Genomic DNA, 40,468 nt, shown 5'->3' with positions numbered 1-40,468 from the left:
CGCGGAGCGGGTACCCCATCGCTGCGCGATGGGCAAGCGAACCACCGGGCTGCGCCCGGTGGTTGCGCTCCCGCTCCGCGGTTCGCGCTGCACCTTGCTGCGCAAGGTGCCCCACCACCCAGGCGCAGCCTGGGTGGTGACGGCCTGTCCGCTGCGCTCCCAGGCCTGGCCTTGCTGCGCAAGGTGTGACCGGTTCTCCGCTGCGCTCCGTACCGGGTTGGGCGGGTCCGCTGCGCTCCCCGCCCAACGGCCCCTCCGGCTGCGCCTCCAGGGCCTTGCGGCCCGCTGGCGCGGGCCGGGCTGGCTACAGGGAAGGGGTGGTCCGGCTTGTCCGGCCACCCGGCTGCATCAACTGATGCAGCATGTTGAGTTGGCGGAACTTGGTGACTCCCCCGGGCTGTCCTGGGGGTGCAGACGCCGTGCCTTGTTCTGACTAGGGGCAACGAGTCACGGAGGGTGGATGGCCCTTTGGTGTCCGATCCTTCGGCTGCCCTCGTATTACTAGGTAGGAAGTCGGTTCAATCCAACATGAGGGAGCTCCGTGAAGGACGCTGAGGGCAGGTCGTTCATGAGAAGGCAGTTCAATCCTGGGAGTATTCGGGGGTCAGTATCCATAGGGTTGGCCACTGGAGTTCTCTTTCTGGGTGCTGATATTGCATTGGACGAGGGGGTATTTCGTGACCGGGCGCCTCGGGTATCGGTAGTGAGTGAGGTTCCGGCTCCGGGCACGGTATGCAGTGGTGTGAAGGATCTTGGTCCTGAGCAGCCCGCCTAGCGGCGACGGCTAGCCTGATTGGGAGGGGGCCCAGCAGATACTCTGCTGGGCCCCCGGTGAGCCTGTGGGGTGGCAGATGCCCCCTACTCTCTGTCAGTCCACAGGCTTACATTGCGTTGACCATCAGGTGCGTTGCACCTAGGGGAACTACTGTCGGACTGCTAGTCGGTCGTCCTCGGATTTCAGGCACATGATTGTTTTTTCCTTTCTGTTTGAGGAGGGATGCTCTGTCTGTTGCAGTCTTTCTTGCTTTGTGGTCTTTTTCTGTTTGCCGGTTTCCTTGCGTCCTTCTCGCCCTGAACATACGCCTTTCAGGGCCGCCCGGTTGTCGGCTGTGCAGCTCCCCTATCTGGGTGGGCGGTCGCGCTCCTGCCAGTCGCTGCCGCCGAGGCTTCTAGTCGTCGCCGAGCATCATGATTGCTACAGGATCTCCCTCTAGCGCTGCTCGGTGCCACCAGACCTGAGCGAGCTGTTCGTCGTCGAACAGCTCTGTCAGCTCTGCGATTCGACGCAGAGCCCCTCTATCTGCAAGTCCCTTCCTGTCGTTTTCCAGCAGCGTTGCCAGTTCTTTCTGGCCCTTGGTGCGCTGCTCTTCTTTTGTGCTCAGGTGTGCTGGCCGGGGATCTCCCCCCGGAGGGGGGAAGGCGAGGCCTTCCCCCCTCCGGTCGAGTTCGCCGACGCCTCCCTTGGAACTGGGGACCGCACAGAATGTCTCGGTCAGCAGTTCCTGAAGGGCGGCGTCGGACTCCCTCTTGAGGTAATCGGCGGCCTGACTCAGACGCTTTGTCAGGGCGTCCATTGTCTGCCTCCTTCTTTTTTACTGCTCTCCGAGAATTTCACGCAAGAGCTTCAGAGCCTTGAGGTGGTAGCGGCTAGCTGTCTTCGGAGCAATGTTTTCCGATTCGGCGAACGCCGCCACTGTGGCTCCGTCGATATAGACGGCGGTAATCAGATCCCGAAACGTATCGGGAAGCTGATTGATCGCCTTCAGAACCTCACGCGCGTTCTCGGCCGCGATGAGCTCTTCTTCAACCATCCCGTCACCGGCCGCGTCATAATCGGCGAGGTCGGTCGGCACGTACCCGTTCGACATCTTCTTCAAGGAGTCGTAGTACACGTGCGTGACGGCGATGCACGCCAGAGCCCTCTGGTGATTGAGGTCCTTGGGACCGTGGTCCAGCCAGCTGGTCCAGATCTTGAGGTACCCCGACTGCACCAGATCCTGCGCCTGCGCATGATTCCTGCACAGACGGAAGGCGCGCCGGTAGAGCATGGTTTCGGTCCCCGCTACAAACCGGGTGAACTCTGCGTCGAGCGTGCAGACCGCACCCAGCGTGTCGTGAGAGCCGATGTCGGAGCCGACGGCTCCCTTGCATTCCTGCACGAAGGCCGTCTGCTCGGGGAAGGACCCGAGCAGGCAACGCGTCGTGCACAGAGACGTCGTGGAGTACACGGCTTCCCCATTCATTCATTTGCCCGACCCCGGCAGGAGGGCCGGGAGGCGGGTGCGCGATGCGGTTGCGCCGCACACCTCGTTCTACGAGGGCACGAAGACGCTCGGACACCCTCGGACACATCTTTTTTTCCGGACCCCCACCGTCCGGTCGCCCGCAGGGCGCAGCCGCAGGCCGGCCGCCGCTGAATCCCCGGTCGCCTCGCCTCGCGGCTCCCCGCCGTCGGCCCGGAAGAAGCGCCCAGCGGCCCGCTGACGACTCCCCCAGGCTCCTCCCCGGGACGCGGTGGCCACCGGCCGACGCGGCCCCCAACAGCCAGCGCAGCGCCCCGCCGGCTCCGAGTCCGCCACCGCCCCAAACCACCCACCACTCCCCCACAACACCGGGAGCAGGAAGGGCAGCAGAAGAGGAAGTCTGACCACTCACCACACCGAAACCAGGGTATGACCTGGGTGAACGGGAGAGGCCGCCCAAGACGAGCGCAAACCCCTTCGCACCCCGCTGTGCACCCCCGAGAGCGGGCCGAATGGACAGGCAGGGTGCGGCCAGTACGAAGTGCCGGCGGAACGCGGGACCGAACCCGCACGGCACAGGCGGCGGAACGGGTCACTTACCACCGCATGGTGAGTGGCGTGGTGAGTGCCCGCCCAGGCGTGGTGAGTAGCCGCGGTGAGGAGCCTGGCCGCCGTGGTGAGTGGTCTGGTGAGTTCGGGGGCGCGGACGCTCTGACCAGCCGTGGTGAGTTCCCCTGCGGCTCTTCGTACCGGGCCGCGACTCGGCCTGCGCCAGGAGCTGGGGAAGGCCAGGCGTTCCTGCCTCCGGCCGCGACAGCCACGGACAAGGAGAACAACCTCTTCCCCGACTACGCGGAGGAAGAGGTGTCGGCGCGGTTGCCCGGCTTGCCCACGGGGTCTGACCAGGCCGAACGCACGGGATGGCGGAAGGCGGGGTTCACACCTCCGGTACAACTCTGGGCGCACCTGCGTAAACAACCGCGCAGCCCCCACCCGAAGCAACCCGCAACGGGCAGGAGGAACGGAGAAGTCCTGGCCCCGCGGGCAAGCCTCCACGGGCGGCCGGGCGAGCCCGGCCGCCCGCGCCGCGTACGTCACCGCAGCGCCCCGTACGTCACCGGGATGACGTACACCGACGACCGCCAGGAGCACAGCCAGGAGGACGTCGCAGGAGGTACGGGCCTCCGTGACCCGGCCCGTGGGCAAGCCCCCTCCGAGAAGGGCTTACCCACCGGGCCCCGGGCCGTAAGGCCCGGCGTACGTCACGGAGGTGACGTACGCCGGCGACCACCAGGAGCACGCCGGGCCCTGCGGCCCGGTGGGTCACTGGCTCGCCCGGGAGGCGCCCCGGAAGAGACCGGCGGCACCGACCAGGGGGGTGATGATCGTCGCGAGGTCCGCCAGCGGACCCCGGAGGCCGGGGCGGTCGACCAGGACATACAGGAGGCAGGCCACCGCGAGGCAGCCGACTGCGACCATCAGGAGGTGCACGGACCGCCGCGACGCGGCAACCGGCACCGGGGCCGGAGCGGGCGGGGGCGGGGGCGGGACCACGGGCGCCGGAGCGGCCGTCGGCGCCGGTGCGGCCGTCAGGGCCGGTGCGGTCGTTGTCGTCGTCATGAGATCTCTCCTTCGTCGGTGCGCTCCGGGTGAGCGCGAGGCCTACAGTCCGCGGCGTCGGCCGGTCGTTCCAGTTCTCGCGAAAATCCGGTACGGGCCTCTCCTGGGGGCCGGTGACGGGGTGTCGGGACGGGTTCGCGAGGACTGGACAGCCGGGGTGGTCGGGCGCTGTGGCAGCACCATGCGGTGTGGCCGGCCAAGCAGCGCAAGTCTCGTTTGGCGGGCCTCATCTGACCGGGCAGGGCGGGGAATGTCGTTCTCCCCCACTAGGGGGACCGGTTCTCTGGGGCGGGACGTAGGCCGGTCACGGCTGTGGCAGCACCCTGCACTGCGACGGGGTAAGCGGCGCAACCCCCGTTGTTATGGGAGGCCGGTCCGGTGTCAGGCGGGTGGTGGGAGGGATTCGCGGTGGCTGGACAGTCGGGTGGTCGGGACTGGTGGGAGCACCATGCGGCGGAGCGGGGTTAGCCGCGCAACCTCTTCCCCTTCTCTAGGGGAGGGCGGTCCTCCGAAGCGGTCTGCGGTGGTGAGGGACGGCTGCGCCCGGAGGGAGAATCGTCGGGTGACCACCCGCCGCCCGCTGGCACCGGCCCCGTACCTGCTGTCGACGACCAGGGGACGCCGCCCGGTGCGCCCGTATCGCGTGCCGTGCTCGCGGCGGAGCGCCTGGACGGTGCCAGCGCCGCCCCGCCTGTGCTCCGGCCCGTCGGGCGACGCCCGCTCAGCACCGACCCCACCACCGCCGGGTGACGAGTGGGGTCACCCAACCGGACCGGGGCGGGAAGGATAGGGGTATGAAGCGTCCGATGCTGACCCAACGGGAGGCGGCCACCGCGGGCGGTGTGAGCCGGTCCACGATCCGTCGCCGCCGTGAGGCGGGAGACCTGCCCGGCGCGGTCTCGGACGAGACCTGCGGATGGCTCATCCCTGTGGACGACCTGTTGGCGCCCGGGTTCCGGCTGAACGCTCCCGCCGGCCCCGATGCCACCGCGGCTTCCCCGGCCGGAACCGGAGACCAACACCAGGAGCACCAGCACGGCCTGGACGCGCCGCGCTGAGGCTCACGCCAGAATGAATACGGGCTGGGAACTGCTGTGAGTCGCGGTCTCTACTCGGGCGGGTGCTGTCGTCCGATGCGGGGGGAGGTGTCCTCTGTTGAAAGCCGTGTGCCGGTCCTCGCCAAGCCTGAAATGAAGGCCGGGATGAGTACTCGGATACGGCTTTCGGGAATGTCTCCTGCGAGAGCCTCGACGGCGAGTTCGGTGCCGGGGGTAGCAGCTGCGCCGAAGAGTTGACGAAGAAGACTCAGCCCTTCCGTGGCGACAGACCCCACCCGCGGGTTTTCGCAGAGGCTGCTGAAGGATGCTGCTACGTCGCGGACCTGGATCGTGGACATGATTCGGTAGACGTCTCCGGCGTCCTTGGCGGACAGCCGCTCTGGTCTCTTCGCGGCGGCGATGATCCGTTCGTGGAGCTTGTAGGCCTTGGCGACGAGCAGGGCAGCCGGACCGGCGACGTACGCCTCCACGCTTCGGTCGTCGTGCGGAGTGAGACTCGCGATGGTCATCAGTGAGCGGTCTACAGCGGCGACCTCGAGGCCGGGGACCTTCATGGCCGACCAGCTGTCGTGAGGCGGCATTTCCGCACGGCGCTTCTTCTTCGGCCCGGGTGCCAGGTCCTGGGGCACCAGAAGGTCGAGTTCCACGCCGACCTCGACCTCGCCCACCTGTTCGGGGCGCTCCCACAGCCCGACCTGCTGGACTCCGTCTTTGTCGAGTTTCAGAGTGAAGCCGGCTCCGCGCATCGCCTCTTCGAGCAGTGGCTGCTCTCCTAGGGCGTCCGGGTCGATGCTGATGTCGCCGTCGGAGGTGTAGGAGGCGCTGCTGATGACTGCTTCAGTAGTGCGGAGATAAACGGCCTGGGCACCGACCACGGTGAGCGCCTCGCGATGTCCTTCTAGGGCGATGAGCGCGTCCAGGAGCACCTTGCGGGAGGCCTGGTTCAGCTGGTCTTCATCTGTCCCTGCTGGTGCTTGCGACATCGTTCCCCCTCCGGAAGTGGCGCAAGTCTAGAAGCGGATGGCCTCTCTTCGGTGGGAAAGATCAGTTTTGCGCCAGAGATGTTCGTTCGCGGCCATGAACTCCAGGATCTTTTCGCCCTCGGCCGGCATCCGGCCTGGGCCGGAGAGGCAGTCCGTTGCCAGTTGGCTCAGACCGACCTGCCACATGCCGTTGACCATCATGGGTCGTTGCCAGACGCTGTCGTCCTTCGCTCTGAGGATGAGTACCTCGGCGCCCTCCGAGACGGGCATGAGACCGAGTTCGTCGGCCCAGGTCTCCACGTTGAGCGGATGCTCCTGGACGTAGAGCATGAGCTGCCCTCCGACGGAGATCGGTGCGAGGGACCTGGCTGCGTAGGACCCAGTGACGAGAAGCTCGCGTGGAGACCCGATGATGTCGTGGTTCAGAACCGTAAGGCGGTTCAGCACGGCTGCGACGCCGTTCGGGGCGATCATGCCTGCCGGCTCCGTATTGCGCAGGAGGTCCGTCTGGTTCGCCCTGGCACGCAGGAGACCTTGCCAGTCCACCGAGACAATGACCTTGCCGTCGCGTTCGATAAGCAGCTGATCGTCCAGAGTGTCGAGCAGTCGGGACACGTAGGGCAGGCTCAGCCCGGCCCCTTGAGCCAGGGCTGATGCGCGGTAGGGCGGCGCAACGTCGGCCAAGAGCCTCACCAGCCGTCCGGCCTTCAGGCCGGTGAGCAGTGGCTTGCTGGATGGTGGCCGGTGGCCGGCGGGGGCGCGGTCCGCACCGTGGGTGTGGATGACGATGGCGGGGCGGCTCACGCGCAGGGAGATGTTGCCGCTCAGGTCCAGGTAGTCGATTCCATTCGCACGCAGTGCTTCCTGCGTCAGGGGGCTGATCCACGGGGCGATGACCAGGATCCGGGTGTACTGACTCACCCGGCGCACGAGGTGCGCCATCGATGTGAGAGGCCCGGCGGCGTCTTTGGGGGTGACTCTTCGCCTGGCATCGACAAGCATCTGTACGTAGATGCCGTCGGCGGACTTGATCTCGAGCATCGCGTCCCAGCCGTGATCGCCCTCAGGCAGTTGATCAGCGCGGAAAGTGACCTCCCAGTTGGGTCCCAGCAGGTCCTGCAGGGTTGCTCGCCCCTGCTCAAGCAGTGCCTTCTCTTGCCCGTGCGCGCTCGCTTCCATGCCCGCATCATGACACGGCAAGTAAGCACAGATAGAAAAACTTGCCGAATAATAAAACTTTCCGACACTCGTTAAGTAGCTAGATTCAGCAACCTTCACGTTCAAGCGGACTTGCCGAACACAAGAAAGTGGCCTCAATCAGCAACATGCCTCAAGGACAGCCAGCTGATGTCTGAGGCAAAACGCAGCACCGGGACGTTGGTGGGCTACACGGTCAAGAGCGTTCAGCGCCGGGCTCACTCCACGCTGCGGATACCGAGGCTCGTTGGAAAGTGCCTGGTCAGCGCGTTACCTGTCATGCTTTACGGTGATCGCTGTCCACTCGCGCCTCACGCATGTATGCCTGCACGGCGTCCGCCGGCACCCGGAAGGACCTGCCGAAGCGGACCGCCGGGAGATGGCCGCTGTGCACCAGGCGGTAGACCGTCGTCTTCTGTACGTCCATGATCGTGGCAACTTCGGCAACAGTGAGCAGCGCGGACTCGTCGTCTTCGGGCTGGCGGTCAGAGGGTTGCTCAGAGGTCCGGCCCTGGTGGGGTGACCTCGGAGGCATGTGCTCCGAGGGAAGAAGGCTCGAGCCAGAACGGCCCGTTTCGCTACTCCCGGCTAGCCGTGCGGCGGCAATTCTCAGAGCGGCCTCAAGGTCCCTGGACCGTGCGCTGGGTAGATCCTCCCAGTGCAGGAGGTTCGTGGCCTCCAACGCGTGAGCAAGGGTTTCGGCCGCTTGTGGGATCTTCTGGGTTCGTGCCTGCAGCACGGCAACCCGCAGTGCCCCGAGCGCCGTGTCATCGGTGGTCAGGCCGTCGAGCGCGTGAAAGATCTCCGCTGCCGCGTGCTCCGTGAATGCCTCATGTGAGCCGTGCGCGATGTCGTTGCGCAGCTGGGTGATTCTTCGGATGACGCTTGCGGTGTGCTCAGAGGTCCGTTCCCGCAGGCTCCTCGCAGCCTCGGTACCTAGCGATGAAGCTTGCAGCAACGCCTCGAAGTCGTCGTCCAGGCTAGTCATCGCGGTCTCCCTTCCTCTTCCGCTTGGCCTTGGTCCTCCACCGGTACAGCAGACCTTCGACTGCCCGGATGGTGGTGATGTCCACCAGCTCCCGGATCTCTTCCTGCGAGTAGCCGTCCAGGGTGAGGGCGACGACGGCCTGCACGCGCGGGTCGTCGATCTCCTGCAGCTCGTCCAGGACGCCGATGTTGCCCACGATCTCCTGGGCCAGGCTGACCGTGCTGATGCGGGGTTGGTACAGCTCCTTCTCCCTGCGAAGAGCCCGGTGGTGGCGGGCTTCGGCGGCCCGATGGCGACGGAACTCGTTGGGGAAGTCGTAGACGCAGGCCCCCATGAAGTAGGTGGTGATGCTTGCCCCTCCTTCGGTGTTCCACCCTGAGTCGACCAGAGCCTGCTGTCGGAAGCGGGGCAAGGCCCGGGCTACGGTCATGGAGGCCAGTTCCTCCCGGAGGTCGCTGTCGGTGGCGAGGTCTTCGAGGTCGAGCTCGTGAGGGCTGAGGCCGAAGCCGCGCTGGGCGACCAGCTTGAAGATGTAGCCGGAGTGCATCCAGCCGCGCAGGACGGAAATGCCGTAGCGCACGAGCTCCTCGACGAAGCGGTCGTACCGCGGGCCTTCGAATCCGTCCTGCCTGAGCATGGTGACGATGTGCCCATCGGCCAGCCGCCGGTCGATGCTGGCCTGCAAGCGCCGGGCGGTCTTGGTGTGAGAAGAGTCCATGGCACGCAGGTCCTGCGCGGAAACCGGTGAGCCGAGCAGACGCTTTGCATCGACGGGGCTGTCAGGTTGTAGGTTCCGGGCGCGCGCGACCGCGGACACCTCCCCCGCGCCGTCGCCCTGCATGCCCTCCCCTTCCGTTTGTCGTCCGCCGTCCCCTTTAGCTCTGCAAGGGGACGTCTCACCGTCACCCGCGCTGACCCACTCGCAAGCTCGCGGGCCCTCACGGCTGACGCCGAGACGACCCCTTGTAAGTGCGCCCCCAGCGGCCACCCCACGGACTTTTCCAAGATTCTTTTCTGGCGTCTCCCACCCGGAAAATTAGGCCGTGGGGTGCCCCCTGGGACGGCACATAGAAGTCGGCGTACACATCATCAGACCTCTTGGAGAGAACGTGAGTTCGCCCGCTTCGCCCCCGCCGGGACCAGCCCCGTTCCTGACCGTCCACACGGCCATCATCCTCTTGGCCTCGGTCGTCATCGGCCTGATCGTCGGAGGACTCACCTTCGTCAGCACCCAGGCCGTGGCAGCGGCAGTTCTGGCGGGTCTGACGGCAGCCGGCGTCAGCATCCCGGTACTGCGGTCCCTCATCGAATGAGCACTCACCCTGCGGTCCATCCCTGAGGTCGCAGGGTTCTGCAGCAGCCTCCAGAGCCCACGTATAGCGACTCACGCGAGCCCCCGCTGCGGCCCTGGAGCGACGCCTGCGCCAGGTAAAGCGGTCCGCGAGTCGCTTCACGAGCCCAGGCACACCCCCACCATCCAAATGCCGCCCGCCTCCGCCGGTATCGCGACGATCGCCGAGAGCAGCAGCACCCTGCGACGCAGCGGGGCCAGCCCCGCAAGCCCCGCCCCTGATCCCTGTTACCTGACTTATGCAGTAGGTACGACGGCCACCCACAAGATGGAGAGTCGCGTGCCCGACGGTGATAACGGAGTACCAGCATGCGCAGCGAGCCACGGCCCGATACACCCAGCGGCAATGTGAAGGGCGCGCCCGGACCTCTGCCCGGGCACGCCCTTGGCCGCGAGGTCTCACCGCTCCTGGTCGTCCTCTTTCTTCCGGTCGCTGGTGCGGGCGCGGTGTGCGTCGAGGGCGAGCTGGGCCAGGGCGGCCAGGGCGCCGATAGCGGCGAGGGCGGTGTTGAGGTGGTCGAGCATGAGAGGTCCTCCCCGAGTGGTGCCGCGTGAACGGGGGTGTTCGGCGGCTGATGGGAGATGACTGTGGGGGTGGATCGGGTCGTCCGGGAGTCAGGGGCCGGACAACGCAGGTAAGTTCCGGACCAGGGGCTCTTTGTCCAGGACAGGCCGGACAACAGCAGCCCAGGGGCGGGGGCTGACATGACATCGAAGACCGGCGGTGGCAGGCCGTGGGGGCCGATCCGCGCGGAGAACACCGCGGCACGCAAGCTCGCCGAGACACTGCGCCGGCACGTGGACGACTCCGGGAAAACCCTCGCCGTGCTGAGCGGCGAGATCAACATGAGCAAGGCCCAGACCGGGGTCTACCTCGCCGGGAAGCTACCCACGCAAGCGTTCATCGCCGCGCTGATCAGAGCGACGGTCCGCCCCGACCTGCGCGAGCGCCGCCAGGAAGAAGCCCTCGTCCTCCGCGAACAAGCCATGCGCCCAGCTCCCCGCACCACACCGGGCGCACCAGCCGTGGCCGGGCCGGGTGCGGGGTATGCGGTCGAGCTCGCCGCGGCGCAGGCCCGGCAGATCGAGACGTACGACCGGTACACCCGGGCCCTGGAGCAGCGGGCGGACGTCGAGCGGGCGAAGAACAACTCCGACAAGCTCGTCATGGTCCTGCTCAACATGATCCACCAGCTCGACCGAAGGGTCGCAGGCCTGGTCGAGGAACGCGACCGACTGCGTGCCCAGCTCCGGGGTGAGGCGCTGGAGGACGCCGAGCGTAAGCTGGCCCGAGCCGAGGAGCAAGAACAGCGAGCCCGGGCCGAGCTACGGCGGGCGGAAGAGAAGCAGCGCCAGGCCGAAGACCTCGAAGCCCGCGTCACCGATCAGCTCCGAAGGCTCACCGACGAGCTCGACCGCCTCCGCGCCGGCGACACCACCTCACCCCTCGAGGAGCTGCCGGTCCTACCCGACGAGCCGGAGGCGGGTCCCGCTTCGGCGGATCCGGTCGGGGACGACATCGACGCCGCACTCGCCCGCGCCAGCCAGGTCAACGACGAAGACAACACCACCCTCAACCGCGTCACCAGCGAACTCAACGAACCCGCAGCCGGGGTTGTCCAGGACAACCCACCAGACAACCCCAGAAGCCCGAAATCCCTGGAGGCTCGCCTCTCCCAGGCCGAGGAGGTGGCGGACGCTGGCAACCATGAGCGGGCCATCGTCCTGTTCAACGAACTCATCCCCGATGTCACCCGGATCCTCGGCACGGACCACCGCGACACTTTGAACGCCCGTCACAACCACGCCCTGAACACGGGCAGTGCTGGTAGCCACGAGCGGGCCATCGTCCTGTTCAACGAACTCATCCCCGATGTCACCCGGATCCTCGGCACGGATCACCGCGACACGCTGATCACCCGCTACAACCATGCCTTGAACGTAGGGAAGACCGGCGACAAAGAGCTAACGATGGCCCTGCTCAATGATCTCCTCCTTGACTGCACACGCACCCTGGGCCCCGACCACCCCGTCACCCTGAACACCCGTCACATGCACTCCGCGATCGTGGGACTGGCTAGCGACCAGGACCAGGCCGCCGCCCTGTTCGACGCGCTCCTCCCCGACTGCAACCGCATCCTGGGCCCCGACCACCCCGACACCCTGCGAACCCGCCAAAGCCACGCCGTAAGCGTGAGGGAGGCTGGCGACCCGGAGCAGGCCGTCGCCCTGTTCGACGCGCTTCTACCCGACTGCAACCGCGTCCTAGGCCCCGACCACCCCGACACCCTAAGCATCCGCCAAAGCCACGCCGTAAGCGTGAGAAAAGCTGGCGACCCGGAGCAGGCCGTCGCCCTGCTCGACAAACTCCTCCCCGACTACACCCGCACCCTGGGCCCCGTCCACCCCGACACCCTGCGAACTCGCTACAGCCATGCCGTAAGCGTGAGGGAGGCAGGCGACCCGGAGCAGGCCGTCGCCCTGCTCGACAAACTCCTCCCCGACTACACCCGCACCCTGGGCCCCGACCACCCCGACACCCTGCAAACCCGTGCCTATCGACGCAAGTTCCTGTAGACGAAACCAGCGCCTCGCCGGTCGGGCACTCCCTCATGGCGGCCTACTTCGCCTGGCTGCGGACCAAGTGCCGCCCCCCTCCCGTGCTCAGAACCGGAACGTACGGCATGATCGGGCGCTACCGGACCGGCGTCAGGCCGACGACGCTGGAAAGCGTTCGTCGCAGTCGCGGTCTAGGTGACGCGGATGCGCAGCACGTACCGCTCCTCTGCCTGCTCGTACAGGTCCGCGGCAGTGAAACCGAGCAGCGCCTCGTCCGCCGCCCGGCGCAGCAGCGGCACGATCTCGGTGGCTGGGCGGCCCTGGTGGGATTCGGCGAGCTCGGCGAAGGCGGTCTGGTAGGAGCGGGCCGGGGTGCCGGTGCTGTCGGCCAGGAGCCGCCCGAGGTTGAGGCTGCTCACGTCGATCTCGCCCATGGTCCGCTCCGTTCCAGCCCAGGTCCGGTTTCTCCAGCACCTGGCTTCGACGGTACGAGCGGCCACTGACAATCCCGGCCTGCCCGCGATGTGGGGCACGGGCGGGAGCGGTCGGCTGCGAAGGGCTCCGTCGGCGCTCCCGTCCGGCGGGGCGGGGTCAGGTGGCGGGTGTGTAGCGGAGGACGACGGTTACCTGCCGGGCCCCGGCCCGGTGGCGGGGGCCAGGGTGGCCGGGGCCGATGGTCCCGCTCCTTCCCCGGGGACGCTCGGGCTTCCTTTGGGCGCGAGAGCGGCGAGGACGAGGAAGAGGAGCAGCAGGCCGCCGATCCCGGTGCCGGCCGCGGCTGCCTTGGGGGTGAGGTTGCGGTGGTGGCTGCGGACGCGGGTTCCGTCCGCGCGCTGGTAGCTCCGTACGCGAGTGGCTGGCCCGGCCGGCGGCGGGACGGCACGGACCGGGGCGCGGCGGGCGGGCGCCGTACGGCGGGGTGCAGTGGTCGTGGTGGTGGTCCGGGGGCGGGTGCGGCGGTGGTGGGCCTTGACGTAGGTGCCGTCGGCACGGCGGTGTGCGCGGACGCGGGTCATGGTGATGGTTCCTCGCGACAGGGGGCCAGGGCCGGGGGATCCCGGCGACCGTTCACGCTAAGCGGCACCACTGACAGCGAACCCCCAACTCCGTTGCACACAAATCGAGTTAACGTTCAATGGCGGCTGGATTCGTCCGCTCGTTTCCGGTCGCCCCTCCTCATTCCCTGACCTCTCGTCAGGGTCCGGTGCGACGATGAACGGTCGTTGTGGATCACGTCGAGCGGGGGCGCGGGTGCCGTGGGTCAGGCCGTACAAGCGGGCGGACGGAACGCAGGTCAGAGGCTATGCCCGGTGGGCACCGGGAGCGCGGAAGAACATGGCGGTGATCGTGCTGGTCGGGTTCGTCATCGTGGCCGGCGGGAACGGGAGCCCTTCGACCGGGCCTGACGGGAAGCCGTATCCCCGCCCTACGCCGGGGGTGTATCCGGTCAAGTTCCCCGGGTGGGACAAACCGCGGCCGCTGCCGAAGCCGACGGTGTCCTACCCGATCCGCTTCCCCACCCCCAAGGCCACGCGGTGAGCGCCCGGCGATCACCCGGGCGGCGGCCGCCCGCACGGCGGCCCCGCAAGCGGCGCCTCAGCAGGAGGAGGCGGCAGGAGGAGCAGCTGCTGGTCCTCGCGGGCGGTGGGGTCATGGCCGCGGCGGTGGTGTGGGCGGTGCTCTCCTGGCTGGTGGCGAACTGGTGGATCCTCATCGTGCTCGGCGCCACCGCAGCCGTCGGCGGGGCGGTGTGGGGTCATCGCGTTCAGCAGCAGCGGGCCTGGGACCGGATCCGGCAGCAGGCCCTGCGGTACGGGCTGCCCGAGTTGGACGCCCTGCACCACCGCGACTTCGAGTACGCCATCCGCGACCTGATGGTCCGCGACGGCTGCACCGATGCCCGGCAGATCGGCGGGGCCGGCGACAACGGCGCCGACGTCCTGACCACCGACCCCCTGGGCCGCACCTGGGTCATCCAGGTGAAGCACCGCCGCGACGGCGACCGCGGCTCACCCGTCGGCACCCCCGACCTCCAACGCGTCAACGGCACCGCCCGCCAGCTCTACGGCGCCGACATCGTCCTCGTCGTCACCAACGGCCGCTTCACCACCCGCTGCCAACCCCTCGCCGCCCAGCTGCACATGCACCTCGCCGACCGGCGCACCCTCGCCACCTGGGCCAGCGGCGGACGCCCCCTATGGCACCTCCTCCCCAAAATCCCCCCACCCCGCAGAAACCACTAGACCCGACAGGGAAGGGAGAAGCGGGACCCTCCCGCTTCCGGCGAAGGCCTGAAGGCAGCAGGCCATCGGTCTGTCGACGAGCTCAGGGGCGGAGGTCTCCTCGGCAGTCTGCTGCCCGCCCGTCCGGCGCGGCGGACGGGCGGGGCAAAGCTACGGACGCCGAGGCGCACTTTCAGCATCAGGCTGCCGCACAACGTTCAACGGGTGTGACCTAGCTCACTACCGGCGCGTGACCGGGCTGGTTTTCGACGGGCCACTCTTAGGTGTTACGCCTGGTCAGGGTTGGTTCGGTGGGTTTTGCGATCTTGCTGTTTGTGGCGCATTCATTGCGCTCGGTGATTTTCTCTGACTCGGGATGAGTCTTTCGGGTCCGGTTTCGCTTGAGTGAGTGCCAGAAGGGCAACCCGCCCTCCTGTGCCTTCGGTTGGCACCTGGTCCTGAAGGAAGAGGAAGCCCGTGTCATCTGCTGTGTCCCTGCATGCACGGAGCAGTGGAGGTCCGTGTGCGTGACCAGGACCGTTCCATCGCCGCAGCTGGTCCGCTCGGCTACCGCGTGACCGAGACCGTTGACCTCCCCCTTGACTTCGAGGGGTTCGTCCTGGGGCACCAGGCGTTCTTCCACACCTACGCGGAACTCCACCTCGGCAGCCGCTCCACCGCCGAAGCTGTGGTCCACGAGGTCTTCCTCGAGATACACGCGGCCTGGGACGGACTCCTCCAGGAGGACGAGCTCGAGCGCCGTACGCTCGCCGTGCTGCACCGCCATGTCGCCCGCCGGCTCGCCCGTGAAGGCCGCGACCCCGCCTACATCATCAACGGGCAGATCCAGCAGCGGCTGCGCGCCCTGCGCGGCGAGCTGGAGCTCTCCGACAGCCGCCTGGGCCTCTACGGTGCGATCTCGGAGCTCCCGGTGCGCCAGTACACCGTGATCGTTCTCCGCTACCTCATCGGCTACTCGACCAAGCAGGTAGCCCGCTTCATGAGCCTGGACGAGCGGACCGTCAACTACCACTGCCGCAAGGCCAAAGACCGCCTCGCCAGGAAGCTGGGCGTGCCCACCCGGGCCGTGCGACAGAAGGGACAGCAGCAGTGATCACCATCGACGACCTCCTCCAGGACGCCGTCCTCCCCGTCGCCCCGGACACCTCCTTCGACGTCGGGGCCGCGCTGCGCCGACTCGCCGCCGAAGCCCAGCACCGACCCGACAGTGACAGCGAGGTCGGCAGCGCAGCCCAGGCCGGCCACCGACTCTCCACCGTCTGCAGGTGGATGATCAACGCCCCCGGCGCTGCCCAGCACATCGGAGAACTCGCCGACGCCGCCCCCTCCGCCGTACCGGGAAGAGCGGAGGACTTCGACGTCGAGGGCGCCTGCGTCTTCGCCTGCCTGCTCCTGCTGACCGGCCACCCCGAAAGCGCCCAGTTCTGGTGGCAGCTGTCCGCCGGAGCCGGGCACCGGATCGCGGCGTACTGCCTCCACCTCCACCACCTCGCCCTGGGCGAGACACGGGAAGCGGCACACTGGCGGCACGAGGTCACCAGCACCCGCGCGGGCACCCACGGCATCGACGACGTCCTCCTCGACTGCCTGGGCACCGTGGCCACCTACGTACGCAAGAACGGCTCCTCCTCCAGCATGGCCCCCACTGGACAGCTCGAAATGGAAGTCGACCGCCTCGCCGGCGAAGGCGGCCACCCCATCGTCCGCCGGCCCGACCAGCGCCTCGTCGAACAGCTCCGCGACTTCACCAACCGCTGACCGGCACACCCCACCACCCCGCCCGGGCAGTACCGGAACGGCCGGTCCGGCGGTGGTGACCGCGGCCGCCACGGCGATGGACGCCAGCAACACCGCGGTGAACACCAAGACTTTGATGGTGAACAAGGGCTCCATGGCGATCGTCACCAGCACCACGCGAGGGCTACCGGCAGGGACTACGAAGATTCTTCAGGTGTCTCTCGAGGACCGGCCCGACGCAACTTTCGGGACATACCGCGCTGTTGGACGAACTGGACGGCAGCCCTCCGCTCGGCGACGCTCGAATGAGGCGGGCAACAGCGTCGAACACCTCACCGGGCGGGTAAAGTTGGGCTCCACCTCGGATGCCCGAGCGTGCACAGGAAGAGTGTCCTGGTCCTGTGTGCGCCAGGGATACATCCGACGTGAGGAGAGATAGATGAGCACGACGCCGAACCCGGACGGTAATGAGCCGGCGGGTGAGCCCGAACCGGAGGAGTCCGGTGCAGGGCAGTCGGCTGGAAACGGTAACAACGGGCCTCAGCGGCTCGGCGGGCGCTTCTTCAACGGCATGGCCGAGGGCGCGGGACAGACCGTGGGCATCCTGCTCACGGGCCTCCTCGTCACGGGCCTCGTAACCGGACTCGTAGCCGGAGGAGTGATCGCCGAAACGCAGAACGGCCCGCACCAGGGAGGTGGGGCCGCAGTACTCTGCACCGCGTAACAACAGTATGAGGAAGCCGTCCGGTCGAGGTTGGTCGCCAGAAGCCGGGCGGTTTTCTCATGCCCGGGAAGCTTCTCCCGAACTTGTGCATGTTGGCCAAGATTAGCAAACCCAATGTCACACCCGGGTCTCGAACCAACTTTCAGAGCTCCAGTTCTGCATAGGGCCAGAGCGTCCGACAGGTCAACAGGCAGCGGGAAGGTCTCATGGCCGGGTGTCCGTGGCACCCCCGGGCCGACCCACGCTTGTTCGTCGTCGGCACCGACGGCCAGCTAGAACAGGTCGACGCACCCAAGAGCGCCTACGAGGGACGCGGGTCCAGCGGCCGGGGGCCAGACTCTCCGACAGAGCACCTTACGGACGGCGCGGACGGCGCCAGAAGGCTCAGGAACCCAGGTCAGAAATTTCTGACCTCCAGCGTTTTCGTGCCGCGCCGCCGGCCTGGCGACCACCTGCCGATAGCCTCGCAGCGTGGATACCGGGTACGAAGTGAGGGTCATCGGGTCATGAGCAGAGTGCTGGCTGTGTACAGCGAGAAGGGCGGGGTGGGTAAGAGCGCCCTGTCCGCTGGGCTGGTGGCTGCGGCCCGGAAGCGACAACGTCCGGTCGTCGCTGGTGACTTGGACCCGCGGGCGACGTTCACCGCAGAGCTTGGCGTCCCGGAGGCTCCGGCCTTCACGATGAACGACCTGCTGGCCCTGGACCCGCAGGGCGACACCGGCCTCGCGACGGACGCGCTCGTGCCGGCCTCCGAGGCGTGGCCGGGCGTGCAGGTGATCGCCGCCGAGAGGGCGCTCGCCAACCGGGAGACGGACAACGTCGCCGTGGGCCTGGAGTTCCGGCTCCGGCTGGCCCTCCAGGGCGTCATCCCGTCGGACGGCGTCGGCATTCTGGATCTTCCTCCCCGGGCGGGCGGGAAGCTGGTGACATCGGCGCTGATCGCCGCCACGGACGTCTTCATCCCGGCGACTCTCGATGAGGACGGCCGTATCGGCGCGGCTGAGGCGCTGAACACGATCAAGCTCGTCAAGGATCTCGGGATGAACCCCAATCTGCGGGTGGTCGGGATCGTGCCGTCGATCGTGCCGGGGGGCCGCAGCACGCTGAAGGACGCCATAGGGAAATATCTGGCGGACACCTACGGGCCGCTCTATCGCGATGACCTGGCAGTCCCCCGCCACTCGGTCCGGCAGCAGACGCGCTTCGCGTGCGTCCCGATCACCGCAGCCCCCGGGCGGGAAGCCACGGCCTTGACCGACGCGTACGACCGGGTCCTGACAGCAGGGATGGACGAGTGAGCACCAACAAGCTGATCGCAGCAGGCCAGTCCCGCCTCAAGAAGGCACCTGACTCCGCCGTCGATCCGGCGGTCCCCGCAGAACTCCAGAACCAGCCTGCCGATTCACCCGCTGATACGTCGGCCTTCGCCGGCGGCCGCATCCTGGGCGCCGACGACGTCACCGGCACTCCCGAGCAGCAGCTTGCCTACGTGACGGAGCGGCTGAGCGAGATCGACGCCATCGGCAGTCGCGCCGAAGACTTCGTCGTCCTCAATAAGGCCACCCTCCTGGAAGTCGCACAGGACCGCGAGCTGCACAAGGTGGCCGGGCACTCGAACTTCGCCCAGTGGGCGGGCGGGGTGCTCGACATTGAGGAGAAGTACGTTTTCGAACTGCTCAAGGACGCGGCCCGCATCCGGTCCATCGCCGCTCTCGGGCCTGATCTGGCCCAGCACCTCACCAAGGCATCGGCACGCAAGGTCATGTCCAACGTGATCACGCAGCACGGCGTGGACGTGGCCCGCGACGTCATGGGCGAGGGCCTGGCGAGGGCTGTGGAACAGGGCAAGAAGCGGCCCACCGCGGCCTTGCTGACAGAGGTGGCGGGTGCGCTTCAGATCCCGTCACAGGAGAGGTCAGAAATTTCTGACGTCTCAGAATCCACATCGCGCCCGCCGCTGGTCCCCCCGGAGCTGCGGGCGGTGGCTCACGCCGCGAAGGAACTGCGGGCCAGGGTCCATGCTCCTCTGGCTCCCGCCTCGGTCGCGGCAGCTCTCGCGGCGGACCCAGCGGCGGTACGCAGCCACCTGGAAGACCTCCAGAAGGAGCTGAAGCGGGTCTCCAAGCGGCTCGCGGCCGCTCAGCGGGCTGCTGCCCAAACCGAGTAGCCACATGACTCTGGGCGGCCGTGGAGCGGGCTGGATCGCTGCGCCCGGCCAGGTATAGCGTCGTCATGCGCAGCGGGAGGCCCCGGGGCGATTGGTGCGCCCCGGGGCCTCCCGCTGCGCTGTGTGCCGGCCGGACGGTGATCTCGGTCTAGCCAGCCTTACAGCAGGGAGAAAAGGATGGTCCACCAGCGCACAGCAACGCTGGATCATCAGCCCTCGTCGTTCCGGCGCTTGCGTGCTCGGTAAGCCGCTTGCTTGCAGGCGTTCGAGCAGTAGAGCTTGGGGCGGCCTCCGGTGGTGAGAAAAATGTGTTCCGGAAGGAAACCGCGCCCGCAGGGGCAGGTGACCACCAGCGACTGAGCAACGGCGTCGGCCCACCTACGCAGCTCCCGCGACCGCGCGACATCGTCACCATCGGCCTCGGCACTGATAGTGCCCGACATGCTGGGATGCCGCAGTCGGAACAAGGCACTACGCAGCAAGATCTCGGCTTGCCCCTCCGTGACCCCCAGGCGACGGGCAGCGTCCGGGATCGACAGGCCCCAGATGACAGTGAGAATCACGATGCCGACCTCGCGGCGGTTGCGGATGGAGTTGAGAGCGAAGCCGATGTTGCTGATGCTCGCTCGCTCCGCTGTGGGGTCGCGGTAGGAACGTCGACGCCTCATCGGCTTCCTTCTTCCCCGCGAAGAAGAGTCGGATTGAGTGCAGGAGCTGCCAGTTGGCCGGCGACGATGGTGACCGGCTGACCCAGTATCTCGCCAGTCTGGACGGGAACCGGATCGGTGGGCGGGTTCTCCCGCGTCTTTCCCCAGGGCAGGAAGCAGGCCAGGCTGGCGACCACGTCGCCAAGGCCCGCCAGGACTGCGGGAAGGTCTTCCGGACGGGCCTTGTCGACCACGCGCCGCGTAATCAGGAGCACCAGTACCGCCAGGAGCACAAGCGCCGCGATCACGACGCAGGCCGCGCTCACGAACCACCACGGGTCGAACACGAAGGGACCTCCGGAAACGAAAAAAGCCCCGGCGGATGCCAGGGCTCACTCAGGGATGCGGACACGAAAAAAGCCCCCGCTTCCAGTGAAGAAGACGAGAGCTTCGTTAGCTGCGGACAGACTCATGCCGCATTGAGGCCACTATCTCGCCCCGGGGCATCCCTGTCAAGCACGAGGAAAACACAGGCCAGTTGGCTCGGAGAACCTTGTGATCAAACATGGGGTTTCGTAACACGAACGGGGAGAAAGCTTCGCCCTCCCACATCACCGCTCGAGTCGATGCGACGCGACGCACCACCGGCTCGGCTGCGGTTCGAGAGCAGTAACGAAGTGATGAACTCCCCCTTCTGGCGGCCCGTGTGGGTCACGCTCATCGCGTGCAAAATCCCAGGCGTCGCTCTCCGGAGCAGCAAGGACGTCATACCCCGAACCTGTGGCCGGTGTGGCTGGTCGCGCCCGTCAGTCTGATCCTCGTCGCGGTGCTCGCGTACGGGCTGTACCACGGGGTGGATGTCTTCCTCACCGCGGAGAATCCAGGTAAGAAGCCGGTCAGCGGTCAGGACAACGTCAAGACCACGGTCACTGCCCTGACCCTGGTCGGTGCTGTGCTCGCCGGCCTGTACGCCTACCGCAAGCAGCTCCTCGACGAGGGCGCCTCACACCGGGCCGACGCGATGCAACTCGCCGAGCGGTACACCAAAGCCGCCGAGCAACTCGGGCACGACCAGGCTGCGGTCCGGCTCGCCGGGGCGTACGCGATGGCGCGCCTGGCCGACGACTGGGAGGAGCAGCGGCGGGTGTGCGTGGATGTGCTCTGCGCCTATCTCCGGATGCCCTACGAGACCGACACCGGAGCGGAGGGGTACATGAAGGGAGAGCGGGAGGTCCGTCTCACTATCATCCGCACCATCCGCGACCACCTCCAAGACCCCACCGAAGCCACAACCTGGTGCGGATACGACCTGGACTTCACCGGCGCCGTCTTCGACGGTGGCGACTTCACACGCGCGCAATTCATCGGTGGCACGGTCAACTTCCGCAACGCGATGTTCACGGACGGCACGGTCAGCTTCCTCGGCGCAACGATCTCCGATGGTTGGCTCAACTTTCTCGGCGCGAGGTTCACGGGCGGCACGATCAACTTCCTCGACGCGATCATCACTGGCGGTACGGTCAACTTTCTCGCCTCGGCCATCTCCGGCGGTACGGTCAGCTTTCTCGCCTCGGCCATCTCCGGCGGCACAGTCGACTTCCGAGCTGCAGAGCTCTCCGGCGGCGTAATCGACTTTGACAGAGCGACGCTCTCCGGCGGCACAGTCGACTTCAGCGCTGCAAGGCTCTCCGACGGCATCTTCAGCTTCGACGGAGCGACGCTCTCTGGCGGCATGGTCGACTTCAGCAGCGTGCGTATCCATGATACTTGCATGATCAGTTGGGGCCCTCTGCCAGTAATCCCAGTTAACGAGCCCTAATCAAGGCCGAGCTCATACGCACCGCTGCCCAGCTGTCGACCCGCTTACCGGTCCGCGTAGATCACGGAGCTACGGGTGAGCCCTCTCGTTCGGCGCGTTTCTTCTGGGCCAGTTCTTCGCGTTGCTGGAGCAGGTAGCGGACTCCTTTCGCCGCGTCGTCAGCGTCGAGGTGCTTGATCAGCCGCCTACTGCTCGATGTCGTATCCTCTGGTGCCCTCCCAGGACCAGCCCGACCGAGGCCGACGCCCGCAGACCTCGGTATGAACAACGGTGAGACCCGGGGCGATTCATGCGCCCCAGGCCTCAGCGTTGTCGGTACGGGTCGGTCAGACGGTGCTCTCGGTCTGGCCGGGGATGCGGACCGGGCCGGCGGCGGCCGGTGTGGTGGTGAGGTCGGGGTCGGTCTCGGGGTAGCCCTGGGCGATAAGGCCGAGGGCGGCCTTGCGGTAGTCGGAGGTCCTGGAGGCGGACGCGCCGCCGAGGGCGGAGGCGAGCGTCGCTCCGCCCGCCTGCGGGTCAGCCAGCAGCACCCGGGCGGCGACGCGGGTCTTGATCTGCACGACGTCCAGGCCCGACAGCGCCTCCGCATGCGCGGCGGCGGCGCGGGCTTCGGCGGCGCGACGGGCGGCTTCGGCGGCCCGGAGTTCGGTTTCGGCGGCCGTCTCAAGATCTGCGGCAGCCGCCCTGCGGCGTGCGGCGGTCTCCTGTGCGGCTTCTTCGGTGCGCGCCTTCGCGGCGGCCTGGTCCGCCGCGGCGCGTGCTTCGTCGGCCTGGGCGCGTGCGGTGCGGGCGGCCTCTTCGGCGGCCTTCCGCTCGATTTCGGCGGTGGCCCGGGTGGCTTCCGCAGCCGCCCTGCGCGCTTCGGCGGTCCGGGCGGTCTCTTCGGCGGCTTCCTCCAGGGCGGTGCGCCGCTCCTCCTCGGTGGCGGCCCGGCGGGCGGCGGCGAGGGTGGTCTGAGCCTGGAGTTCGGCGGCGGCCCCGGCGCCTTCGGCGGTCGCGCGTGCCGCCTGCGCGGCTCCGGTCGTCTCGGCCTGGAGCACCGCGAGCTCACCCGCGAGGCGGGTCTCCTCCGCCTTCGCGGCGAGGTCGGCGAGGCGCTCGGCGTGCTCGTCCTCGCGCGCCTGGCGCTGCCGCTCCCGCTCGTCCTCGCGGTTCTGCTGCTCGCGCCGGCGCTTCTCCTCCCGCTCCCGGGCCTCCTGGGCGTCCTGGCGTTCGCGTTCGGCGCGGGCGGTGTCCTCGGCGCGCTGGCGCTCCCGCTCGCGCATCGTCTCGGGCAGGGCGCGGGCCTCTTCGACGGAGACGCCGTAGGGGGCCAGGAGCTGCGGCATCCGGTCCAGGACGCCCACCTTCCCGGCTTCCAGTCCGGCTTCGATCTCCTCGCGGTGCTTCAGCCAGATCCGGTAGACGGCCAGTTCACGGACGTGGGTGCGGGCTTCGGTGATGGTGGAGGGCCAGGTCTTGGCGTGCTTGAAGATCTTCCACGTGGTGGGGAAGCGCAGCGCCCAGTCGGCAAGGGTGAGGCGGTCGTCGTCCCACGTTCCGGATTCCAACTTCGCGACGCGGACGATCGCGCCCCGGGCCGCCTCGATGAGCAGGGCGTAGGCGATGGGCATAGCGGCGTGGGAAAGCAGGCGGGCGGGGTGCTCCCCCAGCGCGGTCAGCAGGCCGGTGGAGGCGCCAGCGGACCCGGTGGCGCTGCCGGCGGCGGCGGCCATGTTGAGGACGATGGTGACCCCGGTGACGGCGTGGGCGGCGATCCGCATCCACGGGCGTGCCATCCGCTTCCACGCGAGGACGAGGTCGACGGTGTAGAGGGCGACGATCAGTCCGTCGACGCCGATCGGGAAGGCGTAGGACTGCCAGCCGGCGCCGAATCCCCAGCCGACCGCAGCGGAGCGGAGCGCGCCGTAGGAGAGGGCGAACCCCACGGTGGCGGCGGCCAGTCCTGAGAGGATCGCGAGGATCGCGAGCGGAATCATCAGCTTCCGGTGGCGGTCCTTCGCACCCCGCTTCGCGTCCGCCGCAACGGGCGTACCGGCCGCCGAATCCGGGGCGGTGGTCGCTGTAACGGGCGTGGTGGCGGCCGGAATCGTCGGGCGCCCGGCCGAACGGCGGGTCTCAGCTGCTGTGCTGGCTTCCGGTTCCATCGTGGTGGTGCTCATCCTCAGGTCTCCTTGCCGAATCGGTTCAGGGTAGGGGGCGGGGGCGGCCCGCAGCACGGGCCACCCCCGCCCGGGTCGGTCAGCGGCAGGCGGAGCAGACCTGCGCCGGCTCGGTGGACCACTGGCCGCACATCGAGCACTGGTAGAGGTCTCCGGCCCACCGGGCGAGGCGCCGAACGGCGGCGCGGGCGCGGGTGCGACGGCTCATGTGGTCACCCCGGTCTGCACCCAGGCGCCGCACCGGCCGCACACGAGCTGGGGGCCGCTCTGCTGCATGGGCTGTCCGCAGCACGTCATCACTTGCCGCCCTTCGGGGTGCCCGGGACCGGCTTGGCCGAGGTCGGGTAGTGGCCGCCGCGCGAGGCGCTGAACGTCGTCTCGTGCCGGGCGTCCGGCTTCGTACCGGGGGCGGTGCTGATCTTCTTGTCGTTGAGTGCCACGATGGGGTTCTCCTTCGGGAGGTCTAGCCGAAGCGCCCCCGCTTGCTTGGAGGTAGGAGGGGGCGCTTCGGTGCGTGTTGGGGCTGTCTTCCGGCGGCTCCCTGCCCGTCCCCGGGACGCCCGGTATGGACGGCGCGGGGGCGGACAGGCAGTCCCCGGGTCAGACGATGTGGTTGATGTAGGGGTAGCCGTGGACGCGCTCGTACTCGGCGTCCATCGCGTCGGCCAGCTCTTCCGCGACCAGGGCTTCGGGGGTGGTGATCCCGTTGCCGTCGGGGTCCTGGAGGTTGATGCGGAGCTGGTAGGCGTCGTGGACCTCGCGGGCCATGGCGACGGGGTTGCCGGGGTTCTTCCAGCGGATGCTGATGCCCATGTGGATCTTCCTTCTCTCGATGTCCCGACCCCTTCCGGGGTCGGCGGTTTCGGGTGTCAGGGGAGGTGTCAGGAGCCCCGTCAGGAGGCGATAGGGCAGGCGATAGAACCGCAGGTCACGGCGGTGATAGCGGTGTCTATCGGGCTTCTTGAGCCGGTCCCTGAGGAGTGGTCGGGGAGGGGGCTGTGGCGGGGTGCTGACGACCCCCGGGCAGGAGTCGCAGAGCAGCCGGAACCGGGGCCCCGGCAGAGGTCTGGACGGGGGGCTGCGCGGGGGTTTCGGGGGCGGTCTCGGCAGGGGCCGGGAGGGGCCTCTCCCCGACCGGCCGGGCGGGGGTGGTGGCGCCTCCCCCAGCACGGGTCTGGGAGCGGGCTTCCAGGAGCGCGGTAGGGGTCGCTCCGAGGACGGCGGTCACGGCATCGATCCGGACCCCGACACGGGTGACGGGCTTGCCGTCGATGCGGTAGCCGACCTTGTCCGCGACGGGGATGCCGCAGGACTCCACCCAGGCGCGCCACTCGGCCGCTTCCGTGGTCTCGGGCAGGAGTCCCGTCGCGATCGCGGAGGCGAGCACGACATCGAGGTGGAGCCCTGCCCGGCCGACTGACTCCGCGTCGGAGAGAGCGGTGATCAGGTGCCACAGCAGCAGGGTCCCGGGGGACTCCTGCGGCTCGTCCTCGGCCGTCTCCTCCGGCTCGTCCTGGACGAGGTCGTCGTCGGGGCCGGCCTTCTTCTTCGGCTTCGGGGGAGGGGCGAGGGTCCAGGCCGCGACCGTCCACCCGAGTCCCCCGGCCGCGAGGAGATACGGCTTGTACGGGGCCAGCGCCCCGAGGTGAGGGGTGATCAGGGCTGTGAGGGTGGCGAGCGCCCCGGCCGCGAGCATCCCGCCGAGCGCGAGGTAGGCCAGCGCCTCCAGTACCGGGCGACGGCCCGTCGGCGCGGGTCCCAGCCCGGCCAGTGCTGCCGCTGCCTTCTCCTCCTCCCCCTCTTCCCGGGCCTTCTCCACCGCCTTGGCGACGGCGGCGGCCCGCTTGGTGTGGGCGGCGAGAGCGGCGGCGGCTTCCGGGTCGGCGGACGCCTGCTCCCACCCCCACCGCAGAAGGCGGCCGACACACGTGCAGCCCATGCCCGCCAGCGCCCACGACCCGGTGAACAGGCCCCCGATCCCGCCGGAGAGCAGGGTGCGCGCCTGCGCCAGGGCTTCGCGGACGTCCAGCGCTGCCCGCACCTGCCCTGTGTCCTTGTCGGTGTCCACGGGCGTGCCGGTGGCGATGTCCACCACCGTGGCCGTGCCTCTGTCCTCCGCCGCGTCGGTGTCAATGTCCCTGGGGGCAGTCCCGGCCGTCTGCGGGGGGACCATGTCGGCGCTCACAGGGCACCCACGATCGAGGCGAGCTTGAGGACCAGGCCCACGCCGATGCCCCAGATCCCCCCGGCCTGGCCGTAGATCACCCCGGCCGAGATGCCCAGCAGCGCGGGCCAGATGAGCCGCTTCCACTTCGGGAAAAAGGTCAGGATCGTCAGCGCGAGGGCGATGCCGCCCATGCCGATGTTGCCCATCCCCCCGCCCTGGATCAGCGACGTGGGTACCTCGCTGATGCCTTTGACGACGGAGCCCCAGAGGTCGCCGGCCGTGACGGCGAGCGTGCCGAAGGCGATGCCGAAGGCGCCGGCCTTGTCGCGGTTGAGGGAGACGCGGTCGGAGCCGCGCAGGCCGAGGAGAAGGAGGAGGCCGGTGGCGAGGGTGAGGCCGGAGATGCCGACCGAGCCGAGGACCGGTCCGGCCGCGATCACGACGTCCGTCGCGGCGAGAACAGACACAGACATCACAGGAGGGCTCCGGGGGCGTAGAGGAGGGAGGAGACGACGACGGTCGCCACGGGGATACGCAGGACCCAGCGGGCGGGCCAGGTGAGGGGGGCGGCGGCGGCTCGGCGGTCGATGCCGTACCAGCACGCGGCCGCGAGGGGCCCGGCGGCCAGGAGGGGCGACAGGAGGCTCCCCCATGGCTCGATGGTGTCCAGGACGTCCCGCACGAGCGGTGCGGTCCCCTGGCCCCACAGAGCGGCCCCCAGCGCCCCTAGCGGGCGCACCGCCATCCCGAACAGGCCCGGCAGCCTCTTGAGAAGGCCTCCTGCCTTCCAGCCGCCGTACGCGGCGCCGACGGTGAGGCCGGCGGCGGCGAGCTGGGGGACCGAGACGGTCATGCGGGCCATCAGGTCCACACCCGCCATCGGGTCACCGGCCAGCGTCCAGAGCGCGAGGTGACCCGCCCCCGCAGCCGTGGCGTTGAACACGAGCCACCGCAACCGCGGATTCGGCTCCCGCGACTTCCCACCTGCGGCAGCCGGGGCGGCGGGGGCACGCTTGGTCCGGCGCAGCTTCGCCCGCAGACCAGCCGTTCCGGACGGCACCGCCGCAGACGCCGTACCCGCAGGTGCCGGAGCAGCCGCCGAAGCCGGGGCCGCCGCGGCGGCGCCGCGCTTGAGCTTGCGGGCCCTCGCCCGCAGACCGGCCGCCCTCGCCTTCGTGACCGTAGGAGCACTCATCGGGCCGCCCCCGCCCGGTACGGAGCACGGACGCCGTACCGCTCCACGTGCAGCGCGCGGCGGTCGGCCTGACGCATCCCACCCCGCACACCCACGACCTGATACGTCGTCGGGCACTCCTCCAGATCCCGGGCCAGGCACCACTCCCGTACCGGACAGCGGGCGCAGATCCCCAGCGCCACCCGCTCCGCCGCCGTCGAACCGTTGCCCGGCTCCGACGGGTAGGAGAAGAACACGTCCGGGTCGACGCCCGCACAGGCCGGGACACCGGCCGGACCACGGTCCGCGACCAACGCGGCAGCAGCTGTCGAGAGCTTCACGCCGACCGCCCCCACCCGAACTCGGCCTGCGCCGCGACCACCAGGTGCCGCGCCCGCATCTCGTCCGCACCCACCACGGGGCCGGCCACGATGAACCCGGACGGAACCGACAACACTGGGAGCTCCACCGGCTCCAACTCGGCCCAACCCGGGTCCGCCGGAAGGAACGTCCGCGTCACCACGGCCACGCCCTCCGGCTCCGGACCACGCCGGTCGTCCTCACGCTCCTGGCGCTCAATCTCGTCCAACAGACCCGCCCGTAACGCCCGGCGAACCCTCTCAGCCACAATCAGCACGTCGGTGCCCCGTCCTCGTCTGGGTTCGGTCCGACATGCAGGAGAGGTGTGGAAGCACCCCTCCCGCTGCCCGGCCTGGTGTTAGCCGCACCAGGCCGGGCATCTGCGTTTTCGCAGGTCGGAACGTTGCCTGCTGACATCACCAGCCGCGGAGCCGTTTAATGCCTAGGCGTTATTGAGAATGCACCCCGAAGGGCGTACTGTCAATAAGGACTAGGCGATAAGGTGTCTCAGTAGAGGGGGCACCGCGCCAGAGAGGAGGGATCGAGCAATGACCAGCTCTGGAGACATCGCCGCCGACCTGCGACATCGCATCGATGTAGGGGCATTCCCCCCTGGAAGCAAACTGCCGACGAACGTCGAGCTGATGAGCGTTCACGGCGTGTCGAAGGCGACGGTTACGAAGGCGGTCGCCGAGCTTGTCGATCAAGGGTTGGTGTTCACCGCCAAGAAGGGCGGAACCCGCGTGCGCCACAGGACACCGATCACACTGCCGCTCAGTCGGTACCGAAGCGCGCTCACGCCTGGTGGAGTCGGAGGCCCCTGGGAGACCGCCACGGCCGCAGCGGGACTCGACGGCCACATGGAGCTGGTCCACGTGGATGCCGTAGAGGCGCCTGAGGACTTGGCAGCCCTGCTTGAACTAAGCCCGGGTGACACTCTGCTCTATAGGCTGCGGCACGCCGTGCTCCGTCCCGACGACCTCGTTCAAATCCAACAAGCCTGGTATCCGAGCCACATCGCGGTCGCGGCCGGCATCGACACCATTGAAAAGATCGAGGGCGGCATCTACCGAAAGCTCTCTGCCGCTGGACACCGCCGGGCGACCGCAAGCGAGACTGTGGCTGTTCGTATGCCCACGGCGGAAGAAGCGGTTCAGCTCCGAGTGGGCGGACGCGTCTCAGTTTTGGCAGTGGAACGCGTCACCAGGGACACAAACCGGCGACCGCTCGAAGTGCTGCGAGCCGTCGCCGCCGCTGACCGAATCAAGCTGAGCTACGACGATCTTCCCCTGCTACCACCCACTGCGGAGGGCTAGCCATGGCTACTCAGAAAACTGGATCCTCGGAATCGGTTAGTTCGGCAAGCGCCGAATATGACGCCGCTCTTAAGAAGCTGCACCGCGAGGAGGTAGCTGCGAGGCTCCGGTCACGCGAAGGACTGCACTACGCGTCCATCGGAGAGGAAAGGAGCGGCCCCAACCTTGTTACCTACTACGGAAATATCGTGGGGGAGACCCGGACGACGTCACCGGGAATTCTCCATGATTGGTACGCGGTGAAGACTGATGGAAATGAGATCGGGCCTTTTGTTACGGCTCGCGCTGCTGCTGCCGGTCTAATCAAGACGTAGCACAAAAGCCCCCTAGCTACAGGAAGGGGGCTAGAACAACCAGCGAAGCGCAGCCATCAACTGACGCAGCGTAGGATTTGGCTTACTGAAAGTTAAAGCCCGCCGTGGCTCCGCATGGGACTGGCATCCCGGATGCGGCGGCGGGCGACCCTGCATAGGTCTTCATCGAGTGTACCCACGCGGCGCGTGGTTCACCCGAGGAGGCCGGATTGGACAGCGCATGGGGTTCGACCCCAACCGGTTTGGTCCTGAAGTACGGCGTGACGTTGGTCTGACTGATGCGGCCGGGGCGGGGGTGCGCCGGTGAGGAAGCGAAGTGGTCGTCCGCCTCGGTTCGCTTCGGTTCCGAACGAGACGATCGATGATGCGGTGCAGTTGGATTTCATGGCGCTGGCGCTGCTGACGATTTTGTTGAGGCATCGGGACGGCTGGGACATCACGATGGCCCGGATCGGTCACCGGTACGGGTACGGCGAGGAAGCGATGGCCGGGGCGATGGGGTTGCTCCAGGCTGCCCGGTACGTGGTCAAGGTCCGGTACATGCGGCGCGAGGGCAACCAGTGGGCCACCGAGGTGGCCGTCTACGACGTGCCCGCCACCGATGAGGAGGTGGACGATCTCCTGGCGGCGATCGAGGAGGAGAACCCGGACGCCCGCCGGATCGAGGTGATCCCACCAACCAGGACCGCGATCGAGAAGGCCGCGAAGCGCCGGACCAAGATCATTCCCCGACTCCGGGAAACCCGGGACTCGGGGCCGAACTGGGAAAACACGGCAAAACCGCAGGTCGGCCCCGAGTCCCGGGTTTCCCGGGACTCGGGGGACCCGGGAGTCACTAAGAAGACGAACAGCAAGAAGAAGACGAACAGCAAGAACCCTCCGGACCCCCGTCCGTCCGTCCGTGCGGGTGGTGACGTGCGTGAGGCGCCTGCGGCGCGGACGGAGGGACGGGGCGGCGGCGTCGAGGAGGTCCAGGAGGGCGGGCCTGTGGCTGCCAGGGACGGCGGGCGGGGGGGTGGCGTCACCGGTGATGCAACCTTGGCCGCTGGGCCGGAGGTAAAGACTGCAGCAAGGGCGGAGGGTGCTCCGGCGGGTGGTGCGGTGTGGGTGGATGCTTCGCCCGGGGTGGATCTGCTGCTTGCGATTGGCGCGGCGCGCCCAGAGCTGCTGCTCACGGGCCGGACGCTTCGGGATCAGGGCGTCATGGCGACGGGTCTTCTGGAGGCGGGGTGGCCGGTGCCGCTGCTGTCGGAGGTGGTCGCGCGTCCGCTGCCAGTCCCGTTGCGTCGTTCGGTCGGCGCGGTGGTCTCGGGCCGTCTGAAGGCCGCTGCCTCGATGCCGGTGCCGGGTTCCGCGGCCGGCGTGGCCGTGGTGCCGCATCAGGCTCCGGGTCCGGACCGCGCGGCAGTGGAGGAGGGACGCCGGTGGGATGACGGGCCGACAGCGACCCCGCCGGCGTGGGCGGAGCTGGAGGAGGAGCACGACCGGATCCGGCGGGGTGCTGAGCGCACCCCGGGCTGCGAGGCCGACGACGGCTTGTGCCCGACCCTGGCCGTGGTCGGCGAGACCCAGTGCGCCCTGCACCTGGGCTGGCCGCTGTGCCCGGGCGACGGCGAGCATTCCTGCACCATCCGCACTCGCACCGGCGACCAGTGCGCCGGCTGCCGGGAGCAGGCCCGCCATGCCCGGATCGCCGCCGCACTGCCCGTGACCGACGACGGCACCTGCCCCGGCCATGGCGGCCCCTGCGGCCGAGCCGCCATGCCGGGCGACCCGCACTGCGCCCGGTGCCGGGTCGCGTCCCAGCGCGACCGCGACCGGGTGGTCCGGGAGTGGGAAGCCGTCCGCGACGCCGCTGTAGCCGCAACCAAGGCCCAGGAAGCCCCAGAGGAGGCCCCAGCGCCGTTCTGAGGGCGGTTCTCCCGCCGCGGGCCCCTCGGGTAGTTCGGGGCGGAGATCGGCGCTCAGCGGCCCGTACAGGCGATCTGAGGCCGGGTGCGTGGTCTAGCAGCGGCTCCCCGGCAGGGCCCGTTCGGGAGTGTGGGGCCGGTTTCCGCGGGCTGTCGTGGGGCCGCTAGGTGCTAGGTGGCTGGTCAGCGGCCTGTGCCTAGCGGTAGGGGGTGCTAGGTCTAGCACCCCCGCTAGCAGTACCTCGTCGGCCTGGTGCCGCGTGGGGCCCCGTGGCGGAGGGGTTACGCGGGGTGACTTCCTTCCCTCCTTCCTTCTCGGACGGAAGACCTTGCTCTTCCCCGCCATGGGCGCGGTGAGGGCGCCTTCCGGCGAGGGAAGGAGGGAGGGATGGAAGTCACCCGGAGTGATGGCGCCGGTGGAGGTGTGGTCCCGGAGCGGGTGTTCGGCGGGGCGGGGGGGCCTGCGGAACACCGGACCGGACTTGGTGGGCGGTTGTGCTCCGGGACCGATGTTTCTTGTGCCCGGCGGTGGGAGTTCCAGGCCTGCGCCCTGCCCGGGGTGTGGGGCCGGCTGCGGATCGGCCCCGGGCCGGTGCGCCGGACTGCGCTCTGCCGGGCGGGCTGTGAGGTGTGTGGGTGCCGGGGTCGGGCGGCGGATGGCTTCCCAGGTAAGAAGTCGGCGTTCCGCGGCCGCGCTTGGGTGCCCCTTTTCGTGCAGGTCAGAGCACGTTTCCAGGGCCTGCTGGCGTGGTGCAGCGATGCGACCTAGCGCGCGATGCAGGGCGGCACCCAGGGCGCGACCCAGGATGCGACCGAGGGCGCGACCTGTGCCGTAGGTGCGGTGGGGCGCTGCTGGGGGGGCTTGGCGGGTCCGGTGGGAAGTTCGGTACATGTCCGGTACGGGTCTGGTGCGGGTCTGGCTGGTGTCCGGCCGGCCACCGGACTCGGCCGGGTTCCTACCGGACTTCCCACCGGACTTCGCGCCGGGTGTGGTTGCGGGTTACCGGTTACAGGCCGGTGTGAGTGCCGGTTCGGGCTGCTCAGGGCGGGTCGGGGGCACTCCTGGCAGACCTGTAACCGGTAACCGGCCCGAGCATCTGTCCAGGAGTCCGCCAGGCGTCCGTCCGGGACCTGTCCGGTGCTGTCCGGCTGGACAGGTCCCGGACGGATGCAGACAGATCCCGGACGGCGTCCAGACGGATGTCTGGCGGGGTGCCGGGTGTGCGCGTGGAGCTGCGCGCTGGCGCGTGCCTGTACTGGTCTCCCGGTTTCGGCGGTCACCGTGGTCGTGTCACAGCTCCGGTCACAACCGTGGTCACTGTTCGGGCCGCTCGTTGGCATGGCCGTCCGGACCGCCCCTGGGCCGAGACCTCCGCCGACAACGTGGGAGAGCTGTGTGGCGGCGGGTGGGTGGGTCCCGGCGCGTGGGCATCCAGCACCTCGGGGGTGAGCGCCGGGATCCGTAGGGACAAACGATCGGTGCGGGGGGAGGTTCTTCGGTTCACGGTTTACCGGGCGGTGGCTGTTCCGTCGGTTGTCGGGTCGCCGTCGAGGGCCTGGGCGACGGTGTCGGCCTGTTCGAAGAGGTCCAGGGCGCCGGTGAGGGTCAGGAGCATGGTGATGCCGGGCTGGAGAGGCCCGGTGAGGACCAGGCGGCGGCCGGCGGTGTGGTGGAGCCGGCGCCCGCGCAGCAGTGCGTCGAGGAAAGAGCTGTCGCCGAAGGAGACCGCGGCCAGGTCCAGGACGGTGAGGGGCAGGGCGCGGTCGTCGGCTTCGGCCCAGGCGGCGTGCAGGAGGTCGCGTTCATGGATGTCGAACTCTCCGGACGCGGTGATCACCAGCGCGTTTCGTATCTGGCGGATATGGACGCGAGGCTGTGATCTCGGCATACGACGCTTCCCTCCCCTCCCTGTTGATGGTCCAGACCAATAGGGTGTTGACCCTATGTCAACAGCGTCCAGGTAGGGGCGTGGTGTTACTACCGCCCGGCGTAGGCGGACGGTGCGGCCGGGACGTGGGGAGCTGGTGGTGTCCGCCCGGGACGCTCGCCGGAGCGCCCCAGGCGGACGGGTCCCGGCGCGTGGGCGTCCAGCGCTTCGGAGGGTGAGCGCCGCCCGGGGAAGCCGGGATCCGTACGGAGGAACGATCGGTGCGGGGTGAAGTTCTTCTTCACCGTCCCGGCCGGGTGCTCCGGAAGATGTCCAGGGTGCGCGCGTGTCGTACGTGCGTGAGGCGGTGGACTGCGGCGGGCAGCAGATCGCCCGGGGTGGGCGTTCCGTCACCGGCACCACACGCCAGCCGCCCGCCCCGGGCACCGGGCAGCCTCCCACAGTCGCGGGTTCCGCCCGGGACCCGGGACCGGTCCTCCTGGCGGTGTCCGCCGGCCCCGCAGCGGACACGGGACGGGTCTGGCTTCTCCAGGGACCCCCGCAGAGGAGTAGTCGGCACGGCCCGAGCCCCTTGACCAGGCCTGGTAGAGCAAGTTGTAGGGCAAGCCGTTCGCGGCGGTCCGGGCTCCTCGCGCCGACCGGCGTACGTCTTCCCGGTGATGTACCGGGCGCTCCGGTGATGTGTACGGCGACGTCGGCCGTACTCACTACGGCAGGTCACAGCGCCCTGCTCCCGGAACTCCCCACGGCAGCCCGGCAACTCACCACGTGGCCCGCCGCACTCACCACCCCGTGGTGAGTGGCCCGGTGAGCCGTCTGCGGCGTGCGGGCTCCCTCCCGTCGCGCGGTCCGCGGGCTCCGCGCACCGACCGCGCCCGCCCGTCCGCTCGGCCCGGTCGGCAGGTCGGGCTGCCGCGCTCCGGGGATGGGGCGGGAAGAGCGCTCAGCGGCTCCTCAGGGTCCCGCGAGGCGGCCCCGGTCCCCTGGAGCCGACAGCTCCTGCCAGCCGCCTGTACGGGCGCCCGCGCGGTTCAGCCGTCTCGGGTCGGGTGGGTGACGAAGGGGGTGACATAGCGGGTGACGAAGGAGGTTACGAAGGCGGTGACAAGGGGGGTGACAGAGGAGGTGACACTGAAAAATGATGGCCTCGGTCATTCCTGCTGGTCAGCTCTCGAATTGTTGTGGTGAGTTGTTCAGACTTCCTCTTCTGCTGCCCTCTCCCGCTCTCTGTGGGTGAAAGGAAGGGTGGTAGGGGGGTCGCAGAATCGGAAGCGGCGGGTGCTGCGCTGGCTTTGCTGGCTGCGTCGGCCGGGGTCCGCTGCAGCGATCCGATGCGGAAAGGCGGCGCCCCCTGTTCCGGGGTGGTGGTGGAATCTGGTTCGTGTTTCTACCCGCGTGTGAGTGTGCTCCTGAACAGACCTCCGGCGCTGTGGGCGGTCTCCGACGCGTGCCGTGGGTTGTCCTGTGTTGGGCGTGCTGCCTGCACGCTCACGCGTGCGTACGCGTGAGCGTGCAGGCAGCACGGGTCCGCCGGTTTCGGCGGTCACAACGGCTCTGTCCCAGCTTCGGTCACAGTCGCGGTCCCGGCTCCGGCACTCAGGACCCGCCGCTGCGCACCCTGGGCGTGCGGGGTTCGACTGATCGGCATCCGGGTTCTGAGCGGAGAACGGGGGAGGGTCACGCGGCGGGGCACTCAGTGAGATCGCTGATCACTTTTGCTTCTTGCTGAGCGAACTTTCCGTACAATTCTTTCGCACGGTCGGCCGTTTTCTCCATTGCCTTGCAGACTTCGCGCTGAAGTGCGAAGGAGGTTTGCTTGAGTCCGATGCCGTAGTACTCGGGTGAGCCGAAGGGGTCGCTGGCGATGACGAATTTGCCTGGATTTTCCTGTACGAAGTTCTGCAGGATCGTGAAATCCGTCAGTACCGCATCGTAGTTTTCGTCCAGGTTGTTCACGCAGAGGCTGTAGTCGCTTTGCTTGTCTCGTTTCTCGAACTTCTTCTGCTGGGTCAGGAATATATCTGCGGTCGACCCCTGCACCACACACACCCGAGTGTCATCAGGTAGGTCCTCCAGTGCGTTGACCTGTATGCTCCTGCCTCTTATCTGCGCGTTGTTGGGTCCTTCGGAGGCCTGCATCATGATTTTTTCGGGTGTGCTGAAGTAGGGCCCGGCGAACAGGACGGCCGGGTGGTCAGCGGTTCCCTTTTTCCGCTCTTCGGAGATTCCGTAGGTGCCGACGAACATGTCGACTTCATTGTTCTCCAAGAGCTCCGCGCGCCCGCTCGTGCCTCGCGGAAAGAATGCGATGTTTTCTGGATCGATGCCCAGAGCCTCGGTGACGGCCTTCGCGTATTCGATTTCTACCCCCGTCCACTTATTCCCGACCTTTCCACTGAGGCCGGGCTGATCTCTCTTCACCCCGACATTCCACTTCACCTTTCCTTTTCGCGCAGCGTTCAAGCGTTCCATGGAGGGGTCATCGGGGCTCGGCTCGGCAGGGCTCGTCGGGGTGGTGGCAGTGGTCTGTCTGTCGGAGGGTGCTCTTCCGTGGGAGGGCGTGCCGTTGTTTTGGGCGATGGCCCAGACAGTGCCGGAGGCGAGAAGGGCCAGGACGGTGGCGGAGCCGATGAGCCCCATGTGTCGGCCCGACGTCCTCGGCGGTTTGGGGGTTGGCGGGGGCTTGGCGGCCGGAGGCAGCGGTCCGGCTGCTGATCGGGGAGAGCTGGGCTGCTCGGATCGCATGCTGTCGTCTGTGCCGGCCGGACGGACCGTCGGCGGGTGCGGCTTGGGCCGCTCCTGGCGCGATGGCTCCGGCTCTTCCGGCTCCGTCGGAGCCGGAAGAGCCGGAAGAGCCGGAAGAGGTGTCGTGGCCGCCGATTCAAGTGTGCTCGACGCGACGCGGTGCCATGTAGTGGCCAGGACCGACGCGTCAGGCAACAACTTGTCGCTGCTCTGCTTGGGGAGGTCGGCCTCGCACCGGGACTTCAGTGCGACGGCGAAGTCTTGAAGAGACTTGATGTCTCGGTTCTCGTGACGGACGGCCTCCTGGGCGTGCTTCAGCAAGGTCTCCCACGGGGGGGAACTGACGCCGCACCCTTTCAGGTAAGCCTGTAGCTGTGGCAGTTTGGGCAGCGACTCGCCCTCCGTCACCCGGGAGAGAGTGGACCTGGTGTAGCCGGCCGACTTCGCCATCTGGCCCAGGGACAGTTCATGTTCATCACGCAGGCGGACGAGCGCCCACGCCATGGCCTTGGTGGGGGATTCTTCCGGGTTGTGCTGCCGTGGGCGGCGGCTCGACTCGCTCAACGTGCACCCCCCGCCCGGTGCGGGAGGCCGAACAGGTGGTGGGTCACGTAGCTGGCGGCCATGCCGCAGCCGGTGGCGTAGGCCAGCGCAGTCGGCAGGTCGTACCCCTGCGCCGCAAGGACGACCACGACGACGGTGATGACGATCAGGACGCCCAGTCGCCAGGCAGGGGGTGCCGGAACGCACTGGGATGCGGTGCTCTTCGTGCTGCTGCGCTTCGTGCTCTTCACGATGACTCCTCTGGTCCGGACTACTGGTGATGCAGATGCCGCCGGCACTCGCGCTCCTCGGGGTCTGCAAACCCCGGTCAGCTCCTCAGCGACATCTTCAGACTTCACCAAGTGATGTCCCCGTCACCAGGGTTGACTCCTTATCAGCGTTGCGAACAGGTTGCCTTGTGATGGCAGCTATTCAGCCACGTTGCGCCCCGACAACGTCTGGATCGATCCGGCAACAGCCTCTCGTGACCAGCTCCTCCGGCATCGGATCGCAACGGTATTCTCGCAGCTCAGAGAGGGTTGGCGGTGTTGCAGGATCAGATTCGCAACACTCGTAGGCAACCAATCAGTGAGGTATAGCGACACACTTGGCAGGACAGGTCTCCTGCGGGAGAGCCTGCCAGCGGACGTCCCTGGTCCGGACACCGCAGTGCACGGGCGGCCCGCCGCTGCAACGGCGGGCCGCGCCCGCGCCCGACGCGGAGCATGATGACGGTGAAGGTCGTGACGGCACGACAGCAGACAACGGCCCGACGCGTCGTCTGCACCCGCCGCAGGCCCAATCCGCGACCGTCGAAGCACCGGTCCACGTACCTTCGCGCCGCTGGCCGCCGGTACCGTCGGCGCGCTGACCATGTCGCTGATCGCGGAGCCCAGCTTCGACCTCTCCCTGCCCGCCTACTCCGGACCGCACTGGGGCGACCTGCTCGCCGCTCTCCTGATCGCCTCGGCCGGGGCGCTGCTGGGTCTGCTGGCGGTGTACGCGTTCCCGGTGGCGCACCGGGTCTTCCACGCGCTGCGGCAGCCGGTGCTCACGCTGACCGCCGGCGGGATTGCGTATCTCGTTGACGGCGTCCGGCGGCAAGGCCGTCGGGCGCCTCTTCGCTTCCTGATCTGCGGGTCCTGCTACGCACGGGGGCGTCCGGATCCGGAAACGGGTCTGACCCGGGCGGTCTCCACCCGGAAGACGCAGAGCATTGGGTGGAGGGGACTGGTCGGCCGCGGCGCTGCGCTGCCGCTGCAGGCGTGCATTGCCGGCTGCGGCCTGGTCATGGCGGCTGGGCAGAGGGGGCGAGGCGGGGGTGAGGTGCTCATGGGCGTACCGGGCATACCTCACGCGTTCCGTGGCCTTGCGGGAGCCCAGATGATCTTGCAGGGAATCCGACCGCTTCCTAAAAGCTGATGCCTGGTCGCTGCGGTGCTCTGGAAGCTCCAAAAAGCGGTTGTTTCTTGATTGCTAATACGGTTTTTATCGTTCCGTCGCCCTGCCCTTCAAAGATTGCATGTACGTCTTTCCGTATATGAGTCTTAGGTGGGCTAGAATTAACTTCTTGATCGATTTCCGGGCTGCTCTCGGTTCATCTGGAGTTAAGCTTCAGATCTGTTTCCAGCATAACCTTAACGACATGCTCGACGCCCTCCGAGATTTGAGGAATCATTGACGTTTTGATTCCGAATGCGGAGATGATGAAGCATGCTGCTAGTAGTACGACAGTCAGACTCTTGAATTCCTTGAATGCCACTCGGTGAGCGAGAGAGATGATGAAGAGAGTTGTTAGCAAACATTGCGCGATGACTACAATGAAAACTGCGTTACCCAAAAATTCGGTGCCCCAGGCCGCGTGTGCTAGAAGCCCCGAGAAAGCGGCTACCTGCGATCCGATAAAAGGCATCACGAATACGCACACATACCGGATGGCCTTTCTTCTCGATTTCCTTCCAGCTTCTTTTCGTGCGGCGATGGCGGCGTCCATACGCTGACGCCCCGCCGCCCGCCCAGAGCCCTGATACTGCCTATTCGACGCTTCGCGGCCCGCCTGCGCTGCTCTGCGGGCCGCAGCGCGGCCGCCGGGCTGAGCCGTCTGCCCGCCCGGCCCCGCACCGCCAGAGGCGGTGCCGGACGGGGGCGCCGTGCGCCGCCGTCCTTGGCCGGCTGCGTCTGCTGCGGCGCGTCGAGCGGCGGCCCGGCCACCGGTGTACTGCGGGGGCTTTCGCCGGTGCTCACCTCCGCCCTGATCTCCCGTGGGAGGTGTATTCGACGGGCGGGGAGAGGACGGGCTGGCGGGCTTCTGCGCCGACCGTGCCGACGAGCCGCCCGGACTGTGCTGCTCTCCCTGTGAGGGCGGGGGAGAAGACGGCCCGGTTGCCCTCCCCGGTGAAGGCAACCGGGGACCGGCCTCGCCGGGCTGGTAACCCGCAGGAAGCGAAAGACGGGAAGAGGGCCGGCCTGCTGCCGGCCCCGTGCCGCTCGTCTCACTCTGCTCCTTCTTCGTGGCTCCTGTAGCACCGGTGCCCTGGAGCGCTGCCGTCTGAGTCTCCGCTGTACTCACCCATGCCGCGATGGCCTCACGGAGACGGGTGTCTCCGTCCGAAGCCTCTCTGACCTGTGTTGCAGGTTCCGCAACGCTTTCGGGGCTCCGCCTGCTGCCTTCTTCGATCAGCGACTGCACCTGGTTCCGCAGGACCTGGACCTCCTGACCCAGCTGCCGCAGCTTCTCCGCCTGGTCCTCGATCGTCTGCGCCTGCGTATCGATCGTTGTCTCACTGTCGTGGGCGTACTGCGCTGCGGAATCCAACTGCTTCTTGGCGTCCTGCAGCTCCCGCGTGAGGTCCCTGGCGCGGTCGTCCGCGCGAGCCGCTCGGGCCCGCTGGCCGTCGCGTTGTCCCAGAGCATCGTGCAGACGCTGCAGGGCTGCCTCAGAGGTTCCCTCGGCACTGGCGGCCCGAGCCTCGGCCTGCTTGCGCCGGCCGCGCTCGGCCAACCGGCGCTGACGCTCCTGCTCGGTCCGGGCCTCCTCCTGCTGAACCCGCGCCAGCAGCTGGTCGACCTGCTGGATCAAACCGGTGTTGACCGACTCGATGTCCCGGATCTGCCCCTGGAAGGTGCCTACCAGAGCCTGAAGCGTCTGCATCTGCTCCTGCAGCACGGCGATCCGCTTGTCCTGGGTCGTCACCACCGCTTGTGCCTGGCGGCGCAGGCGGTGCGTCTCAGCGAGGTCGGCGTCAGACACCTCTTGGCCGCTCTCACGGACGAGGTCCACCAGAGCATCGACGTACTCCCGCGCGGCAACAGTGTTCTCCTTGCCCGAGAAGAAGCGGCTCAGCCGAGAAGGAGAGACCGCCAGCAGAGAAGCGACGTCATTCTGCGACCTACCAAGCTGGGAAAAGATCTTTCTCAGCTGTTCCCCGTAGGCAATGACCTCCGCCGCCGGCGGTTCCTTTTCCCCCTGAGATGACCTCATCCGCCCCCCTCTGCAGAGAAGGCAGCTTACTAGCTCGTCGCGGGCCGCTCGCCCCTCCATGATTATTGCGTCTTCTCTCGCAAGTGCTCTTCAGGCTTCCTTGCGGATTCTGCAACGGAAAACGTTCTCCTTACGTACTCAAAAAGAGGATCCGGAGAGCGACATGAAGACGCAAGGAAACTCCCTCGTATCGATCGCCACGAACGCAGCCGAACAGGCTCAGGAACCCCGCCCCCTGTATATCGCCGTCTCCTTGACTATCGGCGTCCTGATCGCCCTCGCAGTAGGAATCCTCCACCGCACCGACATCCCCGACCCGGCCGCGCCGACGATCACGTACTCACTCCAAGCCGCCCTCATGAAAGCGGGCATCGCCCTCTTCAGCGTGGCCTTCCTGACGCTGACCTTCCTGATGTCCCCTGAGCGCGGAGCGAGCTGCCTCATCCTGCTCATCTCCACGGTCGCCGGAGCCAGTTACGGCCTGCTCGCCCGCCACGACACGACCTCTCCAAACCGCACCGTCCAGACAGTCCTCCTGCGTGGAGCGACCCTCGCGGCCTCCGCCGCAGGCCTCGGCCAAGCGTTCCTGGCCCTCTACATCGACAAGTGACACCGAAAACTTCTCCGCGGCCGCGCTTGGAACCCTCAACCCAGGGTTCCAAGCGCGGCCGCGCTTCGGAGGTGGTGGCGTGGTTATGCCAAAGCTACATACTGCATCACCTGATGCAGCCGGGCGGCCGGGCAAGCCGAGCCACCCCCACCCTGTAGCCAGCCCGGTCCGCGTTAGCGGGCCGTTGGTCCTGGAGGCGCAGCCGGAGGGACCGTTGGGCTGGGGAGCGCAGCGGACCGGCCCAACCCGGTGCGGAGCGAAGCGGAGAACCGGTCAGGAGGGCGCAGCCCGGCCCGGTCTGGGAGCGCAGCGGACAGACCGTTACCCCCCGCACGCAGTGCGGGGGGTGGGCACCTCGCGCAGCGAGGTGCAGCGCGAACGCGGAGCGGGAGCGCAACCACCGGGCGCAGCCCGGTGGTTCGCTTGCCCACCGCGCAGCGGTGGGGTACCCGCTCCGCGGG

Annotated in this window: 38 protein-coding genes and 1 pseudogene; 14 read left to right on the top strand and 25 right to left on the bottom strand. The window is 68.1% G+C overall.

The genetic code is table 11. The features are described from left to right. Window positions 1-1,169: 1,169 nt before the first annotated feature. The 3 genes from ACIRR8_RS32820 to ACIRR8_RS32810 form a co-directional block, all read right to left on the bottom strand. A complete protein-coding gene (locus ACIRR8_RS32820; RefSeq protein ID WP_404071712.1) occupies window positions 1,170-1,574 on the bottom strand; it encodes a hypothetical protein in 405 nt (134 codons plus the stop codon). 18 nt (window positions 1,575-1,592) lie between these two features. Next, window positions 1,593-2,228 (bottom strand): RNA polymerase sigma factor, encoded by a 636-nt coding sequence (locus ACIRR8_RS32815; RefSeq protein ID WP_404071710.1) that lies wholly within the window; start codon window positions 2,226-2,228, stop codon window positions 1,593-1,595. Window positions 2,229-3,566: 1,338 nt separating this feature from the next. Then, on the bottom strand, window positions 3,567-3,863 hold the full coding sequence (locus ACIRR8_RS32810; protein ID WP_404071709.1) for a hypothetical protein: 297 nt from the start codon (window positions 3,861-3,863) through the stop codon (window positions 3,567-3,569). A gap of 794 nt (window positions 3,864-4,657) precedes the next feature. On the opposite strand from ACIRR8_RS32810, the gene ACIRR8_RS32805 reads away from it, so the two are divergent. Then, entirely contained in the window at window positions 4,658-4,921 is a 264-nt protein-coding gene (locus tag ACIRR8_RS32805; protein WP_404071707.1) for a helix-turn-helix domain-containing protein, read from the top strand. A gap of 50 nt (window positions 4,922-4,971) precedes the next feature. Here the strand turns inward: ACIRR8_RS32805 and ACIRR8_RS32800 are convergent, their stop codons facing one another. The 4 genes from ACIRR8_RS32800 to ACIRR8_RS32785 all read right to left on the bottom strand — a co-directional run bounded on the left by ACIRR8_RS32800 (window position 4,972) and on the right by ACIRR8_RS32785 (window position 8,930). Then, complete coding sequence (locus ACIRR8_RS32800; RefSeq protein ID WP_404071705.1) at window positions 4,972-5,904, bottom strand: hypothetical protein; 933 nt, start codon at window positions 5,902-5,904, stop codon at window positions 4,972-4,974. 27 nt (window positions 5,905-5,931) lie between these two features. After that, on the bottom strand, window positions 5,932-7,083 hold the full coding sequence (locus ACIRR8_RS32795) for a helix-turn-helix domain-containing protein (RefSeq protein ID WP_404071704.1): 1,152 nt from the start codon (window positions 7,081-7,083) through the stop codon (window positions 5,932-5,934). A 295-nt stretch (window positions 7,084-7,378) separates the two neighbouring features. Continuing rightward, the gene (locus ACIRR8_RS32790) at window positions 7,379-7,636 is read right to left on the bottom strand and encodes a helix-turn-helix domain-containing protein (RefSeq protein WP_404071714.1); all 258 of its coding nucleotides are present in this window, start codon (window positions 7,634-7,636) and stop codon (window positions 7,379-7,381) included. Window positions 7,637-8,081: 445 nt separating this feature from the next. Continuing rightward, window positions 8,082-8,930 (bottom strand): hypothetical protein, encoded by an 849-nt coding sequence (locus ACIRR8_RS32785; protein ID WP_404071702.1) that lies wholly within the window; start codon window positions 8,928-8,930, stop codon window positions 8,082-8,084. Between the two features lie 268 nt (window positions 8,931-9,198). Here ACIRR8_RS32785 and ACIRR8_RS32780 point away from each other — a divergent pair, with 268 nt between their 5' ends. Beyond that, on the top strand, window positions 9,199-9,402 hold the full coding sequence (locus tag ACIRR8_RS32780) for a hypothetical protein (protein ID WP_404071700.1): 204 nt from the start codon (window positions 9,199-9,201) through the stop codon (window positions 9,400-9,402). A gap of 437 nt (window positions 9,403-9,839) precedes the next feature. On the opposite strand, the gene ACIRR8_RS32775 is transcribed toward ACIRR8_RS32780, so the two are convergent. After that, entirely contained in the window at window positions 9,840-9,965 is a 126-nt protein-coding gene (locus ACIRR8_RS32775; protein WP_404071698.1) for a hypothetical protein, read from the bottom strand. A 180-nt stretch (window positions 9,966-10,145) separates the two neighbouring features. Between ACIRR8_RS32775 and ACIRR8_RS32770 the strand changes: the two genes are divergently transcribed. Beyond that, window positions 10,146-12,017, top strand: coding sequence for a tetratricopeptide repeat protein (locus tag ACIRR8_RS32770; RefSeq protein WP_404071697.1), 1,872 nt, complete (start codon window positions 10,146-10,148; stop codon window positions 12,015-12,017). A gap of 173 nt (window positions 12,018-12,190) precedes the next feature. Here the strand turns inward: ACIRR8_RS32770 and ACIRR8_RS32765 are convergent, their stop codons facing one another. Together ACIRR8_RS32765 and ACIRR8_RS32760 are read right to left on the bottom strand one after the other, a co-directional pair. Then, entirely contained in the window at window positions 12,191-12,433 is a 243-nt protein-coding gene (locus ACIRR8_RS32765; protein ID WP_404071695.1) for a hypothetical protein, read from the bottom strand. A gap of 189 nt (window positions 12,434-12,622) precedes the next feature. Further along, entirely contained in the window at window positions 12,623-13,015 is a 393-nt protein-coding gene (locus tag ACIRR8_RS32760; protein ID WP_404071694.1) for a hypothetical protein, read from the bottom strand. 519 nt (window positions 13,016-13,534) lie between these two features. On the opposite strand from ACIRR8_RS32760, the gene ACIRR8_RS32755 reads away from it, so the two are divergent. The 6 genes from ACIRR8_RS32755 (at window position 13,535) to ACIRR8_RS32730 (ending at window position 18,870) form a co-directional block, all read left to right on the top strand. Beyond that, window positions 13,535-14,242, top strand: coding sequence for a restriction endonuclease (locus ACIRR8_RS32755; protein WP_404071692.1), 708 nt, complete (start codon window positions 13,535-13,537; stop codon window positions 14,240-14,242). A 502-nt stretch (window positions 14,243-14,744) separates the two neighbouring features. Beyond that, window positions 14,745-15,335 carry an RNA polymerase sigma factor gene (locus ACIRR8_RS32750; RefSeq protein ID WP_404071690.1) on the top strand — a complete coding sequence of 197 codons (591 nt, stop codon included), beginning with the start codon at window positions 14,745-14,747 and terminating at the stop codon, window positions 15,333-15,335. Continuing rightward, entirely contained in the window at window positions 15,332-16,000 is a 669-nt protein-coding gene (locus tag ACIRR8_RS32745) for a hypothetical protein (protein WP_404071689.1), read from the top strand. The genes ACIRR8_RS32750 and ACIRR8_RS32745 overlap by 4 nt, the downstream gene beginning before the upstream one ends. Before the next feature lie 418 nt (window positions 16,001-16,418). Continuing rightward, window positions 16,419-16,703 carry a hypothetical protein gene (locus tag ACIRR8_RS32740; protein WP_404071687.1) on the top strand — a complete coding sequence of 95 codons (285 nt, stop codon included), beginning with the start codon at window positions 16,419-16,421 and terminating at the stop codon, window positions 16,701-16,703. A 524-nt stretch (window positions 16,704-17,227) separates the two neighbouring features. Continuing rightward, on the top strand, window positions 17,228-18,001 hold the full coding sequence (locus ACIRR8_RS32735; RefSeq protein WP_404071685.1) for a ParA family protein: 774 nt from the start codon (window positions 17,228-17,230) through the stop codon (window positions 17,999-18,001). Then, the gene (locus tag ACIRR8_RS32730; RefSeq protein WP_404071683.1) at window positions 17,998-18,870 is read left to right on the top strand and encodes a hypothetical protein; all 873 of its coding nucleotides are present in this window, start codon (window positions 17,998-18,000) and stop codon (window positions 18,868-18,870) included. The genes ACIRR8_RS32735 and ACIRR8_RS32730 overlap by 4 nt, the downstream gene beginning before the upstream one ends. A gap of 209 nt (window positions 18,871-19,079) precedes the next feature. On the opposite strand, the gene ACIRR8_RS32725 is transcribed toward ACIRR8_RS32730, so the two are convergent. Both ACIRR8_RS32725 and ACIRR8_RS32720 read right to left on the bottom strand, forming a co-directional pair. Beyond that, a complete protein-coding gene (locus ACIRR8_RS32725) occupies window positions 19,080-19,538 on the bottom strand; it encodes a hypothetical protein (protein ID WP_404071681.1) in 459 nt (152 codons plus the stop codon). Then, window positions 19,535-19,864 carry a hypothetical protein gene (locus ACIRR8_RS32720; RefSeq protein ID WP_404071679.1) on the bottom strand — a complete coding sequence of 110 codons (330 nt, stop codon included), beginning with the start codon at window positions 19,862-19,864 and terminating at the stop codon, window positions 19,535-19,537. Before ACIRR8_RS32720 ends, ACIRR8_RS32725 begins: the two co-directional genes overlap by 4 nt. A 377-nt stretch (window positions 19,865-20,241) precedes the next feature. Between ACIRR8_RS32720 and ACIRR8_RS32715 the strand changes: the two genes are divergently transcribed. Further along, window positions 20,242-21,336 carry a pentapeptide repeat-containing protein gene (locus ACIRR8_RS32715; protein WP_404071677.1) on the top strand — a complete coding sequence of 365 codons (1,095 nt, stop codon included), beginning with the start codon at window positions 20,242-20,244 and terminating at the stop codon, window positions 21,334-21,336. A gap of 326 nt (window positions 21,337-21,662) precedes the next feature. Here ACIRR8_RS32715 and ACIRR8_RS32710 read toward each other — a convergent pair whose 3' ends face one another. The 9 genes from ACIRR8_RS32710 to ACIRR8_RS32670 all read right to left on the bottom strand — a co-directional run bounded on the left by ACIRR8_RS32710 (window position 21,663) and on the right by ACIRR8_RS32670 (window position 27,428). Next, window positions 21,663-23,498: a DUF2637 domain-containing protein gene (locus tag ACIRR8_RS32710; RefSeq protein ID WP_404071676.1), complete on the bottom strand. Its 1,836-nt coding sequence runs from the start codon at window positions 23,496-23,498 to the stop codon at window positions 21,663-21,665. A gap of 79 nt (window positions 23,499-23,577) precedes the next feature. Further along, on the bottom strand, window positions 23,578-23,706 hold the full coding sequence (locus tag ACIRR8_RS32705; protein ID WP_267914753.1) for a hypothetical protein: 129 nt from the start codon (window positions 23,704-23,706) through the stop codon (window positions 23,578-23,580). 88 nt (window positions 23,707-23,794) lie between these two features. After that, complete coding sequence (locus ACIRR8_RS32700) at window positions 23,795-23,938, bottom strand: hypothetical protein (RefSeq protein WP_404071674.1); 144 nt, start codon at window positions 23,936-23,938, stop codon at window positions 23,795-23,797. 160 nt (window positions 23,939-24,098) lie between these two features. Further along, window positions 24,099-24,311 carry a hypothetical protein gene (locus ACIRR8_RS32695; protein ID WP_404071672.1) on the bottom strand — a complete coding sequence of 71 codons (213 nt, stop codon included), beginning with the start codon at window positions 24,309-24,311 and terminating at the stop codon, window positions 24,099-24,101. A 136-nt stretch (window positions 24,312-24,447) separates the two neighbouring features. Beyond that, window positions 24,448-25,683 (bottom strand): hypothetical protein, encoded by a 1,236-nt coding sequence (locus ACIRR8_RS32690; RefSeq protein WP_404071670.1) that lies wholly within the window; start codon window positions 25,681-25,683, stop codon window positions 24,448-24,450. After that, window positions 25,680-26,138 carry a hypothetical protein gene (locus tag ACIRR8_RS32685; RefSeq protein ID WP_404071668.1) on the bottom strand — a complete coding sequence of 153 codons (459 nt, stop codon included), beginning with the start codon at window positions 26,136-26,138 and terminating at the stop codon, window positions 25,680-25,682. The genes ACIRR8_RS32690 and ACIRR8_RS32685 overlap by 4 nt, the downstream gene beginning before the upstream one ends. After that, window positions 26,138-26,860 (bottom strand): hypothetical protein, encoded by a 723-nt coding sequence (locus ACIRR8_RS32680; RefSeq protein WP_404071667.1) that lies wholly within the window; start codon window positions 26,858-26,860, stop codon window positions 26,138-26,140. Before ACIRR8_RS32680 ends, ACIRR8_RS32685 begins: the two co-directional genes overlap by 1 nt. Then, on the bottom strand, window positions 26,857-27,180 hold the full coding sequence (locus ACIRR8_RS32675; protein WP_404071665.1) for a WhiB family transcriptional regulator: 324 nt from the start codon (window positions 27,178-27,180) through the stop codon (window positions 26,857-26,859). The genes ACIRR8_RS32680 and ACIRR8_RS32675 overlap by 4 nt, the downstream gene beginning before the upstream one ends. After that, entirely contained in the window at window positions 27,177-27,428 is a 252-nt protein-coding gene (locus ACIRR8_RS32670; RefSeq protein WP_404071663.1) for a hypothetical protein, read from the bottom strand. The genes ACIRR8_RS32675 and ACIRR8_RS32670 overlap by 4 nt, the downstream gene beginning before the upstream one ends. 319 nt (window positions 27,429-27,747) lie before the next feature. Here ACIRR8_RS32670 and ACIRR8_RS32665 point away from each other — a divergent pair, with 319 nt between their 5' ends. Together ACIRR8_RS32665 and ACIRR8_RS32660 are read left to right on the top strand one after the other, a co-directional pair. Further along, complete coding sequence (locus tag ACIRR8_RS32665) at window positions 27,748-28,515, top strand: GntR family transcriptional regulator (RefSeq protein WP_404071662.1); 768 nt, start codon at window positions 27,748-27,750, stop codon at window positions 28,513-28,515. 683 nt (window positions 28,516-29,198) lie between these two features. Beyond that, window positions 29,199-30,740, top strand: a complete 1,542-nt coding sequence (locus ACIRR8_RS32660) for a hypothetical protein (RefSeq protein WP_404071660.1) — start codon at window positions 29,199-29,201, stop codon at window positions 30,738-30,740. Window positions 30,741-32,247: 1,507 nt separating this feature from the next. Here the strand turns inward: ACIRR8_RS32660 and ACIRR8_RS32655 are convergent. The 3 genes from ACIRR8_RS32655 to ACIRR8_RS32645 form a co-directional block, all read right to left on the bottom strand. Further along, the gene (locus ACIRR8_RS32655; RefSeq protein WP_404071658.1) at window positions 32,248-32,628 is read right to left on the bottom strand and encodes an STAS domain-containing protein; all 381 of its coding nucleotides are present in this window, start codon (window positions 32,626-32,628) and stop codon (window positions 32,248-32,250) included. Between the two features lie 1,677 nt (window positions 32,629-34,305). After that, window positions 34,306-35,937 carry a transporter substrate-binding domain-containing protein gene (locus ACIRR8_RS32650; RefSeq protein ID WP_404071656.1) on the bottom strand — a complete coding sequence of 544 codons (1,632 nt, stop codon included), beginning with the start codon at window positions 35,935-35,937 and terminating at the stop codon, window positions 34,306-34,308. After that, window positions 35,934-36,167 carry a hypothetical protein gene (locus ACIRR8_RS32645; protein ID WP_404071655.1) on the bottom strand — a complete coding sequence of 78 codons (234 nt, stop codon included), beginning with the start codon at window positions 36,165-36,167 and terminating at the stop codon, window positions 35,934-35,936. The genes ACIRR8_RS32650 and ACIRR8_RS32645 overlap by 4 nt, the downstream gene beginning before the upstream one ends. Window positions 36,168-36,744: 577 nt before the next feature. On the opposite strand from ACIRR8_RS32645, the pseudogene ACIRR8_RS32640 reads away from it, so the two are divergent. Beyond that, a pseudogene (locus tag ACIRR8_RS32640) lies at window positions 36,745-36,990 on the top strand (ion channel protein); the annotation flags it as partial. Between the two features lie 523 nt (window positions 36,991-37,513). Here ACIRR8_RS32640 and ACIRR8_RS32635 read toward each other — a convergent pair. Continuing rightward, window positions 37,514-39,397, bottom strand: a complete 1,884-nt coding sequence (locus ACIRR8_RS32635; RefSeq protein WP_404071654.1) for a hypothetical protein — start codon at window positions 39,395-39,397, stop codon at window positions 37,514-37,516. 163 nt (window positions 39,398-39,560) lie between these two features. Here ACIRR8_RS32635 and ACIRR8_RS32630 point away from each other — a divergent pair, with 163 nt between their 5' ends. Then, the gene (locus ACIRR8_RS32630; protein ID WP_404071652.1) at window positions 39,561-40,007 is read left to right on the top strand and encodes a hypothetical protein; all 447 of its coding nucleotides are present in this window, start codon (window positions 39,561-39,563) and stop codon (window positions 40,005-40,007) included. The last annotated feature ends 461 nt before the right edge of the window (window positions 40,008-40,468 follow it).

This window comes from Streptomyces sp. NPDC101178 (assembly GCF_044767965.1).
Lineage (GTDB): Bacteria > Actinomycetota > Actinomycetes > Streptomycetales > Streptomycetaceae > Streptomyces.
Note: the sequence above shows the minus strand (reverse complement) of the source record. Positions and strands in the feature narration are given on the sequence as shown.

Coding starts and splice junctions, on each gene's coding strand:
- ACIRR8_RS32820 (WP_404071712.1), bottom strand. CDS start 1,574: ATGGACGCCCTGACAAAGCGTCTGAGTCAGGCCGCCGATTACCTCAAG.
- ACIRR8_RS32810 (WP_404071709.1), bottom strand. CDS start 3,863: ATGACGACGACAACGACCGCACCGGCCCTGACGGCCGCACCGGCGCCG.
- ACIRR8_RS32805 (WP_404071707.1), top strand. CDS start 4,658: ATGAAGCGTCCGATGCTGACCCAACGGGAGGCGGCCACCGCGGGCGGT.
- ACIRR8_RS32800 (WP_404071705.1), bottom strand. CDS start 5,904: ATGTCGCAAGCACCAGCAGGGACAGATGAAGACCAGCTGAACCAGGCC.
- ACIRR8_RS32795 (WP_404071704.1), bottom strand. CDS start 7,083: ATGGAAGCGAGCGCGCACGGGCAAGAGAAGGCACTGCTTGAGCAGGGG.
- ACIRR8_RS32790 (WP_404071714.1), bottom strand. CDS start 7,636: ATGCCTCCGAGGTCACCCCACCAGGGCCGGACCTCTGAGCAACCCTCT.
- ACIRR8_RS32785 (WP_404071702.1), bottom strand. CDS start 8,930: ATGCAGGGCGACGGCGCGGGGGAGGTGTCCGCGGTCGCGCGCGCCCGG.
- ACIRR8_RS32775 (WP_404071698.1), bottom strand. CDS start 9,965: ATGCTCGACCACCTCAACACCGCCCTCGCCGCTATCGGCGCCCTGGCC.
- ACIRR8_RS32770 (WP_404071697.1), top strand. CDS start 10,146: ATGACATCGAAGACCGGCGGTGGCAGGCCGTGGGGGCCGATCCGCGCG.
- ACIRR8_RS32765 (WP_404071695.1), bottom strand. CDS start 12,433: ATGGGCGAGATCGACGTGAGCAGCCTCAACCTCGGGCGGCTCCTGGCC.
- ACIRR8_RS32760 (WP_404071694.1), bottom strand. CDS start 13,015: ATGACCCGCGTCCGCGCACACCGCCGTGCCGACGGCACCTACGTCAAG.
- ACIRR8_RS32740 (WP_404071687.1), top strand. CDS start 16,419: ATGAGCACGACGCCGAACCCGGACGGTAATGAGCCGGCGGGTGAGCCC.
- ACIRR8_RS32725 (WP_404071681.1), bottom strand. CDS start 19,538: ATGAGGCGTCGACGTTCCTACCGCGACCCCACAGCGGAGCGAGCGAGC.
- ACIRR8_RS32710 (WP_404071676.1), bottom strand. CDS start 23,498: ATGAGCACCACCACGATGGAACCGGAAGCCAGCACAGCAGCTGAGACC.
- ACIRR8_RS32705 (WP_267914753.1), bottom strand. CDS start 23,706: ATGAGCCGTCGCACCCGCGCCCGCGCCGCCGTTCGGCGCCTCGCCCGG.
- ACIRR8_RS32695 (WP_404071672.1), bottom strand. CDS start 24,311: ATGGGCATCAGCATCCGCTGGAAGAACCCCGGCAACCCCGTCGCCATG.
- ACIRR8_RS32685 (WP_404071668.1), bottom strand. CDS start 26,138: ATGTCTGTGTCTGTTCTCGCCGCGACGGACGTCGTGATCGCGGCCGGA.
- ACIRR8_RS32680 (WP_404071667.1), bottom strand. CDS start 26,860: ATGAGTGCTCCTACGGTCACGAAGGCGAGGGCGGCCGGTCTGCGGGCG.
- ACIRR8_RS32665 (WP_404071662.1), top strand. CDS start 27,748: ATGACCAGCTCTGGAGACATCGCCGCCGACCTGCGACATCGCATCGAT.
- ACIRR8_RS32655 (WP_404071658.1), bottom strand. CDS start 32,628: ATGCCGAGATCACAGCCTCGCGTCCATATCCGCCAGATACGAAACGCG.
- ACIRR8_RS32635 (WP_404071654.1), bottom strand. CDS start 39,397: ATGAGGTCATCTCAGGGGGAAAAGGAACCGCCGGCGGCGGAGGTCATT.
- ACIRR8_RS32630 (WP_404071652.1), top strand. CDS start 39,561: ATGAAGACGCAAGGAAACTCCCTCGTATCGATCGCCACGAACGCAGCC.